Source organism: Pseudomonas sp. MDT1-85, from assembly GCF_054898065.1.
In genome coordinates, this window is the sequence record NZ_CM142715.1 from 57,672 (window position 1) to 115,342 (window position 57,671).

Sequence of the window (57,671 nt, forward strand, 5' to 3'; positions counted from 1 at the left end):
ACGCCATCCGCATAGAATTCGAAGACCTCGGCTTCAAGGCCATGCACCCGATGCGTTCCGCGCGGATCAACCAGGCAGTCAAACGCGCCCGGGGCAACCGCAAGGAAATCGTCAACAAGATCGAAGAGTCCCTCAGCCACTGTCTGGCCATCGATGGCATTCAGGGCGAGGTCAGCGGTCGTCAAAAACACCTCTACGGCATCTACAAGAAAATGCGCGGCAAGCGTCGGGCCTTCAACGAGATCATGGACGTCTACGCGTTCCGGATCATCGTCGACAAGGTCGATACCTGCTACCGCGTGCTGGGCGCTGTACATAATTTGTACAAACCGTTGCCGGGTCGCTTCAAGGATTACATCGCGATCCCCAAGGCCAACGGCTACCAGTCGCTGCACACCACGCTGTTCGGCATGCACGGTGTACCGATCGAGATCCAGATCCGCACCCGTGAAATGGAAGAGATGGCCAACAACGGCATCGCCGCCCATTGGCTGTACAAATCCAGCGGCGACGAGCAGCCCAAAGGCACCCATGCCCGCGCCCGCCAGTGGGTCAAAGGCGTGTTGGAGATGCAGCAGCGAGCCGGCAACTCGCTGGAGTTCATCGAAAGCGTGAAGATCGACCTGTTCCCGGACGAGGTCTACGTGTTCACGCCCAAAGGCCGGATCATGGAGCTGCCCAAAGGCTCCACGGCGGTCGACTTCGCTTACGCGGTGCACACTGACGTGGGCAACAGCTGCATTGCCTGTCGGATCAATCGTCGTCTCGCGCCGCTGTCCGAACCGCTGCAAAGCGGCTCCACGGTCGAAATCGTCAGCGCCCCGGGCGCACGGCCGAACCCGGCTTGGCTCAATTTCGTGGTCACCGGCAAGGCGCGGACCCACATCCGCCACGCGCTGAAACTGCAACGCCGTTCCGAGTCCATCAGCCTCGGCGAACGCCTGCTGAACAAGGTACTCAACGGTTTCGACAGTTCCCTGGAAAAAGTCCCGGCCGAGCGCGTGCAGTTGATGCTCCACGAATACCGCCTCGAACTGATCGAAGACTTGCTCGAAGACATCGGCTTGGGCAATCGCATGGCTTACGTGGTCGCCCGTCGCCTGCTCGGCGAAGGCGAACAGCTGCCGAGCCCGGAAGGTCCGCTGGCGATTCGTGGCACCGAAGGCCTGGTGCTCAGTTACGCCAAGTGCTGCACGCCGATCCCGGGAGACCCGATTGTCGGCCATCTGTCCGCGGGCAAAGGCATGGTGGTGCACCTGGACAACTGCCGCAACATCAGCGAAATCCGCCACAACCCGGAAAAATGCATCCAGCTCTCGTGGGCCAAGGATGTCACCGGCGAATTCAATGTCGAGCTGCGCGTCGAACTGGAACACCAGCGCGGCCTGATTGCCCTGCTGGCCAGCAGCGTCAACGCGGCCGACGGCAATATCGAAAAAATCAGCATGGACGAACGCGACGGTCGTATCAGCGTGGTCCAACTGGTGGTCAGCGTGCACGACCGCGTGCACCTGGCCCGCGTGATCAAGAAACTGCGCGCCTTGACCGGGGTGATTCGCATCACCCGCATGCGCGCGTAGCCCACCCTTCACAAGGAGTCATACATGACCAAGACCGTTATCAACAGCGACAAGGCCCCGGCCGCCATCGGTACTTATTCCCAGGCGATCAAGGCTGGCAACACCGTTTACATGTCGGGTCAGATTCCTCTGGACCCAAAAACCATGGAACTGGTTGAAGGCTTCGAAGCCCAGACCGTCCAGGTGTTCGAGAACCTCAAAGCCGTGGCTGAAGCTGCCGGTGGTTCGTTCAAGGACATCGTCAAACTGAACATCTTCCTCACCGACCTGAGCCACTTCGCCAAGGTCAACGAGATCATGGGCAAGTACTTCGACCAACCTTACCCAGCCCGCGCCGCCATCGGCGTAGCAGCCCTGCCAAAGGGTTCGCAGGTTGAAATGGATGCCATTCTGGTCATCGAGTAATGTGTCCGGCGCAGCTCTCTAAAGCTGCGCCGCTGCCATATGTATAGAAAGCGTCTTGAAAGGATTCCACCATGCGCCAAGCGCTAGCTCTCTCGCTGGTCGCCCTTCTCTTGGGCGGTTGTGCCAGCAACCCTGCCGATCGTGATATCAGCGGCACCTGGATCAATCAGTCGGCGATCGATGCTGCATCCAAAGGTGCCCCCCTGCGGGAAGCGCTCCAGGCCTATGGCCCGAATCTGGAATGGGACGTCAACACCCGAGCCGGTCAGGCCCGCTACACCAATGGTTTTGAAAACGTCGACGGCAAGCTGCTGGGCGAAGAGTCCGGCGCCTGGAAAGTCGACTTTTATGGCAGCTCCGCCAGCGAGCTGAAGCGTGATGGCAAGCAACTGAGCCAGGCCGCCAACGACAACGAGCCGGAGCAAGTTTTCGACCGCGCCTTAGTCCCGGCGCCGGAAGGCGCACCGATTGGCGCGAGTTTCGAGCGAGCGCTGTATTCGGCTTATATGGGCGGCAGCTGGAAAATTCTCAGCGGCCCCGGCGAAGGCAACACCGTGCAATTCCAGCCCGATGGCCAGGTTGCCGGCCTGCCGAGTGCAGATCGCTACGCGCTGTGCCTGGCCGGTGATTGTGCGTCGATGAGCGGCGGTAACGACAACATGTGGCTGCAATTGAACGGCCAGGGCAACACTTGGATCTTTGCACGCAAGGGCAAGGAACTGGAGATCTTCCAGGCGGTGAACACTGCGCAGGCGGATGAAATGCCGCAGTTCACCCCGGGTGATCGCAAATGGTTGCTGGAAAAGCAGTAACCCGACCCCAAGACCAACGCAGAAGCAAATGTAGGAGCGAGGCTTGCCCGCGAAGACGGTGTAACAGTCGACATAGATGTTGGATGTTACGACGTCTTCGCGGGCAAGCCTCGCTCCTACAGTATTGATGGTGACTGGAAGTTAGCAGCGGTCTTCGAGGATCGCGGCATAGCCTTCGCGAAAACTTGGATATTTCGGCACCCAGCCCAATGCCTTCGCCCGGGCATTGCGGCAGCGCTTGCTGCCGGCACGACGCACACTCGCATCCTCGGCCCATTCGGTCACGCCCAGATACTCACGCAACCAGCTCACCACTTCCGCCAGCGGTGCAGGCGCGTCGTCGACACCTATATAGATGTCATCCAGCACAGCCCCCCGTTGATCCGCCTCCAGCAGATACGCCATCAACCCCGCCGCATCGTCCGAGTGAATACGATTGCCGTATAACGGTGGATCGATCGCCACGCGATAACCCCGACGAACCTGAGTCAGCAGAAACTCTCGGCCCGGACCGTAGATCCCGGTCAAGCGCACGATGCTCGCCGGGATGCCGCTCTCAAGCGCCACTTGCTCGGCTTCCAGCATCACACGCCCTGAATAGCCAGCCGCCACGGTCGGCGAGTTCTCGTCGACCCACTCGCCCTCTTGCTGGCCGTAAACGCTGCTGCTGGAAACGAATAGCAGCCGATTGGGCACTTGCCCGTAGTCGCCCAGCCATTCCAGCACATGCTGCAAGCCCTGAACATAGGCGGCGCGGTAACCGGCTTCATCGTGATCGGTCGCTGCCGCGCAATACACCAGGTAATCCACCGCACCGATTGGCCAGGTCGCCGGGCAGTCTTTATTGAACAGGTCGCCGGCAACGCCAATCACACCCTTGGGTAGACGTGATATGTCACGCCGCAAGCCGTGAACCTCCCACCCCGAAATCAGCAATTGCGTGGCTAGACGACTGCCGACATCACCGCAGCCGGCGATCAAAACAGAAGGCGCGGACATCAGAAAACTCCTATCGGAAAGCTACAGACTAGCGTCGGCAAAGGACACGCGGCTAGCAATGAAGGAAAAAAAGATACTCTATTACTTTTGTTAACAAGAATTACTTGCAATAATGCACGCCACTTTTGTTCTCGGCCTCACGAGGCCTGGAAGAACATTTACCGTCTTTTCCTCTCAGGTCCGGCCAGCATGACACCCAATCAATTCCCCGCTTCGCCAACCAAACGACCTCGCGCCTGGAGCGCGGTGGCCGCCCTGCTGCTCAGCCTGATGCTGGCGCCGACCGCCGCCTTCGCCGATGCACAAGCGCCGGCCACACAGCCCGCTACCGCCCAAACACCCGCCACGCCTGCCGTGACACCTGCCGCGACCGATACGGTCCAGGCCTTGGACGCCGCTGATGTACCAGAAGTCCTCGAAGCCGACAACACCCTGGGCATGGCCCATGACTTGTCGCCGTGGGGCATGTACCAGAACGCCGACATCATCGTGAAGATTGTGATGATCGGCTTGGCTATCGCCTCGATCATCACCTGGACCATCTGGATCGCCAAGGGCTTCGAGCTGATGGGCGCCAAGCGTCGTCTGCGCACTGAAATCGTCCACCTGAAAAAAGCCGCCACCCTTAAAGAAGCCAGCGCAACGGCAGCCAAGGAAGGCACTCTCGCCAACCTGCTGGTCCACGACGCGCTGGAAGAAATGCGCCTGTCGGCCAACAGCCGCGAGAAGGAAGGCATCAAGGAACGCGTGAGCTTCCGCCTGGAGCGCCTGGTCGCGGCCTGCGGTCGCAACATGAGTAGCGGCACCGGCGTACTCGCCACCATCGGTTCCACCGCGCCGTTCGTCGGCCTGTTCGGCACCGTGTGGGGCATCATGAACAGCTTCATCGGTATCGCCAAAACCCAGACCACCAACCTCGCCGTCGTAGCTCCCGGCATCGCCGAAGCCCTGCTGGCAACCGCGCTGGGGCTGGTTGCAGCGATTCCTGCGGTGGTCATCTACAACGTCTTCGCCCGCTCTATCGCCGGTTACAAGGCGCAAGTGTCCGACGCCTCGGCGGAAGTCCTGCTGCTGGTCAGCCGTGATCTCGACCACCTGCCGGCCGAGCGTAGTAGCTCGCAACCGCACATGGTGAAAGTGGGGTAATCGGCCATGGGCCTGCATTTGAAAGAAGGCGCAGACGACGATCTGGCCGAGAACCACGAAATCAACGTCACGCCGTTCATCGACGTGATGCTGGTGCTGTTGATCATCTTCATGGTGGCCGCGCCGCTGGCCACCGTGGACATCAAGGTCGACCTGCCTGCTTCCACCGCCAAACCCGCGCCGCGGCCAGAGAAACCGGTGTTCCTCAGCGTGAAAGCTGACCAGCGCCTGTTCCTCGGCGAAGACGAAGTGAAGGCCGAGACCCTTGGCGCCACGCTCGACGCCAAGACCCAAGGCAAGAAAGACACGACGATCTTCTTCCAGGCCGATAAAGGCGTGGACTACGGCGACCTGATGAGCGTGATGGACGCCCTGCGCGCCGCCGGCTACCTGAAGGTCGGCCTGGTCGGACTCGAGACGGCAGCCAAGAAATGATCAACACGCGCCAAAAGCTGACGCGTTACAGCGCGAGCCTGGCCGTGGTGCTGGGCGTCCATGCGCTGGCCATTGCGCTGGCGCTGAATTGGACGTCGCGCCCGCCGATCGAGCTGCCGCCGCAGGCGATGATGGTCGAGCTGGCGCCGGTTCCGGCCCCGCCACCGCCCGCACCGCCGAAGGTGATCACGCCACCACAGCCACCGGCCCCGGTGGAAGAACTGCCGCTGCCGAAACTCGCTGAAGCGCCGAAGGCCGAGATTGCCGTGCCCAAGCCGGTCAAACCCAAGCCGAAGCCTCAACCGCCCAAGCCTGTGGAGAAAAAGCCGGAGCCGCCGAAAGAAAAGCCTTCCGAGGAAAAACCGAGCGACGCGCAACCGACCCAGGCGCCGACGGAGAAATCCGCTCAGCCGGCACCCGGCCCATCGTCGGCGCAGCAAGCTGCCAAGGCCAGCTGGCAAAGCGCCCTCCTCGCGCACCTGGCCAAGAACAAAAAGTACCCGGCCAGCGCCCAGCAGCGAGGCAAGGAAGGCTTGAACCGTCTGCGCTTTGTAGTGGATGCCGAAGGTAACGTGTTGTCGTACGAACTGGTGGGCCGCTCCGGCAACGCCGATCTGGACCGGGCCACCCTGGAAATGATCCGCCGCGCCCAACCGCTGCCCAAGCCTCCGGCCGACATGCTGAACAACGGCTCCATCGAAATCGTTGCACCATTTGTTTACTCGCTGGAACGTCGTCGTTAAAGGCACCGCCGAACCAATGTGGGAGCGAGCCTGCTCGCGATGAGGCCATAACATTCAACATCCTCATTGACTGTTAAACCGCCATCGCGAGCAGGCTCGCTCCCACAGGGTTATGTAACAACCATTAAAGGCACCGAAAGGTGCCTTTTGCCTATCCGTAAACGCCAAACCTGCATTGCCCTGTGTCACTCAGCACACTCAGTCTGATAACGTGCGTCTATCGATTGCAGCCGGTATGCTTGGCTCGCAACTTCATGGACGCTTGCTATGACTCTGACAGAATTACGCTACATCGTTACCCTCGCCCAAGAGCAGCACTTCGGCCATGCGGCCGAGCGTTGCCACGTCAGCCAGCCGACCCTGTCGGTGGGCGTGAAAAAGCTTGAAGACGAACTCGGTGTGCTGATTTTCGAGCGCAGCAAGAGCGCCGTGCGCCTGACCCCGGTCGGCGAAGGCATTGTCGCCCAGGCGCAGAAAGTCCTGGAGCAGGCCCAAGGCATCCGCGAACTGGCCCAGGCCGGCAAGAACCAGCTGACCGCCCCCCTGAAAGTCGGCGCGATTTATACCGTCGGCCCGTATCTGTTCCCGCACCTGATTCCACAACTGCACCGGGTCGCTCCGCAGATGCCGTTGTACATCGAAGAAAACTTCACCCACGTGCTGCGCGACAAACTGCGCAACGGCGAACTCGACGCGATCATCATCGCCCTGCCATTCAACGAAGCCGACGTACTGACCTTGCAGCTCTACGACGAGCCGTTCTACGTCTTGATGCCGGCCCAGCACCCATGGACCCAAAAGGAAACCATCGACGCCGCCCTGCTCAACGACAAGAGCCTGCTGCTGCTCGGCGAAGGCCACTGCTTCCGCGATCAAGTGCTGGAAGCCTGCCCGACCCTGGCCAAAGGCAACGACGGCGCCAAACACACCACGGTGGAATCCAGCTCTCTGGAAACCATTCGCCACATGGTCGCGTCCGGTCTGGGTATTTCGATCCTGCCGCTGTCGGCGGTCGACAGCCATCACTACGCTCCCGGCGTGATCGAAGTGCGCCCACTGAGCGCGCCCGTGCCATTCCGCACCGTGGCCATCGCCTGGCGCGCGAGCTTCCCGCGGCCGAAGGCGATTGAAATCCTCGCCGACTCCATTCGCCTGTGCTCGGTGGCCAAGCCGCCAGCGCCGGTGGTGGCCGGATAAGTCGCTGCCATGACCGAGTTGTCGCAAGTGTCGGTGACGGCACTCAAGGGTGTCGGCGAAGCCATGGCCGAGAAACTGGCCAAGGTCGGCCTGGAAAATCTCCAGGACGTGCTGTTCCACCTGCCGCTGCGTTATCAGGACCGCACCCGTGTGGTCCCGATTGGCCATTTGCGACCTGGGCAAGATGCCGTGATCGAAGGCACCGTCAGCGGCGCCGACGTGGTCATGGGCCGACGCCGCAGCCTGGTTGTCCGTCTGCAGGACGGCACCGGCGGGCTCAGTCTGCGCTTTTATCATTTCAGCAACGCCCAGAAAGAAGGCCTCAAACGCGGCACGCGCATTCGTTGCTACGGCGAAGCGCGGCCCGGTGCGTCGGGGCTGGAGATCTACCACCCGGAATACCGCGCCATCACCGGCGATGAGCCGCCGCCGGTGGATGAAACCCTGACCCCGGTCTACCCGCTCACCGAAGGCCTGACCCAGCAGCGTTTGCGCCAACTGTGCATGCAAACCCTGACCCTGCTCGGGCCCAGCAGCCTGCCCGACTGGCTGCCGACCGAACTGGCCCGAGACTATCAACTGGCGCCACTGGCCGATGCGATCCGCTACCTGCATCACCCACCCGCCAATGCCGATGTCGACGAACTCGCCCTCGGTCATCACTGGGCGCAGCATCGGCTGGCCTTCGAAGAACTGCTGACCCATCAACTGTCCCAGCAACGCCTGCGCGAGAGCATGCGTGCCCTGCGCGCGCCGGCGATGCCGAAAGCCACGAAGCTGCCCGCTCAGTATTTGGCCAACCTCGGCTTCACGCCGACCGGCGCCCAGCAACGGGTCGGCAACGAAATCGCCTACGATCTCAGTCAGCACGAACCGATGCTGCGGCTAATTCAGGGCGACGTCGGCGCCGGTAAAACCGTGGTCGCCGCCCTCGCCGCGCTTCAGGCGTTGGAAGCCGGTTATCAGGTCGCGCTAATGGCGCCCACAGAGATTCTCGCCGAGCAGCACTTCATCACCTTCAAGCGCTGGCTCGAGCCGCTAGGCATCGAAGTCGCGTGGCTGGCCGGCAAGCTCAAGGGCAAAAACCGCGTAGCCGCGCTGGAGCAAATCGCCAGCGGCACGCCAATGGTGGTCGGCACCCATGCGCTGTTTCAGGAAGAGGTGCAGTTCAAGAACCTGGCGCTGGCGATCATCGACGAACAGCACCGCTTCGGCGTACAGCAGCGTCTGGCATTGCGGCAGAAAGGCGTCGGCGGACGAATGTGTCCGCACCAGCTGATCATGACCGCCACGCCAATCCCCCGGACGCTGGCCATGAGCGCCTACGCCGACCTCGACACCTCGATCCTCGACGAACTGCCCCCCGGCCGTACCCCGGTGAATACGGTGCTGGTCACTGACACCCGGCGCGTCGAAGTGATCGAGCGGGTGCGCGGCGCCTGTGCCGAAGGGCGTCAGGCCTATTGGGTGTGCACGCTGATCGAAGAGTCTGAAGAGCTGACCTGTCAGGCCGCCGAAACCACTTTTGAAGACCTCACCGCCGCCCTCGGCGAGCTGAAAGTCGGCTTGATCCACGGCCGCATGAAGCCCGCCGAGAAAGCTGCGGTGATGGCCGAGTTCAAGGCCGGCAACCTGCAACTGCTGGTCGCCACCACGGTGATCGAAGTTGGCGTCGACGTGCCCAATGCCAGCCTGATGATCATCGAAAACCCCGAACGTCTCGGGCTCGCGCAGCTGCACCAGTTGCGTGGCCGTGTCGGTCGGGGCAGTGCCGTCAGCCATTGCGTGCTGCTTTACCATCCGCCGCTGTCGCAGATCGGCCGTCAGCGCCTGGGCATCATGCGCGAAACCAACGACGGTTTTGTCATCGCCGAAAAAGACCTCGAACTGCGCGGCCCCGGCGAAATGCTCGGCACGCGCCAGACCGGCCTGCTGCAATTCAAAGTCGCAGACCTGATGCGCGATGCCGACTTGTTGCCCGCCGTGCGCGACGCCGCGCAGGCCTTGCTCGAGCGCTGGCCGGATCATGTCAGCCCGCTGCTCGACCGCTGGCTACGCCACGGGCAGCAATACGGCCAAGTGTGAGCACTGTCGCAGTTTCTGGGCCCTGGCTTTAAACAAGCTGGTTATACTCCTGCAATTGTTTGAAAACGGATACAGACCATGACAGAAGCTGCCCTCGCCCCCGAAACCCCGCACGCTCCGTCTGTTATTCGGCTGCTGCTCGGCAAGCTGGGCATCGCCTACGAAGAAGTCCTCGACCATCACGGCCTGAACACCGCGCGTAAAGTGCAGGCAGTGTTGCTGGAAGATGCCGTCGGCGCGCTCATGGTGCTGTTCCCCCAGAGCCAATTGCTGGACCTCAACCGCCTCGCCGAACTCACTGGTCGCCGGTTGACTGCTGTATCCACCGATCGCCTGGTAAAAATGCTCGGCAAACACAACCTGAGCCTGCTGCCCGGCCTGCCGGCGCTCACCAGCTCGCCGTGCCTGTATGAAGAAAGCCTGCTGCGCGAACCGACGTTGCTGATCAACTCGGGCGAGCCGGGCGTGTTGCTGGAAATTTCCAGCGACGCTTTCAAAACCATGCTCACCAAGGCCAGCGCCGGCAATTTCGGCGAAGCCCTGACCAGCATCCGCCCGAACCTCGACCGCCCCGACGATGACCGCGAGGAAATCACCCAGGCCGTGCAAGCATTCACCGCGCGACGCATCCAGCAGCGTCTGGAAGCGACCATCGAGATTCCGCCGCTGGCCGAAACCGCGCAGAAAATCATCAAACTGCGCGTCGACCCCAACGCCACCATCGACGACATCACCGGCGTCGTCGAAACCGACCCGGCCCTGGCCGCACAAGTCGTCAGCTGGGCAGCGTCGCCGTACTACGCCTCGCCGGGCAAAATTCGTTCAGTGGAAGACGCGATCGTCCGGGTACTCGGTTTCGACCTGGTGATCAACCTGGCGCTGGGCCTGGCCCTGGGCAAAACCCTGAGCCTGCCCAAAGACCACCCGCAACACACCACGCCGTACTGGCAGCAATCGATCTACACCGCCGCCGTCATCGAAGGCCTGACCCGCGCCATGCCCCGCGCCCAGCGCCCGGAAGCCGGCCTGACCTACCTCGCCGGCCTGCTACACAACTTCGGCTACTTGCTGCTGGCCCACGTGTTCCCGCCGCACTTCTCGCTGATCTGCCGCCACCTGGAGGTCAACCCGCACCTGTGCCACAGCTACGTGGAACAACACCTGCTGGGCATCAGCCGCGAACAGATCGGCGCCTGGCTGATGCGCTACTGGGACATGCCCGAAGAACTGGCCACCGCCCTGCGCTTCCAGCACGACCCAAGCTACGACGGCGACTACGCCGAATATCCGAACCTCGTGTGCCTGGCCGTGCGCCTGCTGCGTGGTCGCGGGATTGGCTCCGGCCCGGATGAAGACATCCCAGACGCCCTGCTGGAACGCGTAGGCCTGACCCGCGACAAAGCCAACGACGTTGTCAGCAAAGTCCTCGAAGCCGAAGTCCTGCTGCGCGAACTCGCTTCGCAATTCAGCCAACCCTGAAAAGCTTCGCGGGCAAGCCTCGCTCCTACGGATCACCAAAACTCTGTAGGAGCGAGGCTTGCCCGCGAAGAATCCAACTCGGCCCACCTGAATCACCACAACCCCTGTGGCGAGGGAGCTTGCTCCCGCTCGACTGCGAAGCAGTCGCAAACCCAGCCAACACGGAACGCCTGGTACAACCCAGTCTCAAGTTTCAGGGCGGCTTCTCAGCCCAACGGGAGCAAGCTCCCTCGCCACAAAAAGCCCCGTCACCACAGACTTGATCGATAGCCTCAAACCTTAGCTGCCACCTTCGCCTTCCTAGGCTTCAAATACTTGGTCAACCCCTGAAACCAGATCACCAACGCCGGGTTGCCCTTGATCTGAATCGACTTGTCCTGAATCCCCGTCATAAACGCCAACTGCTTGTTCTTCGCCTGCATCGTGGCAAAGCCATACGCCGCATCCTTGAACGCAATCGCAAACGCCGGCTCCGCATACACCCCAGCCTTGCTGGTAATGCGCTGATCCTTCACAAAGAAATGCCGCGCCACCTTCCCGTCCAGGGTCTGTAGCTGGAACACCAATGCCTTGTCAACCAACTGCTGCTGAAACGCAGGATTAGTCCGACTGGCCTTACCCATCAACAAACCAAGCATCCACAGAAGAAAACGAAATTTCATGCGCACAGCCTCAAAAGAAAAATGAACGGCCGGCGCAGTGTAGCCGCTTCAAGCCAGAACGCCACTGTCGGGTTGCGTTAGAAGAAGATGAACCGCTTTTCACGCATGATGACTGCCAAGTCACGCTTTCCCCGCCTCCACCTTGATCATTCCCACGCTCCCGCGTGGGAATGCATCCCGTGACGCTCCGCGTCACACCCAACACCCGCCCTACACCTGAAGAAACACATTTCTGTAGGAGCTGCCGAAGGCTGCGATCTTTTGATCTTAATGCCCTCAAACCTCTCGGACATTTCCTTCAAAACGCCGGGCTGTTCATGAACTAGGCAGCCCTCACCTTCACCGATAACCTCTGTTCGTCACCGCAAAATCGGTGACACGGACGTGCAAGTCCGGTCCAGGTGCACAATCGTTGATGGCAATTCATCGAGCGTTTTCCTATGCTCGCGGATCATTATGGCGGCTGTGCGTTGGAGACCTTCGGGTCTGCCGGGCACCTGGACCGGTCTTGCACACCAACGCACAGCTGCCACCTCTTTCGAAGTGCAAAGCGAAACGGTGTCAGCCTCTTAATTCCCAGGAAGTTAACATCTATGATCAAGCCAACACCGAATCCTCCCGAAAACCCAGCGACATCCCCCTACGAATCCTTCGATTCGAAAAAACTCCACGCAACGAAGCCGCCGAACGCGCCCTCGACCACCATTTCGCCCCGCCACCCAACGAAAAACCCAAACGCAAAGGCAAACTCTTCACCGTCTCCCCCGACATCGACATCGAAGCCCTCCTGGCCAACGCCTCAGAAGACCTGAAGTCCATCAGCGCCATCGCCACCGACCTGGCCGATGACATCGACGGCACCCGCCGCTCAGTCGCCCTGGCGCTCAGCAGAATGGCGGATGGGGTGCAGTTGATGGTGGAGCGAGCGCTGGATCACATTGATTCGCCGAATCCGGCGGAGTATCGGGCTAAGGCATAAAGGGACCACAGAAAGAAAAAGGGGACGTTGAGTCCCCTTTCTCAATGATCTCGACTCACCACTGACAGCCTGTCTCTGGTGACGCCTCCATGCTGATATCTTGATCGAACGAATACTTCTTACCGGATTTGTAATTCGTGTAGTACATCGAGTTTACCCGAGCCGAGGGTGTAATTAGTTTTGTGTAAACGGTCATTTGGCAGGAGACTGCCTACCCCAAGGAAATCCAATGACCGAGTCAAAACCCAAGCGCGCCAAACGAATCAAGCCTGATCCTGAGCTGGTCAAACTGGCTGACAGCCTGCTGACCAACTACAAAAAGCCTGAAGACCTCATCGGCGAAAACGGCCTGCTCAAACAGCTGACCAAGATGCTGGTCGAGCGGGCCCTTGAGGCCGAGATGACCGAACACCTGGGGCACGATAAAAGCGCTACGATCACCAACACCGCCGCCAATGCCCGCAACGGCCACAGCGGGAAAACCCTCAAGGGTGATTTTGGCGAACTGCCGCTCGAGATCCCCCGCGATCGGCAAGCGTCCTTCGAGCCACAACTGGTCGCCAAACATCAAACCCGCTGGACAGGCTTCGACGACAAGGTCATTTCCCTCTATGCCCGAGGCTTGAGCGTCAGAGAAATTCAGGCTCACTTGCAGGAAATGTACGGCACAGAAGTCTCTCCCAGCCTGATCTCGGCGATTACCGATGCAGTCAGTGACGAGGTCAAGCTGTGGCAAGCCAGACCGCTGGACGCGCTGTACCCGATCCTTTACCTGGACTGCATTCACGTCAAAGTGCGTGACGCTGGCGCCGTGCGCAATAAGGCGGTTTACCTGGCTATCGGCGTCAACATGGCCGGTCACAAGGAAGTGCTGGGGCTGTGGATCGCTCAAACCGAAGGCGCAAAATTCTGGCTGCAAGTGGTGACCGAACTCAAGAATCGGGGCGTGCAGGACATCTTCATCGCCTGCGTGGACGGCCTCAAAGGTTTCCCTGAGGCGATTGAAGCGGTTTACCCGAAAGCGGTCGTTCAGCTATGCATCGTGCACATGGTGCGCAACAGCTTGAACTTCGTATCATGGAAAAAGCAGCGAGAAGTGGCGGCTGATCTCAAGCTGATTTACACCTCGGCCACCGCCGAGTTAGCGGAGCAACGGCTCTGCGAATTTGAAACCAAATGGGACGCTGAGTACCAGTCGATCAGTTTGTCCTGGCGGCGAAACTGGGCACGGGTCATCCCGTTTTTTGATTATCCAGCCGAAATTCGCAAGGTGATCTACACCACCAACGCCATCGAGTCGATCAACATGAGTCTGCGCAAAGTGATCAAAACGCGTGCGTCGTTTCCGACCGATGAGGCGGTGATGAAGCTGTTTTATCTGGCGCTGAACAACATCAGCAAGAAGTGGACAATGCCGATCAGGGACTGGAAAGCGGCCTTGAATCGCTTCAGTATCCAGTTCGAAGATCGGCTGCTGTCGGTTTAACAGAAATCCCGTTTACACAAAATCTGGGACACCCTCCCCGAGCCCCCTGAGTCGCCCTTTCATACTCCCCCGTCACCACACCGTCAGAAACCTCCACCCAAGTCGTCGTGAACTGATAAGGCCCGCCCTCCGTCATGACTTCTTCCTCAGTGTTCCGATAGACGAGAGGAATGGCCTTCTTCGACTTGCTATACCTAACCCCCGCGCCGCTCCATTTGGTGACCGAGTCGTAATAGGTTCTGAATTCGAAATTGATGTTTTTGCCTTCCAGCGAACGGAAACAAGAAACCTGTGTTGTGACCTCACTGCGGGCAGTCAACGGCAACACCAACAACAGCATTAAAAATAAATTCTTCACAAATCCCTCTGATCTCATTTTTTTGAAAACGATGACGTGCGCTCAGTAGCGCTTACCGCATGTCTAAAGTGAAAAATCCGAGACCTCTGCAAGCCGCCAACATTGCCCACGAACAAACTGATACTCGAAGACATAATCGGTATCCGGTTTCTGCAGGATCGCCGTGGCGTTGTTACCCCGCTCTTCCTTGACGGTCAACGTAAGACCGTCGGCCTCTCGTTTCACGCGATCCGGGATGATTGGAAACTTGATCTGATCGCCGCTGACGTTGCGCTTTTCCATCTCAGGTTCGGGATCTCCCGCCACAGTCGTGATCAGTTGCAGCGGTTGTTGAACGAACGTTTTTTGCACGTCTGCGCGCTCGGAAAAAGCTGCGAGGAACGCTGAAAACTCGTTCGAGGGACAAGCAACATTGGCCGCGTTACCACCGATTTTACGCGGCTCCTGGCTGATGCCATGTTCCAGTTTTGAATCCGCAATAATCTTTGCATCCAAGTCTGCCAGACGCTTTTTAATACTCGCCGCATGCTTGTAAGCACATTCAACATCTACGCCCGCTTCCAAGTTTCGCCCATCGCGACAGTCCTGCAATTCGGGATCTGGCGGGTCACCGCGAAAAAACCGCAAAGACAACTGATCCCCGTCCTTAATCAGTGGTAACTCCAGCGTCGAATAGGAGTAGCCCTCGAAACCACGGTCCGACTCCTTGTTTTTCATTAGCACATACAGGGACTTCCCCGCTTGCTCAGGGAATTTTCGCTCGAAGAAGAACACCGACACTATCTGTTCGCCAATGACCGGCGCTACATAGGTGAGTTCTGGTTTCGTAGCACTCATCGTTGCGTAGAAAATTTCACCATTGGGAACGTACGCGCCTGTCGTCTGACCTTTGAGCATGTTCTTCAAGAAAAATACCGTGATTTTCTGCTCACCCACCGAAGCCACCACCGGTGGATGCATTTGATCGATGGTTTGTAGGTCATTGGCTAACGCTGGTTGTGACAAAAAACCGATGATTGATGCAAGTACGCACACACAACTAAAAAACCTGGCCACTGCCATTCACTTCCCTGTTGATCCACGAGCTGATCATTCTTCAAAGACTTACGCCGCCGACTTAAGGCCGCTCATAGTTGATCCTTTTAACCGCAGGACTCTCCTGCTGAAGCTGTCTCTTCGTGACGCCATAAGCCTTGATCAGCCCTTCCCAGGAACCTTTCGATCCAAACGACCGATAGCTATTGCTGTAGCTGTAATGCTCTAACCGTCCGGCCGTCGAGTAGTAACCGCGCCATTCAGGGCAGGATCCGCACCCGCCATAACCGCCAATTGAAACCAGGCTGCCCTTGATTCCTTTCACGCAATCCATCGCCACGACCACGTTAATCAACATCTTCGTCTTCGCACCGTCGGACGTGAGCTGTGAAACTTTGTCGATGTTGCGCCGAAGCACTTTGCCGCCGATGTTGATTGTCTGGTCGGAGCAGACCGGAATTACGTGGGTTTCAGTTTCTTGCACCGTCACGGATCGACAGGACGAAACCAACACCACTTCAACACCGCCACACTGCATGACATCGCGTTGGGTGTAGGCATCCGAAGGAGCGGCGAAAGTTGGAGATGAGAGCAGCAGCGAAAGGCTGCCCGCGAGAAGACGCTGATTCATGGAAAGTTCCCTTTCACCGTTAACTGGCCTGTTTTTTCGCGAGGCACGTTGCATAGCCATCGGCGAATTTGGCATCGAATGACAGTTCCACCGGTTCTTCCAGTTCAGCCGAGGTATTGAGCAACACTCGGGTATCCGGGATGTATTTGATCCAGCCGATGGTCCCGGTGCCGTCCGTGTCATAGAGCAACTTGGCCCGCACGGTTTCACCGTCGTCATCGTCAATCAGCAGGTTGACCCTGTCCTTGCCGACATAGCGAAATGGGAAGTTGCTGCTCCTGACCATCTCGGTGAGGTAGCCGTAGCAACTTCCTGCTTCGGCGTTTGCCGGGATGGCGTAGGCGAGGGGCAACAGTAAAAGAGCACTCAGCACAGCCCGAATGAAAAAGCGGTTCATCCAATCATCCTTAATCAAGCGGCGGCGATTCTGCGTCAGTCATCGTCAACAGCCGGAACTCATTGTTCACAAACTCGTAGTAACGATCCCGGTAACGACTTTCCAACCGATTGCCTTGCGCGTCCTCTTCGCCATCGAGCGCGAGACCGGAAATGAAGATCAAGCGGCTATCGGGCTGGTAGGACATATAGAAAGTGTTGCCGTCGTAAGCATTTGGCAGCCCGCCGGTAACCTCTCCGGTGCGCGCGTCCAGCACTTCGCCACAAATGGCGCCGCCGCCACAGCCGAGCCGGTGCAGGATGTAATGGCCGGCGAAGTTGACCTTGCCCTGGAGGGCTTTGGTTCGGGCGCTGTCCATCGTTGGGCTGCTGGTTTCTTGCGGCACAAGTTCATGGTTAGCACCGCTGAAAACGGGTGTAACGCTGTAGTCCTTGAAGGCTGGATCGGCGCCGAATGCCAGGGATGTGGACGCTGCCAAGAGGCCGGCGAATAGAACGAAAAATCCTTTCACGTTGTTACTCCATCGGTGCAGTGCATCATCGGCATGCTCATTGGAAAGCAACGCTGCGCACGGCAGTCTTGATTTGTTCGAACCCTTCGGCGCTTATCGCCAATGGGGTGGCCGAGCCTGACTCGGCTGAGCCGATCAGCACCCGCTCGCCTTGAATCAGGCAGAAGGCAATACGGCTGAACTGAGGTTGTTGCTTGTGGTGGTAGCCGATGATGAATCCCGACGACTTTGCCCCCTCCAGTGACTCAAACGCATAGGTTTGCGGGTTACCCGCCAACGGCGTTGGCACCCAGCCGTGATCGGTCAGGGTTGCCGGGCATTTGCGGTCGTTGCTCTCGCGCAGCAGTTGCAGTTCGATCGTGTCATCCGATGGCGGCTTCTGCGTCGTCAGGACGGAAAAGCTGCCGACGTTTTCACACATGACCCCGAACCACGTCTGGCTCAGGTTTGCCGACTTCTCGAAATTCCATTCATAGCCGCTCGACGTCTGCGCTTGCGACAAGTGAGGTGCGCTGGATGTTTCGGGCAGCTGTTTTGCCGCGACAAACACCAGATCGGGCGAGTTGAACTGCAGCCATTGATCTTGCGAAAGCGTCATCGAGAAACGGCAAGGCGTCATGTCGACCGAGGCTTCGACTGGCCCTTGCGCAATCTGTGACTGGTCAGATGCATTACCGACCAACACGGCATTTTCAGCAACGGCATGGCCGGCCTGCACAAGCGCAACAAAGCTGATCCGCAATCCGCGCAGGCATCGATGTTTCATAAAGCCCATTACTCGGACTGCCCTTCATAACGCTGTGTCTGCGGATTGAATTGCCACAAATGGGGCCGGGTCATCGCCTCGCTGCCCTTGTAGCGAATCTGGTCGTGCTTGTCTCGGATGTAGGAGTAGATCTCGATATCTTTGATATCGCCGCCGTTCCTGGGCGGGCCGTCCAGAACTTTGACCCCGGCGAAGTAGTCGCCTCCGATATGCTTCAAGTAACCATGGCACTGAATCAGGAAGGCGAACGTCATATCACCGGCCGAGCCATGACTTGAGTAGGAGGTGAAAATGAAATCCTCCTGACTGTCGCCATTGAGATCACCGCGGTACACCACCTTGCCTTCTTCCCGAATGAATCCGTCATCGTGGAATCTTGAGTGTATGTCCAAGACGTAATCGGGTCTTTCCATCCATTGCGAGAGGAAATTCTTCGTATCGGTTTCCGAATTACACAGATCCGTCGCCATGCTCGCCATCGGCAGCCAGGTCATACAAACCAACAACAGTCGTTTCACTTCGCATCCTTCGAATTCATCAATTCCAACTCACCATCGCGATACAGCACCTCACACCCCATCCACGCCGGATCAACCTGCGGCATCACCGCCGACGGTTTGCGCAGCTCCCGCAACAACGTCGAGCCATGCGACAAGCGCCCGCCCATCCGCGCAATCACCGCCCGCGCCGCTTGGTAGTGCACATGTCGCCCCGGATCGAGGGTGTCTTCGAGCAAAATGTCATCGCCAAGAACACCCTGCACCTGCCCCGGATAAATCATGAACCCGGTCGCCTGTTCGGCGCCTTCGCGGCCGTCCTGCCAGAAGCTGCCGTCGCGGGTTCGAATATCCGGATGCGGTGCGAACCAATGCGCTCGGTCGGCCATCGGCATGGCGTGGTGCAGGCGGAAGAACACCCGCATCAGGTTGTCGCGATACCACTCGCGCGCTTGCAGGTAGTAACCGCGCAGGCCCGGCAGGCCGGTCGAATGGGCCACACGGATAAGCCCCGACCATTGCGGGAAGGCCTGCAACGGCAAGTCAGTGGGCGCCGGGCGTTGCGTGGCCGGATCGGTTTCCCACGGCAACCGATGAGGGCTGTTCTCGAGGTTGTCGTAAGCGGTCGGCGGACGCCCGAGCCAATCGCTGCCACTGCTGGCCAGCGCCGTGGCGATGCACAGGTTGCCTTGCACCACGAACACGTAAAACCGGGTGAACCAGTCCGCCAGTTGCTGGCCATCGGCACCTTGCGCGACGAGTTCGGCCAGCTCCTGATCGAAGCGCTGCAAGCCGTGTTCAAGGCTCAGCAAGTGCCCGCGTCCAATGCGCTGCATGCGCAGGAACAACGGCACCGAACGCAGCAGCCGCAACGGTTGCCATGGCAGATGCGGGGTCGCGCCACCGACTTCACCGGCGTAGTTGCTGGCGCTGATGCCCCAGTCGGCGAGTCGGGCGAGGAACAGATCATTGTTGATGTAGGAGGCGCCACCAAACACCGCAGTAAACGGCTCGTTGTCCTGCAACACCCGCGAATCCCAACGCGCCATGATCGCCGGAATACTCGCCGCCGCGCGGCGCTGGGCGTACTCCACCAGCACGCTCGGTTGCGGCGGCAGGATCTCGGCAATGTTGGCGGCGGTCAGGTGGCGGCGCCAGCCGTAATCGCTGATCGGCCGGTATTGCAGCAACCACAGTTGCGTACCGTCCCAAGCCCATTCGACGTCGCCGGGCACGTAGTGGAATACGCGCAGCACGTCTTGCAGAAAGCGCCACAGCAGCTCTTCGGTCAAACCGTGGGACGGCGTGAACGTGCCGCTGCGCCAGGCATCGCCAACCCGCGACAGCGTTGCCCGCGAGGGGCTGACGTGACCATCGGCCAACGACTCCAGATGGCCTTCAACCCATTCGAGTTCTACCGACAGGTGTCGGACAAACGCGATGCCCGAGATCTGTGGCGTGATGAAGCGCTGCACCACCACTTCCTCGACACCCTCGGCCGTCAATTCGGCGATGCGTGTCGGCACGTTGGCGCTCGGCTCACGCAGGAAGGTCGTGCTCAGACCGGCATTCGCCGAATCGGCCTGATCTTCGCCATAACTGGAGGAGCGCACCGCCCAGGTCACGTCGGGTTGGGCGGCGAGAAAGGCTGGCAGACGCGGGTCATTGCAATCGTTGAGGGTCAGCGCCACCGGCACCGGTTGCCGGGCCAATTCAGCCAAGCGCAAACGCCCGCCCTTGGTGTGCGCCACAAAACCACGCTCGCCGGATTCCAGCCACTGTGCGAACTGCGCCGGCGCGTCGATCCACGGGTAATGGCCCCAACCGGGTTTCAGGCTGATGGTCAGGTCGGCGCGGGCCAGAATCGCCGACCATGCGGCGGCTTGTTCAATGCCGAGCACGTTGTCCTGATCGCCCCAAATCAGCTCGACCGGATCGGTGATCCACTCCAACAGCGGCAACGCGGTATCAGCACGAATCAGATCCCAGTGCGGCACAAACGCGCGGCAGCGGGCATAGCCGTCACCCATGCGTTGGTACTGCACGGGCGTCCAGATCTGGTTGGAAAACTTGCGCGCGAACAGTGTCGGCTTGTTCGCCAGCAGCCAGTGAATGGTCTTGCGAATCGGCAGCGGCGACATCAACGCCGGCAGCCGACGTTGCCAGAGAAATGCCCCCACCGGCGCCAACAAAACACTACGAGAAAAATGCCCAGGACGACGTTGCAGCGCGTGCAGCACCAATAGCGCATTGACCCCGACCGCCATGATCGCGCTGCCCTTTTGCGTCATCGCCAACAAGGTCTGCGCGTAGGCGGCAAGATCCTCGCAAGGTGGCTGCGGGTTGCTGCCAAAACCCGGCAGCTCCAGCGGCATCACGGTGTAGCGCTGAAAATGCGGCAACGCGTCATCCCACCAATCGGCGGCGCTGCCGTTGCCGGCCAGCAGGTACATCAAGGGCTTGCTCATGGACAATCCTCAGGCCAGATCGCGCAGAGCCGCGTCGAGGGTCGGATAACGAAACGTGTAACCCGCCTCGCTCAAGCGCTGGGGCACCACGCGCTGACCGTCGAAGAACAACTGCGCCATCTCCCCCGCCAGCGCGCGCACTGGCGCCGCAGGAACGTGGAACCACACCGGACGCTTGAGGACTTTGCCGACGTTCTCGGCAAACGCAGCCTGACTGACCGTCTCCGGCGCCACCAGGTTGTAAGTGCCGTGCAGACTTTCATCGTGGAAGGACCGAGCGATCACCCGAATCACATCGTCGCGGTGCACCCAACTCATGATCTGCTGGCCATCGCCCATGCGCCCGCCGAACCCCAGACGAAACGGAATCAGCAACGGCAACAACGCGCCGCCCGGACCGAACACCACACCGAGGCGCAGCACTACCTGACGCACACCAAACTGCGTGGCCGGTTGCGCAGCCGCCTCCCAACGCGCGCAGAGTTCGGCCATGAAACCGTCGCCCTTGCCGGCCTGTTCATCGAGGCTTTCGCTGGCATCGCGCACACCGTAAAAACCGATGGCCGATGCCTGCACCCACAGCGCCGGTTTGTGCCGCGCATTCTTCAGCCAGGTCATCAAGCTGTCGGTGGTGTTGACCCGGCTGGCGATCAATTGCGCCTGACGCTTGGGACTCCAGCGCGGCCCGGCGACTGGCGCCCCGGCCAGATTGATCACCACGTCGAAGGTTTCGTCGTGACCGAGTTTGCTCAGCGAACGCACGCAGCGCGCCCGGCCGTCGAACAGGTAAGCCGCCTTCAGCGGATCCCGCGCCAGCACGCTGACCGTGTGACCAGCATCGAGCAATTGGTTGACCAGCGTTTCACCGATAAACCCGGTGCCGCCGGTCACCAGTACGCGCTTATAGGCCCCGCCCGCGAACGGGTTCGACGGTTTGCCTTCGCGTTGCATGCGCAGCGCCGCCAAGCCGTCGCGAATACCCGAGGCAGTGACCCCGATAGCAAACAGCGTCAGCAACCAGCCACGCCAGCCAAAATCAATCGCGCTCAAACCTGTCGGCAAACTCGACCACTGCGCCAGTTGCACGCCATACAACGCGAAAAACGCCCCGCCATTCACCGCCAAAACGGTGTGCATGATGCGTTCGATGGCCGGCAGCTTGCGGCTCCGATCCTCGACCACGAAATCCCATAGCGTCAGACCAATCTCCAGGGCAAACAGCAGCGCAATAACAATCGCCCACGCGCCCTGAAACGCCAGATGCGCCATGCCCAGAAACAGAACCCCGTAGAAACACGAACGCAATGCGTGGATAGACAGCTCAAGCCGCGCACTGTGTCGATAAGGCAGCGCGACGGTCAGTTCGTGGTGATACAGGGTATCCAGCGCCCCCAGAATGGCCTGGGCAATCAGCAATGTAACTGCCCAATCCAGGAGAGAAAAATCAGGCATGGTCGGCGTCACTCGGTGTGTGTTTTGAGGTGGAGGTGCGGCCGTCGTGGCGATAAAGCCAGAACAGCGGCGGCAGCAAAGTGAGCAGCGCGAAACTGTCGAACCACAGGTGCGACCAGACCTGCGCCTGGAAGGAAACCAACATGTCCTGCGGCGCCCAGAGCACGATGCCAGCGATCAACCAACCCCACGCCATGGGGGTTTTGAGTCGATGGCCGAGGTGCACGAGGGCAAGCATGTAGAGGGAATAGCTTTGCAACGTGGCGCCGAACAAGGCGAGCCACCACACTTGTTGCTCGCGGGCGGCGCTCGGCACCACGTCCGTCCAGAAGGCGTATTCGATGGTTTGCAGGTAGCCGTCGAGCAATCCCGAATGGCCGGCCCAGGTCAGCAAGACGCTGACGAGTAGATGCACCAGAGCGGCGGCATATAGCCAAACGACCAGAGCTTTGCGAAGGGTGTTTGAAGGGACTGGCATTCCGTGTCCTGGGGGCTTCCTTGAGGGGCGCAGTCTAAAGGAAAACGGGGCATTGAGTGATTAATCACGGTGCCCGTTTCACCTCTGAAATTTCGAACGGAAAATCGACTAGCAACCATCGGCATCCCTGCATTGAACCCAGCCCCGAATCTCCTTTCCTTTGGGGGTTTTAAACATGACTTTCAGCCACCCAGCCTCAACCCCTTCCTGCAACACCGAGTCGTCCTTGATCAAATACATTTTCGTCATGTCCGCCAAAACGGGCGAACTGTAAATCGAGGCCTTTTTGTTAATCGTGAGCGTCACCCTGTCCCCCGCCGCCCAGCGTTTATACGCGGCGGAGTTGAGTTTGGCGGCGATGTCATCAGCGGTTTTATAGGGGAACGTGTATATCAACTCCTCCGACTCGGGATCGCGGGCAATATCGCCGCCGTTCCCAAAATAGTTCGACAGCCGCTCATCTCTGACGTAACCCGCCGTCGTACGGGCATAGGCGTGAACGGTGTAGTAATCGCCCAAATAATTAACGCCCGTATCGGCTCTGATTCCGACCGCATGAATGACGAAAAGCATCGGCTCGGCGTCGGGTTCAGCCTGAGCCAAGAAAGCCGCTTGCACCCGCCCGGTGGCCGCCAAAAATGGCAGCCCGCCGATGTTCTTTTTTGAACCGTCAGCACAATCTACGAAATCGACGTCAATGGCGACGTCGTCGGGGTCTTGGGATTCAGGCAGTTTGGCGTAGTTGAAAACGATAGAGCCCGAGTTTGTGCTGAGCGCTGGGAATGCTTCACTTTTTGGGAGTTTACAGGTGATCCTGGAAAGGAGCTTTTTCAGGCTTGATCTCTCACTTTCATAAGTGTTGCACTGAGAAACAACGACAAAGCCCTTCGTGGTTTCTGCTTGAAGCGTGTTGCAGATCAATCCGAATCCTTCAACACCGCCCGGGCCAGGATAGATGACGTTTTTCATGTCCAACAGCTTCCAGCCTCGCTGCCTCATCGACGCTTTTGCTGTCGCCGCAGCGTCCGAAAATTCCATGATTGATTCAGCATCAGGCAGTTCGATCAGCGTGTTGTAGCGCTGTGCATTGTCGATTCCGACGACCGCCAAAATGTCCTGCAGGTTTTTCCCGGTGACAATGACGGTGGGGAGATTGTCGAAGTTGTTGGCGTAGTCGGGTTGGCTACGCGACACAAGCTTGAGTATGTTCACGCCCCCTTCCTGAATACAGCTCGCGACCTTCAGTTCTGTTTGAGGCACATCGAACGGGCAAGGTTGATCTTCAGCGAATGCATCCGCGCCCCCCAGGAACAGACTCAGAACAACAGCGCCCCTCAGAGCCGCCCTGAAGCCGCATCCTTTTTTAAAAATACAATCCATGTCGATCACTCAAAAAACCTTCAGTTTAACCGGCTCAGGCGCCGTGTTTAAGAACGCTCAATCATCTGCCTACATTTACTTCGACACCATCGGACATTTCCTTCAACACGCCGGGCTGTTCATGAACTATCCGGCGATTGCGTTCACCGATAACCTCTGTTCGTCACCGCAAAATCGGTGACACGGACGTGCAAGTCCGGCGGGATACACAATGGTTATGGCAATTCATCGAGCATTTTTCTATGCTCGCGAACCGTTATGGCTGCTGTGTATGGGAGACCTTCGGGTCTGCCGGGTAATCCCGCCGGTCTTGCACACCTATGCACAGCTGCCACCTCTTTCGAAGTGCACGCGAAACGGTGTCGGCTCCTTAATTGCGGGATTACATCTATGTTCAAGCCAACACCAAATCCTCCTGAAAACGAAGCCACATCCCCCTACGAATCCTTCGATTCGAAAAAACTCCACGAAGCCGCCGAACGAGCCCTAAACCATCACTTCGGCCCGTTGCCCAACGAAAAACCCAAACGCAAAGGCAAGCTCTTCACCGTCTCTCCCGACATCGACACCGAAGCCCTCCTGACCAGTGCCTCGGAAGACCTGAAGTCCATCAGCGCCATCGCTACGGATCTGGCTGATGACGTGGAAGGTTCGCGCCGCTCGGTAGCCCTGGCGTTGAGTCGATTGGCGGATGGGGTGCACTTATTGGTGGAACGAGCACTGGATAATATTGATTCGCCGGATCCCGGGGGACATCGGGCCGCAGCGTAGTAAAAGTACGAAGGGGACTTAATGTCCCCTTCTTCAGCGTTTATACCTGCACGGCGAAATTTACAGGCAGTGACTGGCCTTTATGTCTGAGCCTTGCGAAACCAAACGCTTCATGCCGTCGCTACCCTGCGGGCTACCTTTATCAACTGACAACTGATAACAGGCCAACGCCCGGGACATATCCTTTGTTCCCAGCTGGCCATTCTCAAAAGAAGACCCCAGGTAGTTCATCGCATCTGTGGAGCCCATGGAAACCGCGCGAATAACCTCCCTTTCTGCCTGCTCGGGGTGCAGGCAAGGTCCGTTATAGTCGGTGGAATTACCGTTACAAAAATAAGTGGCATAACCGAGCGCGCCGCTCGGTGTCGTCGATGCCGCTTTGAACAAAGCCTCAAGCTTGCTGGTTTCCAATTGAGGCGCCATCTGCGAAAGACTCAAACTTGCCGCCGACAGACTCGCCTCTGGATCACCCGACTCCGCAGCACAGACATAGTTTTCCAGGACGCTTCAATCAACTCCCCAGTCAGACGGTATCGTTCAAGAAACCCTAACCCACCCAAGCCCTCAGCACGTTGATAACAAAGGTTCTCCGCGCGGCTCATTCCGGGTCTACCGGGTGCGACAAGCTCCTTCTCGCTGATCGACCAGTCTTCAATCCCCACCAGCGACCAACACGACTTTTTAACAAAGTTAAAAATCTTGATGTTGCTGTTACCGGCCCGTTTATCCACAACGTTCATGTGAGTGTCGTCGACCGTTTCGATCTCAACCCCTTCAGTCTTGCCTTCCAGCGCAGCCATCAACGGAAACGCCAAACTGGAGCCAGTCTCCGCAGTAATAAGAGGTTCAAATCGACCCGGGTCTTCTGTCCGCTTCAACACCAGTATCTTCACCGCCAGCGCAGTGAGGCGCTTCTGGGACTCAGCATTGGCGGAGAACGCAGGCAGAAACTGAGCAAAGTTCTGGGACGGACACGAGACGTCTGATCCTCGCCCAACAGCTGAACCACTCATGATCTCGGGCGCGATATTGTCCAGAAAGACTGTACGCTCACGGCTCTTTCTTGCGATGCAATTGTTCACCGTCGCTATATAGGCGGACGTGCCTGGCTTAATCTCAAACGCTTCGAGCGGACAATTCGCATCACGCAATTTTATCTACGCACGCTGCGCTTCTTTGACCTTCGCCGTATACGCCGCCCCCGTCTCGGGTTCGGCTCGGTACTGCGCTTCGAGTCGAGCCATTAGCTGGTGATAACTCGTATTCAACTGTGAATCGGCAGCGTCCTTCGCGACCTCAGAACACCTGTCAATTTGCTCACTTGTAGTGATCTCGTTGCAATCATCCTGCGCAAACGCAGTGGGCAAACCTGGCAGGCCACTAAGTGCTGCGCCAATGAGGAGGCTGATAAAGCGATTCATCCAAATCATCCTTGCTGTTTTTTTCAACACCCCCCTTAAGAGGGGGTTATGGCGTATTCAGGTGTTTTTTCACGTAAGCCTTTATTGAGGCGGCGTCCTTATAAGCAAACGTCTGTGGCACACCGTCACTAAAGCCGTCAATCCCGCTTAAGTACCTATTAGCCTGAATCAACTGATTGGGGATCAACTTACCATTGCTATGTCGCGCATAGGCATAAATTTGATACAGAGTACCGTAGGTACCAATTCCTCTATGGTTAATTTCCCATGAGACCAAAACAAAGACATTCCTTACATCCTGAACCGGATAAAAAAATATCGATTCGACCTTAGGTGGCGAACCAGAAACATCAAATTTATCAACTAACTGTCTAGCCGATACTCCATCGCTGTTTTTCACGTCAAGGACTAGAGACACCGGATACTCAGCATCTCCCGTTTCCAAAGCCGATAACTCCGCATTTTCGACGACAGTTGTTTTATAGGGCCCATCTATTACCGCTCCCCGCAGATAGAGGCTATCATCCTGAGCCACGGCGACCCTACAGAACATAAATACCAATAATACAAAACAAAATTTACGCATCGTAGCAACCTGCTTAAGAAAAAAATAAATGAGCAACCAACAAGCGGGGCTAAGCACTGGGCACGGATTTATTTTAACGATAGTCGACGCATCAGAAAAAAATCACTTCCAATCACACCCGCCATCTTTGATGTTTAACAAAAATAAATCTTCCCCTTTTTGCCTCTCCTCGTTGTAAAAACTAATTTTTGCTAGGCGTAATGGCCTCAAATGATGCCCTGATATCAGACAACTTAGGATCACTTCTCAGGTTAGACCTAGGTACACATGCAGAAAATTTAACCGTGGTATCTTTCACACCCTTCAACCCATAGAAACAGTCGAGCCACAGGCCTGTTTTTTCTAACGAAAATTTATTCTTAGCAGCAGCGATGTCTCCATCAGAGTTCCAAAACATAAAAGCAGACATTATTACTCGGACGGCAGCAGAACCCGATGCCGAGGAATGACCAAGATCTACCGAGCCCGCCTCAGACTCTTGATGTAATGCATCATCAACGGCATAGCTGTATATATACTTACCATGACTATCAAAACGCCCCGACGCACTCAAACTCGTCTCAAACTCAACCGGTTCCACAATGAAAACGCTCTCCTCAGTCAGTATATCTGGATTTAAATTAACGTTCGAAACCAAGTCCCCATAGCAAACCCCATCCTCAGCTCTCACGTTCAATTTAAAACCAGGAATCTCCGGAATTACAACTCCACACACATCCAGAGACTCGGACTGAGCCACCGACGAAAGCGTAATAAAAGGTAAGCCACCAAGCAACATGAACAACACTTTCATTAAAACGATCTCTTACGAGAAAACGGAAAACCGGGAACAGACCTCGTTTTCAGATCATTATTGAAACGTGGTCTGTCCCCATTTCACTCATGCGAAGAACAATAAAAACATGGGTAGTTTTACCAATAATTATTAGTTTTAAGCCTGCCGACCTGCACAACCAACCTAATAGACCGCTAAAGGAAACATGAAATAGCTATATTTCTTATTATCGCCAGTTTTCGATATCCAACTACCTTTATAGCCCTCACCATCTGCTTTTCCGGAAAACTGAGCCCTCTCCTTTTTGGTACCTGCTACATATTCAGTCAAAGTCATGGCACCAGCCTCAATACAGCCGTCAAATGCAATTTTTTCTGATGAGTTTTTGTATTTGTATACGCCACTGCTTTGGCAAGAATTTTCTTTAAGGTCGCTTATAAACCAAGCAGATTTTGCAATCCTTCCTACATACGGCACTGAACCATTTTTAGACTTCAACGCACAATTTGAGTAACAAGCCATCCGAAATATGTCTGGCTCCTTAGTTTCCATAAACAAATAGGTTGCAGTGCCAGTTACTTTTTTCGCCGTATACACAGGAACGCTTACCGCCAACGCACCTCCCGCCGTAGCTGATGGAGCGTCTTTTTTTACTTTCACATTTTCTCCGACAGCCTCACCACAGACAGAAGCAATGGCCAACTCACTAAGAGATGAGCCTGCTTGATCAACCAACTCTGCAGGGTTTCCTCTGCACTCATACCCGTACCAAGTAGGTCCTGACTGCATCGATATCTCTAGAGAAAAACTATAAATTCTATCGATAGCTACTTTTTCTTTGTCATAATCAAACGTCACCCATTGACGGGTTTTAGAAGAAGAAAAATTCTGACTCTCCAATATGTATTTATTGCCATATCGATAGAGCCAATTTGAACTCATAGCTCCCATAGGCTCAGGAGTTGTGGCGACCTTGGTTCCTGTAGATGAATTAATCAAAAAACCATTTTCATCTAGAACAATCGCACAACCATCGGCTTTATCCTTTCCTGCCATACATGTTTTATATTGTGGAAACAATGGCTCAGCATAGACAAATGTCGACGCACAGACCATGAGAACAAAAGCGCAGAACTTCAATTTTTCACCCTCAGGATAAGATCTTCGAATTTTTCAGCATAAAATTTAAATACATTTGCCCTGTCAGATCCGTTAATAATTTTACGTGCAGTAAAGTAATTTTTATTACTAGGAGACAGGTGCGCTGCCAACGTATTCCCGTGCGAAAAAATACCATCTCGCATACCGCCCAACATGATTCTTGTCGTACTTTCAAGATCTAGTGCCAGCTCGGGATCACCGGTAAAATCTATTCCTAAAGCTGTAGAAAATTTCTCGTAATTTATCTTCCACGTAATTTGAACCAGCCCACGACCTCTGTATTTGAAACCATCTCCGATCTCGGTGTTATGGTTTGAAACCGCCATTGAAACTCGGCGCCCAGTTGGACCACAACCATAGTCAACTTCTGCATCATCATAAGAAATTTTTTCACAAATAGGACCGAAAAAAGCTCTTCTATTCCAATCATAAGACTCGACTCGAATGGTGGCCAGCATATAGGCCAAGTAAACATCATTACAACCGTCGAAATATTCACCCCATAACTTTGCAATCATTCCCAGAAGGCTTTTAAGATTGTCTTCTGACACTTGATTTAATGGGTGCTGCAGCGAAACGTGAGAACTTGCCTCAAACCAACCAAATACATGTTGGTGTTCCTTCTTGTATTCATCTACAAATTTATCTATATTTATGCAGCCGCACGAATATTTAATACAATTCGCAATTAGACCAACCGGATGAATATGTTGGACATTTGCATCAGCGGTGAGACCATGCTGACCCGATAATCTCCCCCACCAACTAAGGCGTTCAATTCTTGCCTTCTCTTCTACCCAGCTTTTATGGGGATCAGAATCGCTGTGCCCAATTATTTCATCCAGAGCATCCCATTTTTCTTTTTTATAGTTCCATTCATTTTCATAGCGTGTAACCATTTGCGATATCGGTTGCGAGAACCAAGGTTTATTCAGCGCTTCAGCTATTTCAGAAGGTGCTAATTTTTTATCCCCATTCCTATCGAGGATTTTGTACAAAGTCTCGGTGACCGAACCCGCCGCCGCAGTTTCAACACTTGGCAAGTATGCTTCACGCTCCTGCTCATTGAGGCTTTCCTGTGCATGAAGGAAAGCAGCAAAGTGGTCAGCGTTGCTGACGGTTTCGTCAATGAAAGTAAAGCCTTCCCACTCAAAGGGTGAATGACGCGACAGAGTGGTATCCGGCTCCGCAAACCAGCCATTGATGCCATCGCCGTGTTCGTCTCCGAGCAAACCGTCTAAACGCCACCAATAAGTGGTCGTGGTCGTTCCATTCATGACAACTGACTCTTTGATCTTCTTCTCCGCCGGCAGTCCTTCAAGTAAACCTACAGGAATGAAAAAGTCATACGCCACTTCGCTACTCGGATCAGCAGCTTTCGGTGGATTGGTCGCGCTCATACTTTGCGAATGAGTAATCAACCGTGAGCCTTTGGGTATCTTGACCAGCGTCTTTTCGGCGGCAGGTAAACTGACACCCTTGGGCTTACTTTGGCCAGTAAACGCCTTCACATCCTCACAACTAAAAACCTCTAGGTGCAGGAGATTCTTCGGAACAGCATCTGAATGGTTCTGATATTTGCCAACATGCCCCAGAACCTCACCTGCCTTGATCTTGTATGTCGGAGTGAGGACGACAACATCCCCCATCGGGCTATGCGGCTCACTCTGTGGAGTAAGTGATTGCGACCAAATAAACCCCGGAAGTTTCCCATCCGCGCCGGGTATCAGGGCGGGTGTTGCCTGACCACTGACGATTTCGGCAAGTTTACGGAAGTTATTAGGGCTCGGTTCGTCACCAAGTCGTATTCGCGTACCTGCTGGTAAATGGCTAAGTGGTAGGCCGCTAGTGTGAGCATCACGAACATTCGCTCCGTGCTGAGCGCCACCGGGAATAGGGTCTTGTGCTTCATTACCCACGAAGTACTTTCCGCCACCCAAGTCCTTCAATTGGCCCTTGAACACCCATCCATTCGCAGGCAAGCCTGCAATCTCTGGGCTGACGCTAACAACTGCCACCCAATTTTGATTGGCTGGGGCAGGCTGCGTAACCACGGTTGTCCCGCGGGGCAAAACTGCCAAGACCGGAAAGTGCCCGGCGTTACCGCTTCGCATCCGGATGCCTAAAGGCTTGTCCGGAGCGTTGGCTTTAACTTCATAAAGGCCTTTCCCCCAAAACCCCGGTGGTTTAAGCGTCGGATTCGTCTTGTAATTCTCCCAATCCAGCAGGTGCATATAAAGACTGAAGAACGTCAGGCTTGGCCCGGCTGCAGGAGCTGGCGCAGGAGGTACCGGAAACTCAAGCCGATGCTTAACCAACACAAACCCCGTTGAATAAACCGAATGCGTCGAGCCAAAATCAGAAGTCGGGTACTTCTCGTCAATGCGGTATGCGACTACCTCTCCATCAGCGATGCATCTGACCTCTGTCAGATCGTTGACCAACCCCGAGTCTTCATCGAAATGAACGCCTCCATGCCAAAGACCGTTGGCACCTAATGGATAGTAACCATCCTTGGCCTTCGCCAGCGCCTTGTAAAACTGCTGTGGATCCGTCGCCTCTGCTGTCCCTACTTTCAGGGGATACGACCATTTTTCTACTTTGCTTGTTGTTTCAGTCATTACCAATTACCTAAATCCTGATCCCTGGTGGCTTGGATTGCCGTCTATGTCGATTAGCCAGAAAAATTGAGCATTCGTTTTGGTTTACGTTTGATCTGCTCTTCGGGCGAATTCCCCAACGCCTGATCCATCAAACTCCCCGCCTTATCCTTATCCGCCGCCCCCGGCAGCACCGGTGGCTTAATCCCAATCCCGGTCCCACTCCCCGCCGACCCACCGGCATTAATCTTCACCACAGGCCCAACAACCGTCACACCACCCGCATCGAGCTTGATAAAACTCCCACCGGCCTTAACCGTGAGCTCCATCCCTGCTTCGATGACGATTTTGTCCCCAGCCTTGAGGTGAATCTCTTTCCCAACGCTAGTCAGCTGCGCAGTCCCCAACTTCACATGCTGGTTCTGCCCAATCGTCAGGTGATCATCCACCCGCACTTCGCTCTTGCGATCAGCAATCGTGGTCCGATGCTCTTCAGCCTTCAGCTCGGTGTAGGTGTTCTTCACCACAGTGTCGTGGCGTTCATTCCCGACCCGAATCTTCTGATCATGCTCAATGTTTTCATCCCAATCCCGCTGGGCATGAATAAAGATCTGCTCCGCGCCTTTCTTGTCTTCAATCCGCAGTTCATTGAACCCACCGCCCCCCGGCGAGCTGAGGGTTTTGAATACGGTGCGGGTTTTGTTCGCAGGCAATTCGTAGGGAACCTGGTTTTCCTTGTGGTACAGGCACCCAGTCACCAACGGCTGATCGGGATCCCCTTCGAGGAAGGTGACGAGCACTTCCATACCGATCCGCGGAATGGCGATGGCGCCATATCGATCACCCGCCCAACTCGAAGAGACACGCATCCAGCAGCTGGTTTTGTCATCCGCCACCCCTTCGCGGTCCCAGTGGAATTGCACTTTGATGCGGCCGTATTGGTCGCAGTGGATTTCTTCGCCTTTGGGACCGGTGACCATGGCGGTCTGGCTGCCGAGGACGCGTGGCTTTGGGTGTTCCAGCGCGGGGCGGTAGAACACGGCCCATGGGGTGGCGAGGAAACGGTTGCGATAGCCTTGGTGGAAGTCGTCTTTGTTGTCGGTGGTGTCGCTGGTCACGCCTTCTTCGAGCACTTGCGGCTGTTTGCCTTCGTGGACGACTTCGGTGAGCAGCCAGAGGTCGTTCCACTCGGTGCGCGGGTGGTCGGAGATTTCCAGGAAGTGGCCGCTGACGAGGGTGGTCTGGTCGCCATGGCCTTCGGCTTGCTGGTAGTCGGCGCGGTGGCGTTCCAGGGCGCGCTGGCTGAGGAATTTGCCGCGCGCGCGGTCGAGGAAGCGGCCGGGGTAGTCGTAGTCTTCGAGGTCCGGTTCGGTGCTTTCGCCGTCGGGTTTGCCGTCGGGTTTGCCGTCGGGTTTATAGCCGGCTTCAAGTTGCAGGCGCGGTTTTTCGAAGTCGTAGTCGCGGCGGGTAGTCCGACTGGTGCGGGTCTCCAGGCGCAGTTTGAAGCCTTTGATCACTGGCTCGTCGGCGACCATGCCACTGCCTTGCACATAAGCGGTGGGCTGGCCGAGTTTCGGGAACACCGTTTGATCGTCACCGAATACCAATAAATGACCTTTGGAGGTGTGCTGGAAGTGGTAGTGAATGCCTTCCTCCTCGCACAGGCGCTGGACGAAGTGCAGGTCGGTTTCGTCGTATTGCACGCAGTAGTCGCGGTCCGGGCACGGGGTGCTCAACTGGAAGCGGTAGGCGTTGCCTTTGATGCCGTGTTCTTCGAGGATCAGCGCGATGATTTTCGGCGCCGACATCTGCTGGTAGATGCGCTGGTTGGTGCGGTGATGCAGGTATTGCAGGTGCGGCACCAGGGAGACTTTGTAGCGGGTCAGGCGCTTGCCGGCGTCACCTTGGGCGACGCGGTAAATCTGGCCGTGGATGCCGGAACCCTTTGGGTCGAATGCGAGGAACGCCTGTTTGTGCAGGAGCTTTTCCAGGTCCAGGTCGGGGTTTTCGCTGACCAGTTCCAGGTCGAAGCGATACGGCTGGCTAATGCCTTCGGTGCCGGTGAACGACAGCACTTGCAGGTCGCCGACGTAGTCTTCGACGGTGAGGCTGAAGTGCGTTTCGTTAGCTGAGTTGAACATTGCTTGCTCCCTGTTCGGTAGTCATCCGTTACGCCCGCAGTCGAAGGCGTTGCAGCAAAGACGAAGTGGCGCCCATAGCGTCACGCAGTTGGGCGGCAGTGATTGTTCGATCTGCCGCATCGAAAGCCAGCGCCTTTCGCAGGGCTGACCAGCAGTGTTTCGGTAGATTTCGAGGTGCGTGCAGCTCGCGGTCGAGGTGCGCGTCGCGGGCCTCGATCGACGACAAGCGGCGGAACGGGTGTTTGCCGCCCGCCAGTTCGTAGATCACGCAGGCCACGCCGTACACGTCCGCGCTGGTCGACAGCGGCTGGCCTTCGAGCAGTTCGGGGGCGGCGTAGCCGGGGGTCCAGGCGTTGAAGCGGTTGCGGCTCAGGTGCGGCAGGCCGGGCAGGATGCCCTCTTCTGCCTGGCCGAGGCCGAAGTCGAAGAGGCGCACGCCTTCTTCGCTGAGCATGACGTTGCTCGGTTTCATGTCGCCGTGCAGCACGCCGCGAGCGTGGGCGTAGGCCAGCGCGTCGAGCAGCGGCAGCGCGATGTCGCGCAGTTCTTTCCACGGCAGACCCAGGGGCCGCTCGCAGAGTAATTTGTCCAGGGTCAGCCCACGCATGAGTTCCATGGTGATGAAGGCGCGCTGGCAGTCGGTGTCCACTTCAAAGGTGTGCGGTCGCAGCACGTTGTTGTGGCGCAGGCGTCGGGTCAGGGCGAACTCGCTGTAGAGCAAGGCGCTGGCGTCCGGCGATTCGGCAAATTCTTCGCTGAGGATTTTCAGCGCGATGTAAGGGTCGGGATCGCCGAACTGTTCATGCAGCAGATCCCGCGCACGGTAAACCGCGCCCATGCCACCGGCACCGAGCAGGCGCTCGATGCGGTAACGCCCTGCGAGCACGTCCGGCAGTTCGCCGATACTGGCCCGGGTCGGCGCCAGCGCAGGCTCGGCCTTATGCGGCTTTCCGTTTAGAGGCTTTCCGTTTAAAGGCTTGGCGAAGGCGAAGTAAGTCAGGTTATTGGCTTCTTCCTCGGTCACCAGCAGGTCGTCGGTCGGTGGCATGAGTTCAGTCATTGGCGGATCACCACGGCAGTCAGATTGTCCCGGGCCGAGCCACGCAGAGCGCCGTCGAACAGACGCTCCAGCGCAACGTGCGGCGCGGTCAGGCTCAGGGCGTTGCCCAGGGCATCGCTCGTCAGCCCTTGATACAAACCGTCGCTGCACAGCAAAAACGCATCGCCGGGATAGACCTCGAGTTCGAGCACATCCAGGGTCAGTTGCTCGGCAGCCCCGACCGCACGGGTCAGGGCGTGGGCGGCAGGATGAGCCTGGGCTTGCTCGACGCTCATGTTCTGTTCGTCGATCAGTTGCTGTTGCAGCGAATGGTCCTTGGACAGCTGATACAAACGCTGGCCACGCCACAGGTAGCAACGGCTGTCGCCGGCCCAGATGCAGGCCGCGCGATTACCTTCCACCAGCAGCGCCACCACGGTGCTGCCCATGATGCTGTCATGGCGCCCGGCGGTGACGGTCAACTCCTGACCCAAGCGGCGGTTGAGCCAGTGCAGGCACTGGCGAATACCTTTGAGTCGTTCGTCGAAGTCGTCCTGCACCGGCAGTTCCGCCAGGCTGGCGACGATCAACTGGCTGGCGATGTCGCCGCCCTGATGACCGCCCATGCCGTCCGCGACCACCCACAGCCCCTGCTGTGGGCAGTCCAGGAAAGCATCTTCGTTGCGCGCCCGAACCTTGCCGGCGTCGGTACGCGCAGCGCTGCGCCAGGGACTGGCAACCAGCATCAGAGCTGCACCGGCATACGGAAGGTACGCAGCACGCCCATATCGAACGGGTTCGGCGTGCGCTGGCTCGACAGCAAGTAGTTGGCCCGCAGGCCACCCACGTCAGCCTTGAGCACCAGCACGTCGCGACCGGTCAGGTACTCGGTCTGCATCAGGTCGAACAGACGGAACAGCGACCATGGGCCGGTGTTCTTCTCGATGCCGATCGGGCGGCCGGCCATTTTGTCGAGGACCAGGCTGGTGCGACCGTCTTCAGCGTCGGTCGGCCATTTGAACGACACCGGTACGATCGGGCCGTGACGGTATTCAATGGTCTTGTCGCCAAACTTGAACTCGGAACGGCTGACGGCCGGGTCGAGGGTGTACGGCTCCAGTTTGAACTGCACTTGCGGCTCGGCCGGGTTGATCGAGAAGAAGCTCTGGCGGATCACTTGTGCCGCGGCCATCTGGTCGAGGTAGACCTTGGAGATCGGCATGCTGTGACCGTCGATGCTGCGCAGACGGTAGTTGCCTGGATCGCCACTCACGAACGGACGCATGTAGGTTTCAAAGAAGCGATCGTTGATGCCCTGTGCCTTGAAGAACTCGCGGAAGTCACTGATCGCAACGTCGCTGGTGCTGTGGGCGCTGAACGGGTAACGCTTGTTGATCGCCTTGCCGTAGAAGCTGTACAGCTCGCTCTGATAACGCTGGTTCAGGTACTGGTAGGAATCGTTGAGCACCAGACGCCAGGTGTCTTCAGCCAGCACGTTGAACCACACACTTACCGGACGCGGTAGACGGTTCGACGCGTTGCGCAAGTTGCTCAGCGCATCACGCTGGCCGCTCATGCGAGTCTTGGCCATTTCGAACGCTGCCTGGTCCGGCGCGCTGGCACGGGCCAGGCTTGCCAGTTGCAGTTGCAGGTCGTTAAGCGCCGTCAGGGCCGGGGTCAAATCAGCAGCCGGGCCGTTGTTGTCGTCCAGCAAACGGTGCAGCGGTTCGAAGCGGCGTTGCAGGGATTTCTTTGCGGTGTCGGGCAGGTTTTTGATCGCGGCCATGTCCGAAGCCTGGTCTGCTGCGGCAGACGCCAGTTTGCCCAGTTTGCCCAACTTGCCTTTCTGCTCTCCCAGCGCTGCAGCGGCATCAGCGGCTTGATCAACCGGCTCGGCTTCTGCCTGAAAACGGGTGTTCTCGCGCACTTCCACCAGCAGTTGCAGCACCGGGGAATTGGCAGAAGTCAGGCCCGCCAGTTGCTCGGCGCCCTCGCCCGCATCGTTGATCGGTGGCAAGGCAACCTGGCCGACCGCTTCACTCCAGAAGTTGGCGTAGTCGCGGAAGTACAGTTGCTCCAGTTCGACCATCAGGCGACGCAAGTCCATGCCGCTGATGCCCGAGCCTTCGCCCAGCACCCAGTTGTCACGCAGGATATCGGTGACCAGCGCAGAGCCCTGAACCGAGAAGTACTGCTGATAACCCTGTTGGGTGTAGAACCCAGGGATCACGTATTCGGTGCCGACAAACAGCGCACCCTGTGGGCCCAAGTGTTGGCTCAAACGGTATTCCGGCAGGTTGCGGGCCTGCTCGCGCAGCATCCGGTAAACCACGTTGGCCAGCGACTCGCTGCGCAACACCTGACGCGCCTGGGCCACCAGTTGATCGTTCAGTGGGTAGATAAACGGCTGCTTGAGCAAACGCTCGAAGTGCGTGTTCAAACCGTTCTGCACCGACGTGTTGCCCGCGTAACGCTGGGACCATTCACTGGCAACCCAATCCTTGAGCCACGGGCCGTCGCGACGGTCTTTCATGTTCAACATCAGGTACGCACGCAGGCTGTTGAGCAGGCGTTCGCGGTCCTTCATGTTGGCGCGGATCTGCCCTTCCAGCAGGGTCGCAACCTTCGGCAGCAGTTGCGCTTCAAGCTCACGCTCGTAGGCCTCCTTGACCACCGGGTTGACCTCTTCGCCTTGGTACAGGCCGCCACGTTCGTGGTACGACACGTCACCTTTTTTCGGGAAGACCTGAGTCGCCGCATAGCTGGTGTCGAGGGTCTTGAGCACTGCCATGGAATCATCACGCGCGGTCAGGGCCGAGCGCTGTTGAGTCCAGCTTTGTGCCAGGTTACGCAGGTTTTCCAGACGCTCATAGTTGGCCGAGAAACCGCCAGCCCACAGCATGCCAAACAGCGCCAGTGCCGCCAGTGCGCCCACGTACAGGGCACGTTGGCCCCAATGGATGCGGCTGCGTTCGCGCTTGTCCAGACCGGCCAGATCGGCCTCGGGGAAAATCACCCGGCTGAGCAAATGGTGAATGAACCGCGAACGGCCGCTGCGCAGGGTCGGCAGCACGCCAGCGTTCATGCCCAGGTTCGCGCCGATGCCGGCGGTGGTCTGGTCCATCTCTTGCGTCAGGTGCGGTGCGCTGGTCAGGTAGAAACCGCGCAACTGGCTGACACGCTGGTAGCGGTTGCCGGTGAACGCCATGTCGACGAACAGGCACAGGCGCTCGCCGATCTGCCCCAGTTGGTGCGGGAAGTCGAGGATGCGGCCACGGCGCTGGGTGTCGCGCTCCTGGTGCATGCGCATGATCACCTGGCTGTTCAGGCGACGCAGCAGCTCTTCGAACTCGGCGCGCAGCACGGCCACGTCAGTACCGCTCTGCTCTTTGCGGAAGCTGGTGCCGAGTACCTGATCGCTTTCTTCGCGGGTCAGTTGATCGAAGAATTCGTCGAAACCGAGCAGGCGATCGGCCTTGCTCAATACCAGATAAATCGGCACGTCGACGTGCAGTTTCTGATGCACGTCTTGCAGGCGCGCACGCACCTGGCGGGCCAGGGTATCGATGTCCTGCTCACTGCCACCGGTGAGGGTTTCCACCGGGATGGTCACCAGCACGCCGTTCAAGGGACGGTTGCGGCGACGCTTGCGCAACAGGTCGAGCAAAGTGCTCCAGGCGCTGCCATCGACTTCGGCATCCGGCTGGGTCAGGTAACGTCCGGCGGTGTCGATCAGCACGCCGTGATCGGCGAAGTACCAGTCGCAATGCCGAGTGCCGAGGGTGTCGCGGGTGAGTTTGCGGTCGATCTTGTTGATCGGAAACTCAAGGCCCGAGAAGTCCAACAGGCTGGTCTTGCCGCTGCCCTGCGGGCCGATCAGCAAGTACCACGGCAAATCACTGCGCCAGCGCTCGCTGCGACCGCGATAAAGGCTCGAGGTCTTCAGGGTTTTCAGGGCGTCCTTGAAACGCACCTTCAACTCTTTCTGCTCTTCGTCGATCAGCTCTTCACGGCGAATACGGTCCTGGCCGTCTTCGGTTTCTTCCACAGCCTTTTTACGCACACCGGCGCGCCAGCTGACGAAGACCATGGTCAGGCCCCAGATCAGGAACAACGCACTGATGGTCAGCAGGCGGGAGGTCGAACCTTCCCAGAACTTGTAGTCATTGACCGCCAGCAGTGGCCCGACGAACCACACCAACAGCGCGACGAACAGCACCAGCAGCAGGGTCCAGACCCAGGTCTGGCGCAGGAATGCGCCGACTTTCTTGAAAAACTTTTTCATCACACGTCCCTGTTTACGGCTGCGACTGCGGCGGGACCGCGGCCGGATCTAGCTGCTGATAAGGTTGCAGAACGGTTTCGCGTTGCTCGCCCAGCACCCAGGCGAAGCCCGAGTACATCACCACCAGGCAGACCACGGTGAACAGCACCACCATCCACGCCGGCACGATGCGCACCAGGCTACGACGCTGATCGTTCAAGCCTTCCCAATGCGGCGACAGCTCACGAGGAACATCGCCGCGCAGTTGACGAATCTGCCGATACAAGGCGTCGCGGATGCCTTCGAGTTCAAGCATGCCGCGCGCTTGCACCCGGTACTTGCCTTCGAAACCGAGGGACAGGCACAGGTACATCAGCTCCAGCATCGGCAGGTGCTTGACCGGGTTTTTCGACAGGCGATCCAGCAGCTGGAAGAACTTCTCGCCACCGAAGGTTTCGTTGTGGAAGCTGCTGAGCAGGCTCATTTGCGACCACTCGCTTTCGTTGCCCCACGGCGTGGTGACGACAGCTTCGTCGACCACGGTGCACAGCACATAACGGGCGGCCATTACCTGGCTGCTTTCGGCGCCGTTGTGCAGCGCACGCACTTCAAACAGCTTCAGCCCGGCGGTCAGTCGCTCGTTGAGCGCGTACAGGTCTTCGCGGGTGTCGCTGTGCTTCAGGCGAACCACTTCCGACAGCAGTTCGGACGCAGCGGCCACCAGCGAATTGAGGCTGATGTTGAACGCTTCGGCCGGGCGCAGGCGCGCCGCGTAGATCATCCGTTCTTCCAGCTGCTCGAAACGCGGCGGTGCAGCGAAGTCCGTCAGCGGACTCGACGCCGGGCCGTGGCCCTGGCGGTCGAGCAGGACGGTTTTGTCGTCCTGGTTATATTCCATGTCCTTGATCATGTCGGTCAGTTCCTGATGGCCCAGAATTTCAGTTCAAGCTCGGCGAATTCGCCGGACACGTGGAACGCGAAGCCGCCGGAGCGCTCGAGTTGCGCCAGGTCTTCGGAACTGAGTTCGAGGATGAAATAGGTTTTGTTGGAGTGGAACGCGATCTGCCGTGGGGCCACCGGCAACGGTTTGACCTTGATGCCCGGCAGATGCAGGTTGACCAGTTGGCGGATGCGCTCCACGGGGCCGACCTTGAGGTGCGCCGGCAAGCGATGGCGCAGTTCTTCGGAGTCGCAGTTGGCACTGGCCGCAAGCACGAACGAGGCCGAGCCCAACAGTTTGTGGTCGTGCAACGGCGACACGATGATCCCGTACTGACGCGCTTGCAGCACCAGTTCGATGGCGTGCTGTTCAAGCACCATCGACAGCACCTGACGAATCGCTTCCATCAGTTTGCGGAAGCTCGCGCCCTGATCGCTGTGCTGGTAACGGCTGTCCAGACGCGGGCGCTTGCTCTCGCTGGAAAACGTCGCCAGATCGCCGAGCATGGTCAGCAGCGTGCGGTACAACTCTTCCGGGTGCACCTGTTCCAGGCCGAGATAATGGCGCAGCAGCATTTCGGTGCGGTTGATCAGTTGCAGCATCATGAAGTCGCCGATTTCCGCGCCACCGACCTTACCGTTGGAGCTGATCCGGTCGGCAATGGTATCGCCCCGGTGGCCGAGCATGCTGATGACTTCTTTGAGGCACGACAGCAGGTAGCTGGACGAATGCGCCTGAATGTAGGTCGGCACGAAGTCGGGGTCGAGGCTGATCACGCCGTCGGGCGTGGTGTCGAGCACTTCGCAGATTTTCAGCTTCACGTAGGCCTGGTCGCTCTGCTGCTCGCCGAGCAACAGTTTGAAGTCCGGACGACCGCAGCTGACCTGGCTGGCGGAGTCGTCGCCGGCGTTGGAGTCGGCGACTTCCGCGTCGTACGCGGTGTAGCGCGCCAGCACGTCGGATTGCTCCGGGCGGCGAGACTCGATGTGGTTACCGGTCACCAGTGGCAGCGCCAGGTAGATTGGCGTGTTGCCAGTGTTCGGCGGCACGTCCAGGGCCAACGGCTCGGTGTTGCCGCCGAGTTCGAACAGGCTGCCGTCCGGCAGAATCCCCGAGGCCTGGCTGATCACCAGTTTGCCCATGTTGAGGAACTGCAAGTCGATTTCCAGGTTGAGGAAGCCCCAGATGTAGCTGCCCAGCAACTGGGTACGGGTCTTCATCTGGTGGTCGTAGTAACGATCGTTGTGCTGGAAGTGCTGCGGACGCAACAGCATGCCTTCCTGCCAAATGACTTTATGGGAATTCATGATCAGTCATCCGCCTTGGCGAGCGTTTCATGGGTATTGCGGATGCCGGCCTGATCGAGGGTCAGGTCAGCCACGGTGACTTCCAGCGGAGTGATTTGCACTGTGTAGCGCCATTTGGTTTCCGGCAGGTCGCGGTAGGCCGCGAGTACGCCGACGTAACGGCTACCCTCCTCCACGCTGAGCTTGAGCTCGATGGTTTCACCCGGACGCAGTTCGAGCTCTTCGCTGGCAACCAGGTCCGGGACCAGAGACTCCTTGGCGCGTTCATAGAGGCTGAAGAAATCAGCGTTCTCGAACGTCACCGGGTGCTTGAGCTCCAACAGGCGCACGACAATCGGCGACGGACGACCGTTGAGGTCCGGGTTCAGCTGATCGCTGGCGGTCAGCTTCAGGTTGAGTTTGGTCACGGTGGAATACGGCGACAGCGACGAGCAACCGGCCAACAGCACAAGGGCAGCGAACGCAGTCAGCGTCTTGTAAAAAGCGGTGGAACAGCGAGACATGCGCATCATCCTTGGTGGTCGGTGTGAAGGGTGGAAATCAGGCGGATCTGTTCTTCGTAAGCCTGAGCGAAGTCGCGGGCCAGCAGGCGCTCGCTCCAGTCATCGTCCTGACGCAGGGCCTGGTGATAACGCCCGTAAGCTCTCCAGCGACTGCCGGAGGTGGCGAGCAACGGTTTGTTGTCGCGCTCGAAACGCAGGGTCAGCTGTTGCGGCGAGAAGTGCTCCAGGGTGCCGCGAACGGCGGCGCGGCTGGCGGTCAGCAACGCCACCTGATGCGCCTGCAAATCGCGGAACGCACGGGAGATCGCTTGCTCCGCCGGCAACTGGCCCGGCTTGTTACCCTGCAACAGAATGCCCAGCGCTTCACCGGCATCGACGGCGAATTTCAGCGGATTCTTGTGGGTACCTTGCACGGTGGTCTGGGCCAGGCGCAGTTCGTTTTTCAGTTCACTGCGGGTGCGCAGGCTCTGCTGCAAACCGCCGACGCTTTGCTTGAGCAGGCGCGCGGCGTTCAGGGCCAGGGCTTCGCGGGCGTCGTGGTCGAGGCCTTTGAGGTCCACGCCCAACGCTGCACCGAAGTGCTCCCAGAACCCTTCGCTCTGACGCTCGACCGCTTTTGGCGGAGGGGCTGGCACAGGTTCTGCCGGGGCGTCGATCAGCTCCGGCACCATCAGGCTTTCCATGTCGATGCGCGCATAGTCGGCACGCTGACGGGTGTCTTCGATGGTGGTGCTCGGGGAAATCAGTTCGTCGATTTCCGAGTACACGCGCTCTTGCTGGTCGAGGGCATTGAGCGGGTCGAGGTCGAGGAACGCATCGTCCGGAATGATGCTGCCAGCAGCCTGCGGACGACCGACTTCGACGTCGAATGTCGCCGGGTCGCGTACCAGTCGCGCACGGATCTCGAAGTCACCCAGCACATACACGCTGCCGTGCTCGATGCGCATTGGCTCGCCCTTGCGCAGGCGCGCGCCGCTTTCGCTGTCCTGGATACCGTTGCTGCTGGTATCGGTCAGGAAAAACGTGCCTTCGCGGTAGCTGATCACCGCGTGGTGGTTGGACAGGTGACGCTTGCGGTCGGGAATGATCCAGTCGCAATCCTCGCCCCGGCCGATTACGCCACCGGCCTGTTTGAAGGTCTTCTGGCACAAATCCGTGGGCACGAACTGCTTGGTGTTCAGCATTTCGAAAACCAGTTCCATGGTGATACTCCTTGCGGTCACTTGCCGCGATTGACCGCCTGCGGATCACCCAATGGGCGATAGGTGTTGTCGTTGTATTTGTAATTGCCGCTACAGCCGCCGAGGCCGCATAGAACGACGAGGGTCAGCAGGACGGCTTGCCAGTGACGAACAGACATCAGAGGGTCTCCAGGGGTAGACAAAGCACAAAGCGCCGACCCGTTTGGGCGGCGCTATAAGAAGCGAATGAGGTGAGATCGACGGTCTTTTGCCTACCCATCGAAATCACCCAAGTTGATATTCAGGCGCCCGAGGCGGTACAGCAGCGTGCGCCGTGGCAACCCGAGTTCGCGGGCGGCGAGGGTCTGGTTGCCGTCGTTTTTGCGCAGGCAATCGAGGAGCAAACTACGTTCGACCTGCTCCAGGCGTTCACGCAGGTTCAAGCCGCTGTTGTCTTCCGGCATGGCTTCCATGCGCAGGGAGAAATGCTCGGCCAGCAACTCGCTGCCTTCGCACAGCAATACCGCGCGTTCGACCAGACCTTTGAGTTCGCGAACGTTGCCGGGAAACGCATAACCGGACAGGTGATCCAGCGCCGCGTCGGACCAACGCACCGCATCCCGTTGCAAGAAGGCGCAGGCCTTGTCGGCGAAGTGTCGCGCCAGGTCGAGGATGTCGCCTTCGCGCTGACGCAACGCCGGCAACTCGATCGGGAATTGCGCGAGGCGGTAGTACAAGTCCTCGCGGAATTTGCCTTCGCTGACCAGCACCGACAAATCCCGGTGCGTCGCGGCGATGATGCGCACGTCGATTTTGTGGGTGTCATTGGAACCCAACGGGCGGATCTCGCCTTCCTGCAACACACGCAGCAACTTGGCTTGCAGGGACAACGGCATGTCGCCGATTTCATCGAGCAACAAGGTGCCGCCATTGGCCGCGTCGAACAGCCCGGCACGGTCGCGGTCGGCGCCGGTGAAGGCGCCTTTGCGGTAGCCGAACAGCTCGCTTTCCAGCAGGTTCTCGGGGAACGCCGCGCAGTTCTGCACGATGAACGCCTGGGACCGTCGCGGGCCGCAATCGTGAATCGCCCGCGCGACCACTTCCTTGCCGGTGCCGGTTTCGCCGCGCAGCAGCACGGTGTAAGGGCTGTGCAGGACTTTGCTGATCAGCGAATAGGTCTGGCGCATCGCCGCGCTCTTGCCGATCAGGCCATAACCGCTGGCGCTCGGGACATTGACCGGTGCCGGTCGAACATCGCCGCTCGGCTGGCGCAAACGCTGCAGCAAGTGCAGTTGACCGAGCACGAACGAGCCCAATTGACTGAGGGAATCGGCAAAGCCTTGCAGGTCGATGTCCCGGCGACTGGCGCACAGCAGCAATCCTTCGACAGCCTTTTGCTGATTGACCAACGGCACGCACAACAGCGACTGCCAAGGCGTGGCCTGAGGCGGCAGGAAACTGGTTTCGTGCAGGCTGCCGCTCAGCTCGCTGAGGTACACCACACGGTTCTGGCACAAGGCGAACTGCAGCAGTTGTTCACCGTTGTAATCCGCCGGCAGGCTCGCCCCTTCCCGGGGTTGCAGAATGCCGTTCAGGCACTCGGCGTTCATCCCCAGGCAGGTGTGGGTCGCATCCAGCAAATACAACTGCGCTAGTTCGCAACCGCTGAGTTCGGCCAACCCGCGCACGAAGTCACCCAGCAACGCAGCACCGTCCGCCGCGCGCGACAGGCTGGCGAATTGCGCCAGCAAGGCTTCGGCATAAACCAGCGGTTGCGGCACTTGAGTGAACATCACACCCACCTCAGGCGAACTCGCACATCACGCTGGCGTCGCCGTCGAGCGTCGCATGCACGCGCTTGAGGCTTTCGCCGGTAGCCATTGCATCGAGCAAACGGTCAGCCACCAACGGCAGCACGTGCAGGTCGAGCAAGTGGTCGATCAGACGCGCGCCGCTGTCGCTTTGGGTGCAGCGTTCGGCCAAGTGATCGACGAGGTCCTGGGAGTAAGTGAAATCGAGCTGACGACGGTTCAGGCGCTCGCCCAAACGACCCAGTTTGATTTCGATCAGCTCGCGCAGCACCGGGCCACCGACCGGGTAGTAAGGCACCACGCGCATGCGCGCCAGCAACGCCGGTTTGAAGTGCTTGCTGAGCACCGGGCGAATGGTTTCTTCGAGGACTTCGGCGGTAGGACGCGCACCGTTTTCGCAGAGTTCGCTGATGCGGTCGCTGCCCAGGTTCGAGGTCATCAGGATCAACGTGTTGCGGAAGTCGATCTCGCGACCTTCCCCGTCGTTGGCCACGCCTTTGTCGAAGATTTGGTAGAACAGGTTGAGCACGTCCGGGTCGGCTTTCTCGACTTCATCGAGCAACACCACCGAGTACGGTTTTTGGCGCACGGCTTCGGTGAGCATGCCGCCCTCGCCATAACCGACGTAGCCCGGCGGCGCACCGATCAGGCGCGAGACAGTGTGCTTCTCCTGGAACTCGGACATGTTGATGGTGGTGATGAAGCGATCACCGCCGTACAGCAAATCGGCGAGGGCCAGCGCGGTTTCGGTTTTACCAACACCGCTCGGGCCCACCAGCAGGAACACGCCGACCGGTGCATCCGGTTTGTTGAGGCCAGCGGCAGTGGCGCGCATCGAACGGTCGAGGGCATGAACCGCTTGTTCCTGACCACGAATACGGGTGCGCAGGTCGGTGGCGAAACTCGCGACCTTGGCGTTGTGTTCGCGGGCCAGTTGCGCCAATGGCACACCGGTCCAGGCGCTGATCACTTCGGCCACCAGACGCGGGCAGACTTCGAAACTCACCAGACGTTCTTTGACTTGCAGTTCAGTCAGGGTTTTGTGCGTTTCGTTAAGCGCGGCTTCCAGCGCTTCGACGGTTTGGGTTTCGTCGACTGGCACTTCAAGGGTTTCGATAACGGTGCCTTCGGCGTCCTCTTCAACCGTTACGGTTGGCTCGACAGCAGCGACCTCACGAGCCTTGGCCAATTGCTGACGCAGGTCCAGCAGGCCCTCAGCCAATTCTTTCTGCTCGGTCCAGAGGGTTTCCAGCGCAACCCTTTCGTCATCGGCAGCAGCCAGGCGATCTTCCAAAGCGTCCAGCGCTTCGTGATCGATCAGCAAACCGGCCTCGGCGTCGCGACGCAGGGCCTGACGCTGACGGCCACCTTCGGCCAGTTCGCCACGCAGGCGCTCCAGGCTTTCCGGGGCGGCGGCGAGGCTGATGCGCACGCGGGCGCACGCGGTATCGAGTACGTCGACGGCTTTGTCCGGCAGCTGACGACCCGCCAGGTAACGGGCAGACAACTCGGCCGCTGCAACCACTGCGTCATCGCGCAGGTAGATGCCGTGGCTCTTCTCATAGACCTGAGCCAAACCACGCAGGATGGTCACCGCTTCGCTGACGGTCGGTTCGTGCAGTTGCACCGGCTGGAAGCGACGGGCCAGGGCCGGGTCTTTCTCGAAGTATTTTTTGTACTCCGCCCAGGTGGTGGCGGCGATGGTGCGCAACTCGCCACGGGCCAGGGCCGGTTTCAGCAAGTTGGCCGCGTCGGAACCACCGGCATTACCGCCCGCGCCGATCAAAGTGTGGGCTTCGTCGATGAACAGGATGATCGGTTTCGGCGAGGCTTTGACTTCGTCGATCACGCCTTTGAGGCGACGTTCGAATTCACCTTTGACGCTGGCGCCAGCCTGCAACAGGCCCATGTCCAGCGACAGCAATTCGACGCCTTTGAGTACCTGCGGCACTTCACCGGCTGCGATGCGCGAGGCCAGGCCTTCGACGATGGCGGTTTTGCCGACGCCGGCTTCACCAACCACAATCGGGTTGTTCTTGCGCCGACGGGCGAGGATGTCGACCATCTGGCGGATCGCGCCATCGCGGCACAGCACCGGGTCGAGTTTACCGTCGCGGGCCTGTTGGGTCAGGTTATGGGTGAAGCGCTCCAGCAGCGATTCGCCCGGCACGGCGGGTTTGCCGGTGGCCGGTTGTTCCTTCTGCGACAGGGCGAATTCTTTCAGGCGCTCGATGTTCAGCTTGGCCAGCAACGACTGATACCGGCTGCCGGCGTAACGCATCGGGTTGCGCAACAATGCGAGAATCAACGCGGCTTGCTCGACCTGACTCTGGCCCAATTCGAGGTTGGCCACCAGCAAGGCGTCTTGCAGCCACTGCACCAGTTCCGGGGCAAACACCGGGTTGCGCGAGGCGCTGTGCTCGACCCGCGATTGCAGGGCGGCGCTCAGTTCGCCGGCATCCACTTCGGCATCTTGCAGCGCGCGGGCGAGCAGGCCTTGCGGGCGCTCCAGCAGGCCCAGCAGCAAGTCTTCGACGAGGATCTTGCTGCCGCCACGGGCGACGCAGCGTTCGGCAGAACTTTCCAGATCACGACGGGTTTCGGCGTCCAGCGCCTGGATAAGTTGTTGCAGGTCTACGTTGATCATGTGTCATCTGTCCTTAATGAGTTTTGCTGCCCAGGGTCACCACGCCGTCCGCTTTTTCGCGGCCCAGCCAACTGGTCCACCCCAGGCGACAGGCGTTCTGCTCACCGATGCGCAGTTCGCGGATTTCTTCCTGGCGCAACACCAGGCGAATGTCGTAATCGAGCGGGTCACGCAGGGTGAACCGCACCAGCGCGCACAGCGGCTGGTAGCCGAAACCGATCGGCAGGAATTCGTGAAAGCGTTGCCAGTCGAGCTCGCGGATGTGAATGCGGAATTTGCCGCTGCGATCACGCACGTGTTCGCCCAGCACCAGGTCTTCGCCGAGCATGCTGTTGGCGCGACCCAAGCGATTGCGCTGCTCGTCGAGGATTTCGACGCGGCGCTCGATGCACTGCTCGATGGTCAGCTCGGCGTGCTTGAAGTAGTAACGCAGCACCGCTTCGATCAGCGCCGCCGAGTGCGCGCGCAAGCTGAGCAGGCCGAGGTAGGGCAGCAGGCGCTTCCAGTTCAGCTCCTGAGCCTTGCGAATCTCTTCGCCACCGAGGCCGATCAACGCAAACAACTGCGCCGAAAACGGATCGAGCGCGCCGCTTTGGAAACTTGCGCGGTAGCGATATTTTTTCCAGATCGGCAGCATCAGCCGTTGCAGGCGATGGTGGAACAGGTCAAGGAAGTTGCGGGTCGGGTTGCCGTCTTCGCTGTCGCCCAGGGCCTGTTCGCCGTAGAACGCCGGCAGCGGCGAACCCGAACCGACCAGGCCGATCAGGTTGAAACGCAAGCGCGCACGCATCTGCCCATGCTCTTTGAAAAACTCCACGCGATCGACGTCACTGCCCGGGAAACCCAGGCTCGGATTGGCCTGGAATTCCAGCTGGTCGTACAGGTCGTCTTCGCTCAGGTACGGGTGCGCCTCGCGCAGCCGGTCAACCACCAGCAGCACGGCCTGAAACAGCGAGTACTCGCGTATTACCCGGGTCAGCCCGCTTAAAGCAGGGGCTGCAGGCCCATACGTGGTGTCCATTGGTACACCTCTCCCTGTGTGCTTTTTACTCGCAGCTCGTGGAACGAATTGAGACTGGCGTAAAGCGCGAAAAACTCGTTAAGAACCGAAGCGAACACGAACAGGTCGCCCTCGCCGATATACCCTTCCGGGTCGATGGTCAGCTCGGTGCGCAAGCCGCGCACCGGCAAGCCACGGTGCAAGCGGTCAACGTGGTGGTGCTTGATGTGCTTGAGGCCGCCGAGCAGGCGTTTGCTGACTTTTTCCGCGTGTTGGTCGTAGTAGCGCGGCAGGTCGTAGGTTTCGAGAATCACCTTCAACGCATTGACGTCGGCCAACGACAGGTAGTTAAGCGACATGTTGCTGATCAGCTTCCAGAGGAAGTCACGGTTCAGCGGCGGCGCGAAACTCGAGGTGGCCGGAGTGATATTGCGGAAGCTCAAAAACTCCGGCGTCTCTTCGCAGGCCATGCAGATGTCGCCGAGCTTGAGCTTGCGCGGCAGGTTCTGGTTGGTGCACATCAGCTCGATCGACAGGGTTTCATGGGCTTCGGTGTGGCGGATGCCGAAGCTCAGGTAGGTGTCGAGGCCGTCGTGCAGCAAGGACGAACGCTGGCGGATGCTGTAATGCGGACGGCTGGTGGGCACGTCGAAACTCGGGTCGTGCTCGAAGGATTCGAACGGCACGTACTCCTGATAACCGAGGCCGCCGGGTTTCCAGCCGGTCACGGTTTCCACTGAGAACACGCCGCAGTTTTCCAGGTCGTATTCGGCCGGCAACAGCAGGTATTCGTCCTGCTTGCCATCGAGGCGAATCGGCAGCGCATCGTGCTCGAACAGGTTAACGATCGGCGTGCAGTAGAGCTTCACGTTGTCCAGGGTCGGACGCATACGCATGATGCCGCTCTTGCGAATATCGAAGCGCAACTCCAGGCCGCGCATCTGCTTCAACGTGTCTTCCGGCAGCGCCTTGAGCAGGTCCAGACCGCTGACGTCAACGAACAGGAACTTATCCTGAAAGGCGAAATACTCCTGCAAATAGCGATAGCCGCGGAAGGTGTTCAGCGGATACGGAATCAACGCTTCTTCCTCGGCAAACCCCACCGGCTGGACGCGGTCGCCAGGCATCTTGAACGCCATCGGCTGGCCGTTCACACCGTTGATGGGCTTGCCGGCGCCGTCCAGCGGGATCAACTCGATGCCTTCAAGGTTGCGCAACAGGCTCAGGTAAAGCATCTGACTGATGTAGCGCTCACCGGCGAAGTGCAGGCGCAGACGGCTCAGCTCCAACTCACCCAAGTGACCATCAGCGCTCATCTCCAGACGCAGGCTCAACAGCGAACCGTCGCCCTTCACCGAATAGGTCAGCGCCGCCAGATCCAGCGCCTGGACTTCAGTCGGGTAGCACGTGCGGAAGCGGCAACGCACGTCATCGACCGGCACACTCTCGACCGGTGTATCGCGCTCGACCCTCAACGCAGGTCCGGAACGCTTCAATGGGTCAAACTGCAAAATGCTGAACGCCGGCAGCGGCCGCATGTAGTTCGGCCACAGCAACTGCATCAGGGAATGGCTGAGTTCCGGCAACTCGTCGTCGAGCTTCTGCCGCAGGCGGCCGGTCAGGAACGCGAAGCCCTCCAGCAACCGCTCCACATCCGGATCCCGCCCGGCCTGCCCAAGGAAAGGCGCCAACGCCGGGCTACGCTCGGCGAAACGACGACCTAACTGGCGAAGTGCGGTGAGTTCGCTTTGGTAGTAGTGGTTAAAGGACATGGGGTAGCTGCCTGGTGTTGAATTCGGGTGAGCTCGGTACGTGCTTCGACGCGGTATTCATATTCATGCGGACGGTCGATTCAGGAAGTAAGTGCCGATGCTGTGCATCACCGCAAAGCCCATCAAGGTGACAAATGTCAGCGTGCGGTGAAGCTTCGAGTTCCGGCTCGCAGCGCGCAGACCCGTCAGGGCCAAGATCAGCGCCATCAACGCAAAGCTTCCGAACAAATCGCTGTCGGCCAAGCCGGTCAGATACATTTCCATTTCTGTGTTCATGAAAAAAACGTCCTGTAGAGCGCAACCGTCAGACCTGAAACCACATAGCCGGTGAGGAGCAGATAGGCAGCCACCATCCAGTTGTTCAGGACCACATATCCGACACACCACTCGGTATGGAAAAACAGGCACGGAGACGAGCCGACGTTTTTGTTCATGCCGGACTCAAATTCGCGTAGTAGGAGCCGGCGAGTTCCATCACAACAACGCTCATCAACACCACAAACGTCAGCGCGCGATGCAGCAGCGACTCTCGGAATCCACGACGAAGCCCGGTCAGAATCAGCACAAGGCACAGCAATGCCAGAGCGCCAAACAAATTGCTGTCGGCTACAACGGCCAGGTAGCCTTCTAGTTCACCGTTCACAAGCATGTTCGTCAGTCTTCCATGTGGACGTAGGGCGTGTTACTGATAAAAATGTTTAACCAATGCCATTCCCATCGGGGCATGGCTATATCAAATGTTTTTTCATTCTTATTGAAATACAGCCAGGAAACTCCAACCATTTTATCGTTTTCCACAGATTGCATATCCAACGACTGTGTTGAGTACAGAGGTGTGCGATAAACTTCCTTCGGATGTTCCCTGTCAGTGACTCTCAGATAAGCCATCCCCCCCAGAGTCACAATGCGACCAACGCGAACGTTCTCGATAATGTACCGACCTGAAGGGCTCACAAGCATCGAGCTGGCTGGATAACCAAGCATCGCCTTCACAACGAAAAAAACCGTACCAACAATAACAATCAACACCACCAACCCGCGCACGCTTCTTTTATTCAAAAAAGCAAAGAACCTACTTACACCACTCATTTTTCGGCCTCCCCTGGTGATACAGCATTCGAGGGCGAACTTAATATGAATCGACTTAGCCAATTATTTGACCATGTGTCATTTTCCAACACAAAAAATTTTCCTTTAATGTTGAAATGAACCTTTCCAACGACCACCTCTTCAGGGGTTTCATCAACATTCATTGCCAACATTTTTGTTGGATACAACGGGCTTCGTTTGATTTTGCCTGGCGCATCTTGATCTGTGATTCGCAAATAAGAAACATCCTCTGCTGTCAACAGCCCCTTCACGGATACCCGCTCCACGATGAACTGTCGCGAGGGACTCAACGCAATAACATCGGGACGTCGCAGGGGGAGAGTGTCAAGAACAAACCAAAACACGCCTAGAGCCCCCAACAGCAGGGCTACGATAGCGAAGCAGGCCAATTTCCAACGCATGTTCAACCTGAGATTTCCACGACAGTACGGGGGATATCTTCATACTGGATGTCCGAAAAAATACGGAAATCACCGCCTTTCCCGTGTTGCGCTCTGTACTCAACAAAATCGTTGTTTTGCACTAAATAGTAACGCTTACTTTCAACCTCCTGAAACAAGGCAGCCATGTCCTCTGGGGAAATTGCGGAATTTTCTGAAACCGAGGCCTGCATGGAGGCCATATTAGTATTACTTGCCAATGCCGCCGCTGGATTCGCTATTCCATCAAAGTTCCAGAACCCGAGAGGTTGACTGACACTGGTGTCGTTCCCGTCAGTAAAATCGTAACTGTCTTCGGCATAAAATCCGAGCCGATCAACAATGAACTCAATCTTCTTATCTGCAATAATTACCTCACCTTCGGCAATTACTCGCAGATTGAAATTTGCCAGTGCCGCTCGTAGCTCGTCGACCGACCCAACCTTGTATTGGTCCATTATCACAGGCAGCGTATTGGTAGCCTTGAATTTCTCGGCCTCAGCTGCGTTACCATTAAACTTGATCGGATATCGCCCAGAAGGACTATTTGCAAACTTCTCCGTAAATCTTGTTTGCATGAGGGTTGTGGCGTTTGGGCTATTCCACTTTGTTTTAAGTTCTACCTGTATTTTTTTTGCCCGGTCGAACTTCATCAGCCAATCCATCTTGATGATGGATGTTTCGAGATATTCGGCTGGCACAGCCTTCTTGTGATCCTTTGTTAATTCATCCATTCCGCCATTTTCAGTGCCCCACGGTTTACCCTTGAACCAGTGATCCATTAAATCGGCGGCGACGGGCCACTGCATTTTTCGCATTGCGTCAGGGATGTCGGAAACTCCAAACTTGCGCGCAGTAACAGCCGACTGACCAGTCTTGTTACTCGCAGGAGTCATGCTTGCAGTCACTGCTGTACCCGCCATTTCAACATCCTTTGCAATAGTAAAAATCAGCAATTCAGGTATGCGTACGTTGTTTACGCAATCGCGATCTTCGTTTGTTGCTCAATCACCAACTCAACGGCTTCCGCTGTTGCGGAGAAAACGCGCTGAGTCTTTCCATCCTTATCGGTCACGCCATTGATGATCTTTCCTGAGGCGGTTTTAAGCGTGTATTCCACCCCAGCGAGCGGCGTCCCGGTGTCCTGGCAATTGATCACAAAGTGCTCGTTGAAAGGCCACTGAATCTCAACCGGCAATGGCGGAACAAACGGCACCGACGTATGCGAGTTCCCAATAATCACCGTCGAAGACCCAGCCGTAACCTTATTGCCATGAGTACCAACAGAACCCACCGTTGCCGCCGGTTTCCCATTGATCAAAACGGTCGTCGCAAGATCGCCAACCAACGCACCACCACACGCCGAAGCATCGCCTTGGCTGGCGGCTGCGAGGCCGTCGAAGAACACGTCGCCGGACCCGGCGACGATCGGGTTGGTGCCGTGGCCGGGGAGCGGGCAAGCGGTGGGGTCGGTGACGCGTGCTGCTGGTTTGCCGGACATCGGAGTCTCCTTAGTTGACCTTGACTTGACCGCTGCCATCCAAGCGCGCGGCGAAACTGACCTGACGCTTGAAACCATCAACTTCCAGCAGGCCTTCGATGCTGAAGGACAGGCGAAGCTGATCGTTGTCACGCGGCAGGGAGATGACACGCACATTGCTCAGGCGTGGCTCGTAGGCTTCGATGAAGCTTTCGATGGCCAAGCGGGCCTGACTCAGGGAGTCGTGCAGGCTCAGGCGCATGTCATTGAGATCGGGTAGCCCGTAATCGGACAGCGTTTGCACGCTGCCCGCACGGGTGCTGAGCATCTTGGCCAGATGGGCAGCCACCGACGCCATGGCGGATACCTCGCGGCTCCAGCCGACGCGTTTGTCCGCGTCGCCACCCAGGCGTTCGAAAAGGCTGCCGTATCCAGTCATGAGTTAGGCTCCGCTTACTCTTTGTCCAGCTTGCCAACCAGCGACAGGGTGAAATCGGCACCCATGTACTTGAAGTGCGGGCGCACGTTCAGGCTGACGCGGTACCAGCCAGGCTCGCCTTCAACATCGCTGACGATGATTTGCGCAGCGCGCAGTGGACGACGGCCACGAACTTCGGCGCTTGGGTTTTCCTGGTCGGCCACGTACTGGCGGATCCACTTGTTGAGTTCCAGCTCGAGGTCGGTACGTTCTTTCCACGAACCGAGTTGCTCGCGCTGCAGCACTTTCAAGTAGTGAGCCAGGCGGTTGACAATCATCATGTACGGCAGTTGGGTGCCGAGCTTGTAGTTCAGCTCTGCAGCCTTGCCTTCAGCACTGATGCCGAAGAACTTCGGCTTCTGCACCGAGCTTGCGGAGAAGAACGCCGCGTTGTCGGAGCCTTTGCGCATGGTCAGGGAGATGAAACCTTCCTCGGCCAGTTCGTATTCACGACGGTCGCTGACCAGTACTTCGGTCGGGATCTTGGTTTCGATTTCGCCCATGCTTTCGAAGTGGTGCAACGGCAGGTCTTCAACCGCGCCACCGCTCTGCGGGCCGATGATGTTCGGGCACCAGCGGAATTTGGCGAAGCTGTCGGTCAGCTTGGTGCCGAACGCGTAGGCAGTGTTGCCCCACAGGTAGTGCTCGTGGCTGTTGGCGACGGTTTCTTTGTACACGAACGATTTGACCGGGTTTTCTTCCGGATCGTACGGGTTACGCAGCAGGAAACGCGGCACGGTCAGGCCAACGTAACGGGAGTCTTCCGACTGGCGGAAGCTCTGCCATTTGGCGAATTGCGGGCCTTCGAAGTGATCTTTCAGATCTTTCAGATCCGGCAGACCGGTGAAGCTTTCCAGGCCGAAGAATTTCGGGCCGGCAGCCGCGATGAACGGTGCGTGCGACATGCAGGCAACGCTGGACACGTACTGCATCAGTTTCACGTCCGGCGAGCTTGGGGACATGAAGTAGTTAGCGATGATCGCACCAACCGGCTGACCACCGAACTGACCGTATTCAGCGGTGTAGATGTGCTTGTACAAGCCAGCCTGCATCACTTCCGGCGAATCTTCAAAATCGTCCAGCAGGTCTTCTTTGGAGACGTTGAGGATTTCGATCTTGATGTTTTCGCGGAAGTTGGTGCGGTCGACCAGCAACTGCAGGCCACGCCACGACGATTCCAGGGACTGGAAGGCCGGGTGGTGCAGGATTTCGTCCATCTGGCGGCTGAGCTTGGCATCGATCTCGGCGATCATGCGGTCAACCATGGCCTTCTTGACTGGCTCACCGTTGTTCTGCGGCTTGAGCAGCTCTTCGATGAAGGCCGACACACCGCGCTTGGCGATGTCGTAGGCTTCGTCGTCCGGCGTCAGGCGGGTTTCGGCGATGATGCTGTCGAGAATGCTGTATTCGCCGTTCTCTTTGCTCTTTTGCTGTGCTGCGCTAGTGCTCATTGTTGGCTTCCTTGACTGATAGAGGCTCAGACGTTTTGGGCGGCGTCCTGGGCTGCGGCGTTCAGGCCCAGTTCACCCAGTACGCGACCGCGGGATTCGTCGTCGGCGAGCACGCCTTCGATGGCTTTGCGGAACGCAGGCGCGTTACCCAGCGGGCCTTTGAGGGCCACCAGCGCGTCGCGCAGTTCCATCAGTTTTTTCAGCTCAGGCACTTGCTCGACCAGCGAGGCCGGGTTGAAGTCCTTCATCGAGTTGACGCGCAGTTGCACGGCCAGTTCTTCAGTGTCGCTTTCTTCCTGAAGACGGTTCGGCACGCTCAGCGTCAGGCTCAGCTCTTGCTTGGCCAGCACTTCGTCGAAGGTCATCTTGTCGATGCTGATCGGCTTGCGATCTTCGACTTTGCGTTCGTCCTTGCGGTGGGTGTAGTCACCGATTGCCAGTAGTTTCAGCGGCAGTTCAATCTCTTCCTGAGCACCGCCGGTGGCGGGTTTGAAGGTGACGTTGATGCGTTCCTTGGGGGCTACCGAGCCTTCTTTGGCCATGGCTTTTCTCCTTGCGGTTGTGGCCCTGGGGCCTATTCGAGTACCACTTCGAGATCGAGGTGGCACAGCCTGCGATAAATCTCTTCCTTGCGTTCACGCACTGCATGGTTCTGCGGTAACAACTCGCAGCAGCTATGCAGCAAATGCAGCACTTGCAGCGCAAGATCGGGCTCCCAGGCGTGCAGGCCTGAGTCCTGTAATGTTTGGTCGAGGGTTTCGAGTTGGGTCTTGGCCAGTTCGTATTTCTTGGCCATGAAACACAGCCGCGCGAGGGCGAACTGCCAGAAAAATCGGACCCGCCCGCCGTGAGCACTTTGCAAGCCTTGCTTGAGGATCTGCACGGCGGCCTTGAGGCCGTCCTTGCGCAGAGTCGGCAAGACTTCTTCCAGGGCCAGTTCCCAGGCCGGCTGGGTATCGGCGACTTCGACCTTGCGCGGCGCACTGGCGCTTTGCAGGTGCGGCATGACGTTGGCGCCGATCCAGGCGCGGGTGGCCGGATCGGCGAACGGCGCGCCGTCATGGAAACGCAATTCGATGATGCCGGGCAGGCGCTGAACCAACAGCGCGAAGTGGATTTCCACTTCGCGCATCGCCATCTCGGCATTCAGCCCCTGAAGGCATTCCCAGACCATTCGCTGGCCATCGAACCAGAACGGCGCCTTCGCGAGGCTCGCCTCCAGCTCTACCAGCAGGTCAGCGTATTTCCCCTGGTCGTAGCGGTCCTGATAGGACTTGAGCTTGTCGGCAGGCAAACCGCGCAGAACGGTGATCTGTTCGGCGTTGCGCTCGGGCACCGCGTCGATGGGCAGCCACAACAGCGTGCGATTGAGGCGCAGGGCGCGTAGATCAGTAGCCTTCTGCTTGAGCCACCAGGCACACAATGGACGGGCGTTTTCCTGCTGGGCGCGCAGGGCCTTGTGGGCTTCTTTCTCGTTGTCGATTGGGGCGCCAGGGGTGAACAGCTGGGTCGCGGCCTGTTTGACCTGAGCCACCGCGGCGCCCACCACACCGGGTTCCGGCTGATTGTCAGCGGCGCGCTGGACCAGGTTTTTCAAGCGACGGGAGATCGGCAACAGCAACGGCGCGTCATCGCCCAGATGCTCGGTGCACGCAGCATCAAGGCCTTCCAGGTGCTCCACCAGACGGCGGAACAGCGGCAGTTGCTCTTTGATCGCGACGTTTTCGTTCAGCACCTGCTCAAGACGCGGCACCAACCAACTGATGGCAGCGGAGCGAGTGCGGGCCTTGTTCGGATGAACCTCGGCCCAATGGTTTTCACAGAGATGGTGCAACAAACCGAGGCCGGCCAGCAGCCCCTGAAAGGATTCGCGCTGGTACAGCGCCCAGGTCAACCACGCGCCGACACGCAAATCCTTGGATTGGGTGCGCAGCAGGTTTTCACTGTTTTCGCGGATTTTCAGCCAGTCAATCTGACCGCTTTCGTGCATGGATGAGGCTTTACCCAGCTCGCTTTCCAACGCCTCGTATTCGCTCGAGAAACGAACGTCCTCGCCCGCGAAATTCTCTTTGGAAACAGAGGCTTTTGCGAGTTCAAGGTAATGAGCGGAAAGTTTGCTTGAGTAGGACATCCGTGACCTTTAATTAGGATTACAGTCATGCGGCCATTGGAGTTGAAATGGCGCCGGACAGTATCAAAGAGCTGCGATGAGTCTCATCCAATTGAGTTCGCGCTCTTTCAAGGCGCGCATCCTAATCACAATGATGGCCACTAGCAAGCATCCAGTTAAACAACAAGACGACGTGTTCTCTGTTGCTTGTAGGAGATCACCCTATATGTGGCAGGGGATTCCCTGACGTCGGCTTGCCATTCCCGTCTTCGGCGCATCGCCCTGTAACCGTTGAGCCAGAGCGGTTCGTCAGGCCTGCTTGTAAGCACTGAAAACTCAACCCCCTGAAGCAGGACCAAGCATGACAAAAATAAGGAACGATAAATGTAGGAGTTTTCCGAAAAGTTACAGTCATCCATGAACAAAAGGATGAAGGACAACGAACACTTAAAAAATGACATCATTATGATGGCACCTTATATGTATCGATATTCACCCAATAAAGCCATGGACAATTCAATCAATACACTCTGCTTTCCAATGTGTACTAATCAGCCCACACCAAACTGTATATAAAAGGAAACGACACTCACAAAAAATGGGCACCCGATTCAATCGGCATGCCCATTTTTCAATACGGTTCTCCCCGCTTTTCAGGGAGTTCGCCGCAATTATGGATTAACGCTGTCCTTCAACGACTTGCCTGGCTTGAACGCAACAGTG

The 57,671-nt window shown here is 58.0% G+C and carries 52 protein-coding genes and 2 pseudogenes (2 of these 54 cut by a window edge); 12 read left to right on the forward strand and 42 right to left on the reverse strand.

The features are described 5' to 3' along the window. The 3 genes from spoT to ACYZT2_RS00310 form a co-directional block, all read left to right on the forward strand. Positions 1 to 1,580, forward strand: partial view of a bifunctional GTP diphosphokinase/guanosine-3',5'-bis pyrophosphate 3'-pyrophosphohydrolase gene (gene spoT / locus ACYZT2_RS00300; protein WP_007934594.1) — the 3' portion only. 526 nt of this gene lie to the left of the window's left edge; only the last 1,580 of its 2,106 coding nucleotides appear in the window; its start codon lies off the left edge, out of view; it ends in the stop codon at positions 1,578 to 1,580. A gap of 24 nt (positions 1,581 to 1,604) precedes the next feature. Beyond that, positions 1,605 to 1,985 (forward strand): RidA family protein, encoded by a 381-nt coding sequence (locus ACYZT2_RS00305; RefSeq protein WP_003177257.1) that lies wholly within the window; start codon positions 1,605 to 1,607, stop codon positions 1,983 to 1,985. A 71-nt stretch (positions 1,986 to 2,056) separates the two neighbouring features. Continuing rightward, a complete protein-coding gene (locus ACYZT2_RS00310; protein WP_461969155.1) occupies positions 2,057 to 2,797 on the forward strand; it encodes a hypothetical protein in 741 nt (246 codons plus the stop codon). Between the two features lie 141 nt (positions 2,798 to 2,938). Here ACYZT2_RS00310 and ACYZT2_RS00315 read toward each other — a convergent pair whose 3' ends face one another. Further along, on the reverse strand, positions 2,939 to 3,796 hold the full coding sequence (locus tag ACYZT2_RS00315; protein ID WP_461969157.1) for an NAD-dependent epimerase/dehydratase family protein: 858 nt from the start codon (positions 3,794 to 3,796) through the stop codon (positions 2,939 to 2,941). A 189-nt stretch (positions 3,797 to 3,985) separates the two neighbouring features. Between ACYZT2_RS00315 and exbB the strand changes: the two genes are divergently transcribed. From exbB to ACYZT2_RS00345, 6 genes are all read left to right on the forward strand, one after another. Continuing rightward, complete coding sequence (gene exbB / locus ACYZT2_RS00320; protein WP_461969159.1) at positions 3,986 to 4,942, forward strand: tonB-system energizer ExbB; 957 nt, start codon at positions 3,986 to 3,988, stop codon at positions 4,940 to 4,942. A gap of 6 nt (positions 4,943 to 4,948) precedes the next feature. After that, positions 4,949 to 5,377 carry a TonB system transport protein ExbD gene (exbD, locus tag ACYZT2_RS00325; protein ID WP_007894651.1) on the forward strand — a complete coding sequence of 143 codons (429 nt, stop codon included), beginning with the start codon at positions 4,949 to 4,951 and terminating at the stop codon, positions 5,375 to 5,377. After that, complete coding sequence (locus ACYZT2_RS00330; RefSeq protein ID WP_461969161.1) at positions 5,374 to 6,120, forward strand: TonB family protein; 747 nt, start codon at positions 5,374 to 5,376, stop codon at positions 6,118 to 6,120. Before exbD ends, ACYZT2_RS00330 begins: the two co-directional genes overlap by 4 nt. A 267-nt stretch (positions 6,121 to 6,387) precedes the next feature. Continuing rightward, the gene (locus tag ACYZT2_RS00335) at positions 6,388 to 7,317 is read left to right on the forward strand and encodes a hydrogen peroxide-inducible genes activator (protein WP_223490359.1); all 930 of its coding nucleotides are present in this window, start codon (positions 6,388 to 6,390) and stop codon (positions 7,315 to 7,317) included. 9 nt (positions 7,318 to 7,326) lie between these two features. Beyond that, positions 7,327 to 9,402: an ATP-dependent DNA helicase RecG gene (gene recG / locus ACYZT2_RS00340; RefSeq protein ID WP_461969164.1), complete on the forward strand. Its 2,076-nt coding sequence runs from the start codon at positions 7,327 to 7,329 to the stop codon at positions 9,400 to 9,402. Between the two features lie 78 nt (positions 9,403 to 9,480). Further along, entirely contained in the window at positions 9,481 to 10,881 is a 1,401-nt protein-coding gene (locus ACYZT2_RS00345) for an aminoacyl-tRNA deacylase and HDOD domain-containing protein (RefSeq protein WP_461969166.1), read from the forward strand. A gap of 272 nt (positions 10,882 to 11,153) precedes the next feature. Here the strand turns inward: ACYZT2_RS00345 and ACYZT2_RS00350 are convergent, their stop codons facing one another. Continuing rightward, on the reverse strand, positions 11,154 to 11,543 hold the full coding sequence (locus tag ACYZT2_RS00350) for a helicase (RefSeq protein ID WP_461969168.1): 390 nt from the start codon (positions 11,541 to 11,543) through the stop codon (positions 11,154 to 11,156). A gap of 593 nt (positions 11,544 to 12,136) precedes the next feature. Here ACYZT2_RS00350 and ACYZT2_RS00355 point away from each other — a divergent pair. Continuing rightward, a pseudogene (locus ACYZT2_RS00355) lies at positions 12,137 to 12,522 on the forward strand (DUF6124 family protein). Between the two features lie 229 nt (positions 12,523 to 12,751). Continuing rightward, a complete protein-coding gene (locus ACYZT2_RS00360) occupies positions 12,752 to 14,008 on the forward strand; it encodes an IS256 family transposase (RefSeq protein ID WP_461969170.1) in 1,257 nt (418 codons plus the stop codon). Between the two features lie 421 nt (positions 14,009 to 14,429). On the opposite strand, the gene ACYZT2_RS00365 is transcribed toward ACYZT2_RS00360, so the two are convergent. The 10 genes from ACYZT2_RS00365 to ACYZT2_RS00410 form a co-directional block, all read right to left on the reverse strand. Next, positions 14,430 to 15,428: a hypothetical protein gene (locus ACYZT2_RS00365; protein ID WP_461969172.1), complete on the reverse strand. Its 999-nt coding sequence runs from the start codon at positions 15,426 to 15,428 to the stop codon at positions 14,430 to 14,432. 55 nt (positions 15,429 to 15,483) lie between these two features. Beyond that, positions 15,484 to 16,032 carry a hypothetical protein gene (locus ACYZT2_RS00370; RefSeq protein WP_461969174.1) on the reverse strand — a complete coding sequence of 183 codons (549 nt, stop codon included), beginning with the start codon at positions 16,030 to 16,032 and terminating at the stop codon, positions 15,484 to 15,486. 19 nt (positions 16,033 to 16,051) lie between these two features. Beyond that, positions 16,052 to 16,429 (reverse strand): hypothetical protein, encoded by a 378-nt coding sequence (locus ACYZT2_RS00375; protein WP_461969176.1) that lies wholly within the window; start codon positions 16,427 to 16,429, stop codon positions 16,052 to 16,054. A gap of 10 nt (positions 16,430 to 16,439) precedes the next feature. Further along, positions 16,440 to 16,940, reverse strand: a complete 501-nt coding sequence (locus ACYZT2_RS00380; protein WP_461969178.1) for a hypothetical protein — start codon at positions 16,938 to 16,940, stop codon at positions 16,440 to 16,442. A gap of 37 nt (positions 16,941 to 16,977) precedes the next feature. Beyond that, a complete protein-coding gene (locus ACYZT2_RS00385; RefSeq protein WP_461969180.1) occupies positions 16,978 to 17,706 on the reverse strand; it encodes a hypothetical protein in 729 nt (242 codons plus the stop codon). Between the two features lie 8 nt (positions 17,707 to 17,714). Continuing rightward, entirely contained in the window at positions 17,715 to 18,224 is a 510-nt protein-coding gene (locus tag ACYZT2_RS00390; RefSeq protein ID WP_461969182.1) for a hypothetical protein, read from the reverse strand. Next, entirely contained in the window at positions 18,221 to 20,671 is a 2,451-nt protein-coding gene (locus ACYZT2_RS00395) for an alpha/beta hydrolase (RefSeq protein WP_461969184.1), read from the reverse strand. The genes ACYZT2_RS00390 and ACYZT2_RS00395 overlap by 4 nt, the downstream gene beginning before the upstream one ends. A 9-nt stretch (positions 20,672 to 20,680) precedes the next feature. Further along, positions 20,681 to 22,123 carry a TIGR01777 family oxidoreductase gene (locus tag ACYZT2_RS00400; RefSeq protein WP_461969186.1) on the reverse strand — a complete coding sequence of 481 codons (1,443 nt, stop codon included), beginning with the start codon at positions 22,121 to 22,123 and terminating at the stop codon, positions 20,681 to 20,683. After that, complete coding sequence (locus tag ACYZT2_RS00405) at positions 22,116 to 22,601, reverse strand: cell division protein (protein WP_461969188.1); 486 nt, start codon at positions 22,599 to 22,601, stop codon at positions 22,116 to 22,118. The genes ACYZT2_RS00400 and ACYZT2_RS00405 overlap by 8 nt, the downstream gene beginning before the upstream one ends. A 108-nt stretch (positions 22,602 to 22,709) precedes the next feature. Then, on the reverse strand, positions 22,710 to 23,981 hold the full coding sequence (locus ACYZT2_RS00410) for a hypothetical protein (protein WP_461973294.1): 1,272 nt from the start codon (positions 23,979 to 23,981) through the stop codon (positions 22,710 to 22,712). A gap of 390 nt (positions 23,982 to 24,371) precedes the next feature. Here ACYZT2_RS00410 and ACYZT2_RS00415 point away from each other — a divergent pair, with 390 nt between their 5' ends. Then, on the forward strand, positions 24,372 to 24,752 hold the full coding sequence (locus tag ACYZT2_RS00415; RefSeq protein WP_461969190.1) for a DUF6124 family protein: 381 nt from the start codon (positions 24,372 to 24,374) through the stop codon (positions 24,750 to 24,752). Positions 24,753 to 24,812: 60 nt separating this feature from the next. Here the strand turns inward: ACYZT2_RS00415 and ACYZT2_RS00420 are convergent. From ACYZT2_RS00420 to ACYZT2_RS00565, 30 genes and pseudogenes are all read right to left on the reverse strand, one after another. After that, a pseudogene (locus ACYZT2_RS00420) lies at positions 24,813 to 26,173 on the reverse strand (lysozyme inhibitor LprI family protein). Positions 26,174 to 26,219: 46 nt separating this feature from the next. Beyond that, the gene (locus ACYZT2_RS00425) at positions 26,220 to 26,759 is read right to left on the reverse strand and encodes a hypothetical protein (protein ID WP_461969192.1); all 540 of its coding nucleotides are present in this window, start codon (positions 26,757 to 26,759) and stop codon (positions 26,220 to 26,222) included. A gap of 181 nt (positions 26,760 to 26,940) precedes the next feature. Next, entirely contained in the window at positions 26,941 to 27,552 is a 612-nt protein-coding gene (locus ACYZT2_RS00430; RefSeq protein ID WP_461969194.1) for a hypothetical protein, read from the reverse strand. Positions 27,553 to 27,717: 165 nt separating this feature from the next. Beyond that, complete coding sequence (locus ACYZT2_RS00435) at positions 27,718 to 28,674, reverse strand: hypothetical protein (protein WP_461969196.1); 957 nt, start codon at positions 28,672 to 28,674, stop codon at positions 27,718 to 27,720. Then, a complete protein-coding gene (locus tag ACYZT2_RS00440) occupies positions 28,671 to 31,316 on the reverse strand; it encodes a hypothetical protein (protein WP_461969198.1) in 2,646 nt (881 codons plus the stop codon). The genes ACYZT2_RS00435 and ACYZT2_RS00440 overlap by 4 nt, the downstream gene beginning before the upstream one ends. Before the next feature lie 53 nt (positions 31,317 to 31,369). Next, positions 31,370 to 33,436 (reverse strand): type VI secretion system Vgr family protein, encoded by a 2,067-nt coding sequence (locus ACYZT2_RS00445; protein ID WP_461969200.1) that lies wholly within the window; start codon positions 33,434 to 33,436, stop codon positions 31,370 to 31,372. A gap of 28 nt (positions 33,437 to 33,464) precedes the next feature. Then, a complete protein-coding gene (locus tag ACYZT2_RS00450; protein ID WP_461969202.1) occupies positions 33,465 to 34,496 on the reverse strand; it encodes a serine/threonine-protein kinase in 1,032 nt (343 codons plus the stop codon). Continuing rightward, complete coding sequence (locus ACYZT2_RS00455) at positions 34,493 to 35,221, reverse strand: PP2C family protein-serine/threonine phosphatase (RefSeq protein WP_461969204.1); 729 nt, start codon at positions 35,219 to 35,221, stop codon at positions 34,493 to 34,495. Before ACYZT2_RS00455 ends, ACYZT2_RS00450 begins: the two co-directional genes overlap by 4 nt. Then, positions 35,221 to 38,760, reverse strand: coding sequence for a type VI secretion system membrane subunit TssM (gene tssM / locus ACYZT2_RS00460; protein ID WP_461969206.1), 3,540 nt, complete (start codon positions 38,758 to 38,760; stop codon positions 35,221 to 35,223). The genes ACYZT2_RS00455 and tssM overlap by 1 nt, the downstream gene beginning before the upstream one ends. A 13-nt stretch (positions 38,761 to 38,773) precedes the next feature. Further along, the gene (icmH, locus tag ACYZT2_RS00465; protein WP_461969208.1) at positions 38,774 to 39,649 is read right to left on the reverse strand and encodes a type IVB secretion system protein IcmH/DotU; all 876 of its coding nucleotides are present in this window, start codon (positions 39,647 to 39,649) and stop codon (positions 38,774 to 38,776) included. A 5-nt stretch (positions 39,650 to 39,654) separates the two neighbouring features. Then, entirely contained in the window at positions 39,655 to 40,986 is a 1,332-nt protein-coding gene (tssK, locus tag ACYZT2_RS00470) for a type VI secretion system baseplate subunit TssK (RefSeq protein ID WP_123720205.1), read from the reverse strand. Positions 40,987 to 40,988: 2 nt separating this feature from the next. Next, entirely contained in the window at positions 40,989 to 41,489 is a 501-nt protein-coding gene (tssJ, locus tag ACYZT2_RS00475; RefSeq protein ID WP_461969211.1) for a type VI secretion system lipoprotein TssJ, read from the reverse strand. Positions 41,490 to 41,494: 5 nt separating this feature from the next. Next, positions 41,495 to 42,691, reverse strand: a complete 1,197-nt coding sequence (gene tagH / locus ACYZT2_RS00480) for a type VI secretion system-associated FHA domain protein TagH (RefSeq protein ID WP_461969213.1) — start codon at positions 42,689 to 42,691, stop codon at positions 41,495 to 41,497. 17 nt (positions 42,692 to 42,708) lie between these two features. Further along, entirely contained in the window at positions 42,709 to 42,849 is a 141-nt protein-coding gene (locus tag ACYZT2_RS00485) for a hypothetical protein (RefSeq protein WP_008150087.1), read from the reverse strand. Positions 42,850 to 42,942: 93 nt separating this feature from the next. Further along, positions 42,943 to 44,463: a sigma-54 interaction domain-containing protein gene (locus ACYZT2_RS00490; RefSeq protein WP_461969215.1), complete on the reverse strand. Its 1,521-nt coding sequence runs from the start codon at positions 44,461 to 44,463 to the stop codon at positions 42,943 to 42,945. 10 nt (positions 44,464 to 44,473) lie between these two features. Beyond that, complete coding sequence (gene tssH / locus ACYZT2_RS00495; RefSeq protein ID WP_461969217.1) at positions 44,474 to 47,128, reverse strand: type VI secretion system ATPase TssH; 2,655 nt, start codon at positions 47,126 to 47,128, stop codon at positions 44,474 to 44,476. A 13-nt stretch (positions 47,129 to 47,141) separates the two neighbouring features. Continuing rightward, positions 47,142 to 48,149 carry a type VI secretion system baseplate subunit TssG gene (gene tssG, locus ACYZT2_RS00500; protein ID WP_461969219.1) on the reverse strand — a complete coding sequence of 336 codons (1,008 nt, stop codon included), beginning with the start codon at positions 48,147 to 48,149 and terminating at the stop codon, positions 47,142 to 47,144. Further along, complete coding sequence (gene tssF, locus ACYZT2_RS00505) at positions 48,113 to 49,900, reverse strand: type VI secretion system baseplate subunit TssF (RefSeq protein WP_461969221.1); 1,788 nt, start codon at positions 49,898 to 49,900, stop codon at positions 48,113 to 48,115. Before tssF ends, tssG begins: the two co-directional genes overlap by 37 nt. Positions 49,901 to 49,963: 63 nt before the next feature. Continuing rightward, the gene (locus ACYZT2_RS00510) at positions 49,964 to 50,176 is read right to left on the reverse strand and encodes a hypothetical protein (protein WP_461969223.1); all 213 of its coding nucleotides are present in this window, start codon (positions 50,174 to 50,176) and stop codon (positions 49,964 to 49,966) included. Next, the gene (locus tag ACYZT2_RS00515) at positions 50,173 to 50,334 is read right to left on the reverse strand and encodes a hypothetical protein (protein ID WP_461969225.1); all 162 of its coding nucleotides are present in this window, start codon (positions 50,332 to 50,334) and stop codon (positions 50,173 to 50,175) included. Before ACYZT2_RS00515 ends, ACYZT2_RS00510 begins: the two co-directional genes overlap by 4 nt. Continuing rightward, positions 50,331 to 50,549, reverse strand: coding sequence for a hypothetical protein (locus ACYZT2_RS00520; RefSeq protein WP_461969227.1), 219 nt, complete (start codon positions 50,547 to 50,549; stop codon positions 50,331 to 50,333). The genes ACYZT2_RS00515 and ACYZT2_RS00520 overlap by 4 nt, the downstream gene beginning before the upstream one ends. Before the next feature lie 5 nt (positions 50,550 to 50,554). Further along, positions 50,555 to 50,989 carry a hypothetical protein gene (locus ACYZT2_RS00525; protein WP_461969229.1) on the reverse strand — a complete coding sequence of 145 codons (435 nt, stop codon included), beginning with the start codon at positions 50,987 to 50,989 and terminating at the stop codon, positions 50,555 to 50,557. Continuing rightward, positions 50,986 to 51,411: a hypothetical protein gene (locus ACYZT2_RS00530; protein WP_461969231.1), complete on the reverse strand. Its 426-nt coding sequence runs from the start codon at positions 51,409 to 51,411 to the stop codon at positions 50,986 to 50,988. Before ACYZT2_RS00530 ends, ACYZT2_RS00525 begins: the two co-directional genes overlap by 4 nt. A 2-nt stretch (positions 51,412 to 51,413) precedes the next feature. Then, entirely contained in the window at positions 51,414 to 52,352 is a 939-nt protein-coding gene (locus ACYZT2_RS00535; protein WP_461969233.1) for a DUF6402 family protein, read from the reverse strand. Between the two features lie 53 nt (positions 52,353 to 52,405). Next, positions 52,406 to 52,930, reverse strand: a complete 525-nt coding sequence (locus ACYZT2_RS00540) for a PAAR domain-containing protein (protein WP_461969235.1) — start codon at positions 52,928 to 52,930, stop codon at positions 52,406 to 52,408. A gap of 10 nt (positions 52,931 to 52,940) precedes the next feature. Beyond that, positions 52,941 to 53,348, reverse strand: coding sequence for a type VI secretion system baseplate subunit TssE (gene tssE / locus ACYZT2_RS00545; RefSeq protein ID WP_007934529.1), 408 nt, complete (start codon positions 53,346 to 53,348; stop codon positions 52,941 to 52,943). Positions 53,349 to 53,362: 14 nt separating this feature from the next. Then, positions 53,363 to 54,838 (reverse strand): type VI secretion system contractile sheath large subunit, encoded by a 1,476-nt coding sequence (gene tssC / locus ACYZT2_RS00550; RefSeq protein WP_095126885.1) that lies wholly within the window; start codon positions 54,836 to 54,838, stop codon positions 53,363 to 53,365. Between the two features lie 26 nt (positions 54,839 to 54,864). Continuing rightward, entirely contained in the window at positions 54,865 to 55,380 is a 516-nt protein-coding gene (gene tssB / locus ACYZT2_RS00555; RefSeq protein ID WP_461969237.1) for a type VI secretion system contractile sheath small subunit, read from the reverse strand. Positions 55,381 to 55,412: 32 nt separating this feature from the next. After that, entirely contained in the window at positions 55,413 to 56,969 is a 1,557-nt protein-coding gene (gene tssA, locus ACYZT2_RS00560; protein WP_461969239.1) for a type VI secretion system protein TssA, read from the reverse strand. Between the two features lie 650 nt (positions 56,970 to 57,619). Further along, positions 57,620 to 57,671: the 3' portion of an HU family DNA-binding protein gene (locus ACYZT2_RS00565; protein WP_003213368.1), read on the reverse strand. The gene runs 224 nt beyond the window's last position; only the last 52 of its 276 coding nucleotides appear in the window; its start codon lies beyond the right edge, outside the window; the stop codon is at positions 57,620 to 57,622.

Bases quoted from the DNA above. Each gene is read 5' to 3' on its own strand.
- ACYZT2_RS00305 (WP_003177257.1), top strand. From the start codon at position 1,605: ATGACCAAGACCGTTATCAACAGCGACAAGGCCCCGGCCGCCATCGGT.
- ACYZT2_RS00310 (WP_461969155.1), top strand. From the start codon at position 2,057: ATGCGCCAAGCGCTAGCTCTCTCGCTGGTCGCCCTTCTCTTGGGCGGT.
- ACYZT2_RS00315 (WP_461969157.1), bottom strand. From the start codon at position 3,796: ATGTCCGCGCCTTCTGTTTTGATCGCCGGCTGCGGTGATGTCGGCAGT.
- exbB (WP_461969159.1), top strand. From the start codon at position 3,986: ATGACACCCAATCAATTCCCCGCTTCGCCAACCAAACGACCTCGCGCC.
- exbD (WP_007894651.1), top strand. From the start codon at position 4,949: ATGGGCCTGCATTTGAAAGAAGGCGCAGACGACGATCTGGCCGAGAAC.
- ACYZT2_RS00330 (WP_461969161.1), top strand. From the start codon at position 5,374: ATGATCAACACGCGCCAAAAGCTGACGCGTTACAGCGCGAGCCTGGCC.
- ACYZT2_RS00335 (WP_223490359.1), top strand. From the start codon at position 6,388: ATGACTCTGACAGAATTACGCTACATCGTTACCCTCGCCCAAGAGCAG.
- recG (WP_461969164.1), top strand. From the start codon at position 7,327: ATGACCGAGTTGTCGCAAGTGTCGGTGACGGCACTCAAGGGTGTCGGC.
- ACYZT2_RS00345 (WP_461969166.1), top strand. From the start codon at position 9,481: ATGACAGAAGCTGCCCTCGCCCCCGAAACCCCGCACGCTCCGTCTGTT.
- ACYZT2_RS00350 (WP_461969168.1), bottom strand. From the start codon at position 11,543: ATGAAATTTCGTTTTCTTCTGTGGATGCTTGGTTTGTTGATGGGTAAG.
- ACYZT2_RS00360 (WP_461969170.1), top strand. From the start codon at position 12,752: ATGACCGAGTCAAAACCCAAGCGCGCCAAACGAATCAAGCCTGATCCT.
- ACYZT2_RS00365 (WP_461969172.1), bottom strand. From the start codon at position 15,428: ATGGCAGTGGCCAGGTTTTTTAGTTGTGTGTGCGTACTTGCATCAATC.
- ACYZT2_RS00370 (WP_461969174.1), bottom strand. From the start codon at position 16,032: ATGAATCAGCGTCTTCTCGCGGGCAGCCTTTCGCTGCTGCTCTCATCT.
- ACYZT2_RS00375 (WP_461969176.1), bottom strand. From the start codon at position 16,429: ATGAACCGCTTTTTCATTCGGGCTGTGCTGAGTGCTCTTTTACTGTTG.
- ACYZT2_RS00385 (WP_461969180.1), bottom strand. From the start codon at position 17,706: ATGAAACATCGATGCCTGCGCGGATTGCGGATCAGCTTTGTTGCGCTT.
- ACYZT2_RS00395 (WP_461969184.1), bottom strand. From the start codon at position 20,671: ATGAGCAAGCCCTTGATGTACCTGCTGGCCGGCAACGGCAGCGCCGCC.
- ACYZT2_RS00400 (WP_461969186.1), bottom strand. From the start codon at position 22,123: ATGCCTGATTTTTCTCTCCTGGATTGGGCAGTTACATTGCTGATTGCC.
- ACYZT2_RS00405 (WP_461969188.1), bottom strand. From the start codon at position 22,601: ATGCCAGTCCCTTCAAACACCCTTCGCAAAGCTCTGGTCGTTTGGCTA.
- ACYZT2_RS00410 (WP_461973294.1), bottom strand. From the start codon at position 23,981: ATGGATTGTATTTTTAAAAAAGGATGCGGCTTCAGGGCGGCTCTGAGG.
- ACYZT2_RS00415 (WP_461969190.1), top strand. From the start codon at position 24,372: ATGTTCAAGCCAACACCAAATCCTCCTGAAAACGAAGCCACATCCCCC.
- ACYZT2_RS00425 (WP_461969192.1), bottom strand. From the start codon at position 26,759: ATGCGTAAATTTTGTTTTGTATTATTGGTATTTATGTTCTGTAGGGTC.
- ACYZT2_RS00430 (WP_461969194.1), bottom strand. From the start codon at position 27,552: ATGAAAGTGTTGTTCATGTTGCTTGGTGGCTTACCTTTTATTACGCTT.
- ACYZT2_RS00440 (WP_461969198.1), bottom strand. From the start codon at position 31,316: ATGACTGAAACAACAAGCAAAGTAGAAAAATGGTCGTATCCCCTGAAA.
- ACYZT2_RS00445 (WP_461969200.1), bottom strand. From the start codon at position 33,436: ATGTTCAACTCAGCTAACGAAACGCACTTCAGCCTCACCGTCGAAGAC.
- ACYZT2_RS00450 (WP_461969202.1), bottom strand. From the start codon at position 34,496: ATGACTGAACTCATGCCACCGACCGACGACCTGCTGGTGACCGAGGAA.
- ACYZT2_RS00455 (WP_461969204.1), bottom strand. From the start codon at position 35,221: ATGCTGGTTGCCAGTCCCTGGCGCAGCGCTGCGCGTACCGACGCCGGC.
- tssM (WP_461969206.1), bottom strand. From the start codon at position 38,760: ATGAAAAAGTTTTTCAAGAAAGTCGGCGCATTCCTGCGCCAGACCTGG.
- icmH (WP_461969208.1), bottom strand. From the start codon at position 39,649: ATGATCAAGGACATGGAATATAACCAGGACGACAAAACCGTCCTGCTC.
- tssK (WP_123720205.1), bottom strand. From the start codon at position 40,986: ATGAATTCCCATAAAGTCATTTGGCAGGAAGGCATGCTGTTGCGTCCG.
- tssJ (WP_461969211.1), bottom strand. From the start codon at position 41,489: ATGTCTCGCTGTTCCACCGCTTTTTACAAGACGCTGACTGCGTTCGCT.
- tagH (WP_461969213.1), bottom strand. From the start codon at position 42,691: ATGGAACTGGTTTTCGAAATGCTGAACACCAAGCAGTTCGTGCCCACG.
- ACYZT2_RS00485 (WP_008150087.1), bottom strand. From the start codon at position 42,849: ATGTCTGTTCGTCACTGGCAAGCCGTCCTGCTGACCCTCGTCGTTCTA.
- ACYZT2_RS00490 (WP_461969215.1), bottom strand. From the start codon at position 44,463: ATGTTCACTCAAGTGCCGCAACCGCTGGTTTATGCCGAAGCCTTGCTG.
- tssH (WP_461969217.1), bottom strand. From the start codon at position 47,128: ATGATCAACGTAGACCTGCAACAACTTATCCAGGCGCTGGACGCCGAA.
- tssG (WP_461969219.1), bottom strand. From the start codon at position 48,149: ATGGACACCACGTATGGGCCTGCAGCCCCTGCTTTAAGCGGGCTGACC.
- tssF (WP_461969221.1), bottom strand. From the start codon at position 49,900: ATGTCCTTTAACCACTACTACCAAAGCGAACTCACCGCACTTCGCCAG.
- ACYZT2_RS00510 (WP_461969223.1), bottom strand. From the start codon at position 50,176: ATGAACACAGAAATGGAAATGTATCTGACCGGCTTGGCCGACAGCGAT.
- ACYZT2_RS00515 (WP_461969225.1), bottom strand. From the start codon at position 50,334: ATGAACAAAAACGTCGGCTCGTCTCCGTGCCTGTTTTTCCATACCGAG.
- ACYZT2_RS00520 (WP_461969227.1), bottom strand. From the start codon at position 50,549: ATGCTTGTGAACGGTGAACTAGAAGGCTACCTGGCCGTTGTAGCCGAC.
- ACYZT2_RS00525 (WP_461969229.1), bottom strand. From the start codon at position 50,989: ATGAGTGGTGTAAGTAGGTTCTTTGCTTTTTTGAATAAAAGAAGCGTG.
- ACYZT2_RS00530 (WP_461969231.1), bottom strand. From the start codon at position 51,411: ATGCGTTGGAAATTGGCCTGCTTCGCTATCGTAGCCCTGCTGTTGGGG.
- ACYZT2_RS00535 (WP_461969233.1), bottom strand. From the start codon at position 52,352: ATGGCGGGTACAGCAGTGACTGCAAGCATGACTCCTGCGAGTAACAAG.
- ACYZT2_RS00540 (WP_461969235.1), bottom strand. From the start codon at position 52,930: ATGTCCGGCAAACCAGCAGCACGCGTCACCGACCCCACCGCTTGCCCG.
- tssE (WP_007934529.1), bottom strand. From the start codon at position 53,348: ATGACTGGATACGGCAGCCTTTTCGAACGCCTGGGTGGCGACGCGGAC.
- tssC (WP_095126885.1), bottom strand. From the start codon at position 54,838: ATGAGCACTAGCGCAGCACAGCAAAAGAGCAAAGAGAACGGCGAATAC.
- tssB (WP_461969237.1), bottom strand. From the start codon at position 55,380: ATGGCCAAAGAAGGCTCGGTAGCCCCCAAGGAACGCATCAACGTCACC.
- tssA (WP_461969239.1), bottom strand. From the start codon at position 56,969: ATGTCCTACTCAAGCAAACTTTCCGCTCATTACCTTGAACTCGCAAAA.